Consider the following 57,671-nt stretch of genomic DNA (forward strand, 5'->3'; position numbering starts at 1 on the left):
TTTGTTCGTACCAAGATCTTTTGCTTTTACAGATACGATACCGTTTTTATCAATATCGAATGTTACTTCGATTTGAGGTACACCACGTGGTGCTGGTGGAATATCCGCTAATTGGAAGCGACCTAATGTTTTATTGTCAGCTGCCATTGAACGCTCACCTTGTAGAACATGAATATCTACTGCTGGTTGGTTATCAGCTGCTGTAGAGAAAACTTGAGATTTTGAAGTAGGAATAGTCGTGTTACGGTCGATTAATTTTGTGAACACGCCACCCATTGTTTCAATACCAAGTGAAAGAGGTGTTACGTCAAGTAATACAACATCTTTCACATCACCTGTTAATACGCCACCTTGTACTGCTGCACCCATTGCAACAACTTCGTCAGGGTTTACACCACGGTGAGGCTCTTTCCCCGTTTCTTTACGTACCGCTTCTTGTACCGCTGGAATACGTGTTGAACCACCAACTAAAATAACTTGGTCAATTTCAGAAGTAGAAAGACCTGCATCAGATAATGCTTGACGTACTGGACCTACTGTACGATTTACTAATGGTAAAGTAATTTCGTCAAATTTCGCACGAGTTAAAGAAATTTCTAAGTGCAATGGTCCTGCTTCGCCAGCTGTAATAAATGGTAAAGAGATTTGAGTTGATGTTACACCAGATAAATCTTTTTTCGCTTTTTCAGCTGCATCTTTTAAACGTTGCATTGCCATTTTATCTTTTGATAAGTCAATGCCATTTTCTTTTTTGAATTCAGCTACAAGATATTCGATAACTGCGTCATCGAAATCATCTCCACCTAGTTTGTTATCACCAGCTGTAGCTAGTACTTCAAAGACACCGTCACCTAACTCAAGGATCGACACGTCAAACGTACCGCCTCCAAGGTCAAATACTAATACTTTTTGATCTTGATCTTGTTTATCTAATCCATAAGCAAGAGCTGCAGCAGTTGGTTCGTTGATGATACGCTCTACTTCTAGACCTGCGATTTTACCAGCATCTTTTGTTGCTTGACGCTGTGCATCGTTAAAGTAAGCAGGAACTGTAATAACTGCTTTTGTCACTTTTTCTCCTAGGTAGTCTTCAGCATAGCCTTTTAAGTATTGAAGAATCATCGCAGATACTTCTTGTGGTGTGTAGTCTTTATCTTCTATTGTTACTTTTTCAGCCGTACCCATTTTTGATTTAATAGAAATGATTGTGTTAGGATTTGTTACTGATTGACGTTTCGCCACTTCACCAACTTGACGTTCACCATTTTTAAAGGCAACAACAGATGGTGTTGTACGGTTTCCTTCTGGGTTTGGAATTACTTTTGGTTCTCCACCTTCAAGTACAGAAACGCAAGAGTTTGTTGTTCCTAAGTCAATACCAATAATTTTGCTCATTAAAATTTCCTCCTATTATGTCAACGCAAGGGATGCGTTTTCTAACTAATTTTAATTGACTAAATAGCGCAAAGACTATTCGTTCACAGATACCATTGTTGGGCGTAATACACGATCCTTTAAGATATACCCTTTTTGTAGCTCGCGTAAGACAATACCCGTTTCTTTTTCACTATCTTGTTCTTGCATAACAGCTTGGTGAATCGTTGGATCAAATTGCTCACCTTCAGCTTTAATCACTTGCAGACCTTCTTTTTCTGTTGCTTCAATTAAAGAGCGATACACCATTTCAATTCCTTTAATAATCGATGCAGTCTCTTCAGAAGTTGTCTCTACTTGTAAAGCACGCTCAAAATTATCAAGGACTGGTAATAAATCAGATAGTAAGCTTTGTGCGCGGTACTTTTCAGCTGCCTCACGGTCTAACTGATTACGACGGCGCATATTATCGAAGTCGGCACGTAAACGTAGGTGACGATTTTCTTCGTCAGCTAGCTTTGCCTGTAGTTCAGCCAGCTTAGCCTCATACTGTTCTTCAATTGTTAACTCTACTTCTTCCTGAACCTCTGTTTGCTCTACTTCCTCAGTTGCCGTTTCAGCTTGTACATCTTCTTGAACTAAATCTTTGTTTTCCGTTGTTTCCGTCACTTGAATCCTCCTCATTATCATTCACTACGATTCTTCATAAAGGCTTGTGTTAAATCCAAGCGCATTATGTCTAATAAAGCCACAACACGTTTATAATCCATGCGTGTAGGACCAATAATAGCAATGGCTCCCTGTTGATCATCACCAATGGAATAGGTAGTGGTAATGACACTGCAATTTTCCATTTCTAGCTGTTTATTTTCTGAGCCTATCCGAATATGAATACCTGATTCGTTTGGATGGAAAAGTGACTGCACTTGGCTAGTCGTCTCCATTAAGTCCAAAATCATCCTGACTTTATTTAAGTCATGGAATTCTGGTTGGTTGAACATATTCGTTTTCCCACCATAGAATATTTTACTTTCTGAATTATGCATTGTTGCTGTGACAAGTGCATGAATAAAATCATCCGCTGATCGAACATGTTGCTGTAACACTGCTAGCACTTCAGCTTCAAGGCTTTTATGGAGATCTTCTAATGAAACACCAATAAGACGCTCATTTAAGATATTCACCATTTTCTCTAAATCAGAAGCGGTAAAGTCAGGCGGTAGATTGAACATGCGATTTTCTACATGCCCATTATTCGTCACGATAATCGCTACTGCTGTGTCGCTAGAAAGGGGGACAATTGAAAATCGTTTAACACGATGCCTTTGGACATCAGGTCCTAAAAGTATGGAAGTATACGATGTCAGCTCTGATAAAATGTTGGCTGACTTTCGGATAATATGCTCTACTTCTACTAGTCGATCATTAAAAATTGATTGAATTTGTTGAATGTCCTTGGAATTAATACCCTGAGGACTCAACAAATGATCTACATAAAATCTGTAACCCTTTTCCGAAGGCACTCGACCAGAGGAGGTATGCGTTTTTTCTAAAAAGCCTAATTCCTCTAAATCCGCCATTTCGTTTCGAATAGTGGCTGGACTAAATGTAATCCCTTGTTTTTTGGAGATTTGGCGAGAACCTACCGGCTGAGCAGACACAATAAAGTCGTCTACAATGACTTGCAATATCTGTAACTGCCGATTTGTTAGCATGATTATCACCTCTGTTAGCACTCAACTAAGAGGAGTGCTAATACTATTATTAAGTTATCAAATCCCACATTTTATGTCAACGATATCGCTCAATCTTCTAGCAAAAATTGTTGAAATACTTCATTGCCCACAAAACGTCCTTTTCTTGTCAGGCGTACACCAAGCTCATCCAGTTCTAAAAGCCCCTTTGACACAAGATCTTTTATTACCACATCATAATGGGCAGACATAGATGTTTTAAATTTCTCTTCATATATAGAGTGCATAACGCCCTCTGTTTTTCTTAACCCTAAAAACATTTGTTCTTCTCTTTTTTCCACCTGGGTTACTTCATGTGCGTGGACAATTGGTAGCTCATTTGCCTCAACAGCTTCCATATACTTTTTTAATGGACCATGATTGGAATAGCGTATACCTGCTAAATACCCATGAGCACCTGCGCCAAACCCCGCATACTCATCATTATCCCAATAAATCTTATTATGCTCTGAATGATACCCAGGCTTTGCAAAATTACTAATTTCGTATTGTTGAAGCCCCTGTAAAGCCATTTGTTGCATCAGCACATCATACATATCCGCTTCTAGATCTTCTGTCGGTAAATACAGTTTCCCTTTTGCGTACTGATTATAAAAAATCGTTTTCGGTTCCACAATAAGAGAATAAGCAGAGAAATGTGGCAAATCAAGAGTAAAAGCTTTGGCTAATGAATCCTTCCATTGAGCCATCGTTTGCCCAGGCAAACCATACATTAAATCAATGCTGATATTATAGAAGCCAATTTTTCTAGCCAAGGCGATTGTTTCATAGACATGATCATTACTATGCGTGCGTCCAATCTTCTGTAGCAATCCTTGGTCAAAAGATTGAACCCCCATGCTTAAACGATTAACACCACCGTCAAACAATACCTGCAATTTCGCAGCAGACAATTCATCAGGATTTGCCTCTGATGTAAATTCTGTCACACTCTTCATTGGAATATACGTATGAATATACGTTAGTAGTTTGTCCAATTGCTCAGGTGATAAAGCTGTCGGTGTTCCGCCACCAAGAAAAATCGTCTCGATGTTACGGAATTTTTCAGGATGTTTTTCTGTTGTCAGGGCCATTTCTTTTCCAAGCGCTTCTATATATTCATCCACTGGTTGATTTTTAAAATAAAATTTATTGAAATCACAGTAATTACAGATTTGATGACAGAAAGGAATATGAATGTAAACACCTCGTGCCATAGCAATCCCTTCTTTCGCGTTAAGTCTTTTCCATTTCTACATTATAACGAATCCTTAGATGGAACGCTATGAAACCCATTGGTCCTTTTCATTAATATTGATTCTGTAATTACAAAACAAACTGCACCTCCGATTATTAGTAAGAATCTAACAATCGAAAGTGCAGATTTTTTTCATGTATAAAAAATGACGCCCACAGCAATTCCTAACAGCACCAATAAATAAGGCTGTATTTTCCATCGAATTAAACACCATAAAAAGATAGCCACTATGAAAATATCTAACACGCTGAGGATGGTTTGTGTCACAATTGGATGAATAAAAGCAGCGGCTAGAATACCAATGACCGCCGCATTTGCGCCTGCCATCGCACCTCTCAGACGGGCAATACGACTTAGGCTAATCCAAAATGGTAGCGCCCCAACTACTAGCAAAAATGCTGGTAGAAAGATTGCGAAAGTAGCAATAATAGCCCCTGGAACGCCAGCAATGACCATACCGATATATGCAGCAAATGTAAATAAAGGACCCGGAACTGCCTGTGTCATACCATAGCCAGCTAGAAAATCTGAGGTACTTATTTGACCACTTTGAACAAATTGTGTTTCCAGTAAAGGTAAGACAACGTGACCACCACCGAATACTAAGGCACCTGCAAGATAAAATTTCTCCATCAATGAAAACCACTCATGATGCCATAAAGCGCTTAATATAGGTAAACCTAGGAGTAGCATGAAAAAGAGCGCTAGTAAAACAATGCCAGTAGTTTTTGAAATCGGTATATATACTAATTTTGAGGTATTGCCCTCGTCGGTTTTTTTTAGTAGTTGAAAGCCAAAGCAAGCAGCTATTAATATTGCTGCAATTTGTGCAAGTGGATGTATCCACATCAATACTGTTATCAATGCCAAGAAAGCAATCAACCAATGCCATTTTGTTGACAGTAATTTTTTGCTCATGTCCCAAATAGCATGGGCGATAATCGCTATTGCTACTAACTTCAAACCATGAATCCAATCCATCTTCAGCTCTGTAAACATGGAGAAATAGGCAAAAAGAATAAGTATCAGCACAGATGGTAATGTAAAACCAAGAAATGATAGAAAGCTTCCTAAAACTCCACCTCTAAGTAAACCAATCCCCATCCCTACCTGACTGGATGCAGGTCCAGGCAAAAATTGACTTAACATAACAAGTTGACCATAATCATGTGCAGAAAGCCATTTACGCTTCTGTACATATTCCTGTTGAAAATAACCTAGATGAGCTGTTGGGCCTCCGAACGAGGTACAGCCCAATTTTAAAGCAACAAAAAAAATCTCCCAAAGCCTTTTCAAACTCTCAACTACTTTCCATATCTTTTATTTCATCTTACACGGAAAGCTATTTTTTTTAGATTAAGAGTTTGTAAAATTTCCTTCACTATTAATCTTTCTTTATTTTAATTGCAGAATCTACTTTACTGCCCTCACTATTGATTGGAATTAATGTATAATTTCTTTCTGTTAGGTATAGTGCATCTACACGGCTCCCCCACCTTGTACCCTCTTTATTTAATGGATAGGGTGTTGCAAAGCTCCATGATTGTCCTGATTTTGATTGGATTTTGAAGTGCAACGCATCATTGACCACACTTTGTTCAGCATGAAAATAAATCGTTGTCGAAATAGGGGTGGAGACAATTTTGTCAATGGTTATTTCTTGCTGATCAACATGCTTCACTTTTTTATTAACGGAAAAGGTTTCACGGTCTTGTTGTAATTGCTCTTGTGAAGCATCTACCTGAAATTCCCATGGCTTATCAATTGGTGTTTCCACATTCCAATCTTTATAACGAATATCTAATTCTAATTGTTCATCTGACGGAAAATCATCCATTTTAATGCTATTGTATATCGTATAAACGTTGGCAGACTTCGCTATGGACTGTCCTCCATTACGAACCATATAATCTTGACCATTAACGAGAATTTGCGGAAAGAAAAATACTTGATGGCCTGGCTTAAACTCTTTTCCAGGCTCGAAAGTTGCATTCAATAAAATTTGATTGTCATCTATAATCACTTCATTTAATGTTAACCGCCCTAAGCTATTGCTAGCTGTTTTTCCTACATCCGTTTTATAGGCTTCAAAATTCACATCCTGATCCCACCACAAATACAGCATCGATCCACTAGCAATCATTAATAAAAGGATTACAACAATAAACCATTTCTTACTTCTCCGATTTTCCTTATCCAAATCCACAACTCGAATCATATCATTGGACAACCGTACACCTCATTTTTATAAAAATCATTATGATTTATTGTAGTGCTCAATCATGCATTATATAACCTTCTATGTTGAAGATTCATTATGTATAAAAGGATATTACATCCCTTTATGTAGATGACGAACTTTATTGACTTCACGCATTAAATAGTCCACAAAGAGATCATCTCTGACTAGCCACACTTGATTGTTTCGCTTTAAAAACCATTCCGCTTCATTAAAGCTTGCAAAAGTTTGTGTTAGTGGCGTGTTATTTTTTTCAATTATCCAGTCAACTTTATCGTTTGAATAGAGCATAAACATTTCATCTTGCTGGTTTTTATAGAAAGTCCCAAACGTAGACCCCTTTACGTTATAACGATTTCTTTTTGCATCTTCTGGAATAGGCTCTATATGGAAGGTGTCCACTACAAACTGCTTGTATGCATCCAGCGTTAATGAGCAGCCAGCAGCCTTTTGATGACCACCTCCACCATATTTGGCGGCAATAGCTGACACATCAATATGATCATGGATTGTTCGAAAGGATATTTTTTTACTGCCCATATTGATCATCGCAATATAATCAAGATGCGTATTTTCCTTTCCCAATTCATTGCCAAGCTCAGAAAGATAGGATTCTGCATAGACAACCCCAGCATAGAAATCGCCCAAATTTGTTTGAATAAGCTCACGTTTCTTACGCCGAATGTAACGCTCTGTTTTTTCTTCTTCCATGCTTAAAATTTTCTTTTCGAATTCATCGAAGTCAAAATGATCGCTTGTTTTTAAACGCTCAAGCATTTTCTCTTCAAACTCTTCAATAGACACTAGAAAAAAGAGTGCATTTAATCTTTGTGCTTGTAAATTGCCGTTCTTTTCCCATTCCCATGTATCGTATTGTCTTACTAACTCTACAAATTCAGAAACGGCTTCTGTTTTTTCTAATAGTCCATGGATAACCAGGTATTGATAATATAAAGATGTAGCTGACGTTAAAAAGCCTTGCTCATCCTCAATTAATACCTTTCCCCATTCATATTGATTGAAATGGAGTGCTGTCTTATGATGGTCCAACAATTGCACATTACCAGTCGCCTGATAATAATCATGAATCCTTTTTTCATTCTCTTCATTTGGAGAAAGATCTGTAATAAACAAAAATGTTTTCTGTTGATCATTCTCCAAAAAGAATTCGATTTCGCGATCAAGTGCTGTAATGGAATTGTAGCGTATCTTCACCTTATCGTTAAAAGCAAGCTTGGCTAAAATCCCACACCCTACTCCGTCTAAATCGTTATGTGATAATAATTTATACATGTTCTCACCTCGATTGTAGTATGGGTATTTTTTTGGTATTCAAACAGCTAATGACGTTCAATACGTAACAACATTGATATTGTTTTTCAGATAACATACATTAAAATCATAAATCTTTAGGGGAAAGAGAGGACACAGTGAATGAAAAGGAAACTAGTTTATAGTGGAATCGGATTTATCTGATCTTTGCATTAGCATTTTCAGCTTATTTAATAAGTCTAATGTAATGTGAGTTAAGGATTAATTCATCTACCTGTTCCGTTGTTACAACGAATTTTTCTCCCAATGTACCTCCACTCCCCCTTTTAAAATTCTCCTTCATCTGATTCACCCATTATGATTACATCCAATTGGAATTGGTCATATTGGCTTCTTGTCATAAGGAACTCATATATATAATTTTTATTCTTTTTTATTTCTTTAAACTTATCTTCCGCTTCTTTTTTAGAATTAAAAGATAATAGAGGCTCTCTATCTGTGTCCAAATCAATATAGGTAATTACATATTCTTCATCATTAGAAGGTGTTTTCACATAAAGCCCTCCCTTTACCCTTAATGGTTTTTAACTACTTATGATTTGAAGCGGTAAGCCGTATCATGATGTTTAGAAAAATAATCAAGCATTTGACTATGACTAATATTTTCGAACACTTCTTCTTTTCCATCTTTTTCTTCTTGGATAACCACTTGATAAGACCTCACAACCTCACCAAACACTTCATTTTATTCAATAATATTACATCTACTATTAAAAAAATTTAGTTGCTTGGAACACATTTAAAAGTTATACATAAGCTTTACTAACTTATCGAAATCCTTATCATCAAATGTTACAAATTCTTTTTCTAATATCGAAAGTGCTTGTTGTACCGCTTCATCTTCGTTAATATCTAATGTTACACCTATTTAGTAGAACAGAATATACTTCGTAGTATAAAAGAAAATAAAATAATTGGTATATTTATGGTAATTAAATATTTTTTATGTTAGAATTTTCCACGAATGGTTTTTGTATATCAACCGTTCCCGAAATATCAGAAAAGAATGGGGGTCTTAAATGAAAAAATCAGTCCTACTTAGAGTATTGGCATTTATAGCCGTATTGCTTATCCTTTTTTCAGATGGGATACAAACCTATGATTTTCTTATCCTATTGTTTGCTGTTTTCTTTATAGGTACCCCGTGGTACAAATTTTTCAAAAAAAGTAAATTTAAATTTACGAGGAATAGTAAATGAAGAAAAAATTGATCTTTTTTGTAATGGTTATGTTTTTAGCATTTCAACCCCTATCTGTAAATTTAGGTGCTTTAGCTAAAGAAAAAAATGAAACTACTGACACTACTGATTGTAATAGTTGCTCACAACAAGCACCTTTGCAAATTGAAAAGAATGGTTTCCTTAATGACTCAGTAGTTGTAAATGAAGTGAAACAGGATTTAGATATTGCAGAGAATTTCACACATAGTGAATACAGTAGAGAAGACTTTGATTGGCAAAATACTGAGTATATGGATTACGGTAAGAATAAAGATGGTTTGATGATTCCTTATAAAAAGAACAATGAAAGTTTTGATATTCGATTATTGACTACTTATGATAAAACCACTGGTGAAGTTGGCGAATTTATCATTATGAAATCAACTTTAGATATAGAGAATAATGAAATCAATGTTACTTATGCAACATTAAACAATGAAGACATGCTTGGTATGACTCTTGAAGTAGGTACAAATAAAGTAATTGATAAACAAGTTTATTTCGATGAAAATTCAGAAGTTTCCCTTTTATCAACTAATAGTGCTAAAGCAGGTTATTGGAGTGATTCATGGGAATGCTTAAAAAACTATTGGTATGATGCCCCTGAACTAACAAAACAAATTTGTAGTGCCGCATGTGCGTCAGTAATATTTGGTGGCAATGTTGTAGGTGCTGTTGCGTGTGCTAGTTGTTTAGGTTCTCATGTTATGGTATGTCTAATCCATTAATAGTTAATTAAAAATCCCCTTCTATGGACGTTTAAAAGGTAAACCGATAATAAAATTGTTTAATATTATTATAAAAATATAAGAGCCTTGCTACACTCTAGCGTGTAGTAAGGCTCTTTAAAGTTGTTTAATTCTTATTGAACTAAAGCACCCTGTTAGTTGAAGAACTAATTTTACGAAATAATTCCTTTATAATTGTTGTATAGTACTATATTATTCCGCATGTTCTTTCATTATTTTATCAAGTGCTTTAAGATAAGCATCTTTATTTTCCTTACTTAACTCATAAAGTGCATTATCCCAATTTTCCCCATCTACACCCGATAAATGTGGAGTACTTTTTAGTACAGCTTCTTGCATATTCGGTTTATCCTCTTTACTAGCGTCTTTAATAAGCTTTGTTGCTTTTCTTGCATCTGTAACCCCTACTTGTATGTCTTTGTGAATGTCTTTGTATTTAACAGGAACATTTATATATTCCATATTGTCTAAAATCTTATCCATCTTGATTGCTGTTTTTAAAATATCTTTTTCTTTTTCTTTGTCTTCCATAGCTTTCATCGAGTTTACTATGAATATCTTAAAAATATCACTCAAGCATTTGCCAACTACTCTAAGCAATCATGGAATATTGGCAAAATGGCTCAGATGAATAATCGTTTTTTAATTAGCCTGAGAAATAAGTTATTAACATTAACACCCCAAGTAATGATTCAAAAACAAGCACAGCATGTCTATAATTTTGAAACCACAAAATAAACAAACTATAACGAAATTCTTAAAATCTGCACTTTCTTTGAGCAGATTTTTTCTTTTAACTAGTCAAATAGATAAAAAGTAATAGCTCTTAAAGTTTTTCTTATAATAATATCATCATCCTTTTTCATTTTAAGATATTTCTTTAAAAATCAAGCTACAGTAACATAGTTAGAATTTGTCAATAAAACTTAGATTTTTCAGAAATGTCTATAAATATTTTTTCAGTAAAATATAATCACCATCTCTGCTAAAATATGCTATTATACCTTTAGTATAATGTCCTATTTTTATCAAAGTAAAAATAGAGGAAATATGAACTACAAAAGGATGATGAATATGCAAAATATCCAACAATTATTCCAGAGCGAAGATGGAAATATCCAACAAAGAGAGAATTTTTTGTCCCTATTAGAGAAAATTGTTTCCTCATTAGATGAATTAAAGAACCCAAATAAGACAACTCTTGGTCCAATGAAAGAGCGATCTGCTAATTTTTATCAAGAGCTTATGCAAGAGCATCAAGTGCCAACAACTGGGATCGGACTCGATCAAGTTGTAAAAGAATTGACACATTTAATGCAAGGACACCCTTATCATACACGTAACTTTGTAACAAATGTTTTACCGATGGCAAGTATTCCTGGAGTGTTAGGACAGTTTACAAATGCGCTATTGAATGGCAATAATTTATGGGATGTTTATGGTCCTGCTGCTGCTGAGTGTGAGGTTAAAGTAGTAGCAATGATGTCTAAATTAGTAGGCTATGATTATACGAAAAGTTTTGGCTATACTACATGGGGTGGACAAGGTGCTGTTTTTAGTGGACTTCGTCTTGCCATTGCAAAACAATTCCCTCAAGCAAAAGAAGATGGTGTTCCTACTAATTTATATTGCTTTGCTTCAGAGAATGCCCATTACAGTCTTTTAAAATCAGTAGAAGCCGTGGGTATCGGCAGTAAACATTTAGTGCGTGTAAAAGCAGGTAAAGATCATTCGATGGATGTAGAAGACTTACGTGCACGTATGACAGACGTCATCGAAAATGGCGGTATTCCTGTTTATGTAGTAGCGACAACAGGTGCTACTGATCAATTTGGTATTGATGATGTCCAAGCCATCAAAGAAGTCACAACAACCCTTGAGAAGAAATACAACTTACAACCAGTACATATTCATGCTGATTCGGCTTTAGGTGGTTTTTATGCCTTCTTTAATGATTATGATTTTAATAAAAACCCACTCCAATTCGAGTCAGAGGTTTTACAGGGATTAGCACAAATCCGTGAACGTATGCAACATCTAGCCATTGCGGATAGCCTATGCTTTGATTTCCAAAAGCTTGGCCAAACACCTTATTTAACTAGTCTATTTTTAATTAAGGAAGGTAAAAGTTTACAGCTACTAGATATTGAGGACTTTGATACGCCATATGTAGGCAATCGTGGTTATGGCTCTTATCATACTGGCTATACATTAGAATGCTCTCGAATGGGTAGCTCCATTGCTATTTTTGCTGCATTGCAGGCATTTGGTAAGGAAGGCTATCAACAACTATTAGCTAATTATGTACGTGTGAATTTAGCATTCCGTGCTCAATTAGCTGCGAAAACGCCAATGCTACAGGTGGTTAATGAATCCAATATTGGGCCAGTCACAGCGTTTCGTTTATATCCAGACGGCATGAATTGGCAAGCTGAACAAGCTGGTCACTATACACAAGACCAAATAGAACACATAAACGGTATCAATGCTTCATTCTTTGAAATTATTGGAGAAGGTCGAGACGAAGTATTCTTTGGTGACACAACGCGTGTTTGCACGGTTAGTACTAGTGATACAACACAACAAGTACCAGTTGCAGCGGCAAAATTTTTCTCTATCTCACCTTATACGGAGACAGAACACATCTCTAATATGATTCATTTCTTACAGCAAAAGCTTAAAGTACTGGAGGCGTCCCACATTGCGTATCGTCACTAAATTTAAGAGTTCTTTACTCTACAAATATATTGCCAGTTTCACCATTCCAATAGCGATTATTTCCTTGCTCTTTAGTATTGTGTTATTTGCCGTTTCTTACCGCATTATTGACAACTTTGTTATTAAACAATTTGAATCTACTTTAGAGATTACATCGACAACAATTTTTGAAGATATTGAGAAAAATGATGTAAAGGCAGCGGATAATGGTAGCCCTGACAAATACAAAAAGCTTTTAGATCAATTGAATGCAACGGTTAAAAAATATGATGTTGAAAACGCCTATATCCTTTCTAAAGCAAATGGTAAGGAACATATCGTCGCACTAAGTAATACCGACAATCATCAGCAAGATTATGTATTTAGTGAAGAAATGCATGAAGCCGTAGCTAGTGGTAACACACAAACAAGTGATATTTATAAGGATGAATATGGTATCCATAAATCCATTTTTATCCCATTTAAAGATACAGATATTATTTTCGGTTTAGATATGGATGCTTCCTTCATTTCTAAGCTTCAAACGGAAACACTTTGGATTTGTATTATTTTAACGATAGTATTTGTAATTTTTGGTATAATCGTTGCTTACTTTATTAGTGTAGGCATTACAAAGCCAATTAAAAAAATGACACGTTATGTTGGTCAAGTTGCACAGGGAGATTTGGCTGTTGAACCTCTTCACATAAAAGGTTCCAATGAAATTGCCCAGCTTTCATCAGGCATTGAAAACATGACGGAAGATTTGCGTTCGTTAATTAAACAAATCGCTCAAAATGCTGAACAAGTGGCCGCAATGTCGGAGGAATTAACAGCAAGCTCTGAACAGACAAGTGCATCCATCCAGCAAATAACCTCTTCTATGCAAGAGGTGGCAGCGGGTTCAGAAAAGCAAACCTCTTCGATTGAAGAAGTGGATAGTCATATTACAACCATCTCTAGCAAAATGTCAGAGGTAGTGACAAGTGTAACCGATGTTACAGATAAGGCATTCCAAGCATCTGCTATATCAGAAAAGGGCAACACAACGATCCAAGATGCTACTGAAAAAATGGCCGTAACATCTCAGGCTATTCAAGAGTCAGCAGCTGTAGTAGAACGTTTAAGCACATACACAAATGAAATTGGGGATATTGTGACACTGATTACCCAAATTACAGATCAAACGAATTTACTTGCATTAAATGCTTCGATTGAGGCAGCGCGTGCAGGCGAACACGGTAAAGGCTTTGCAGTTGTAGCGGAGGAAGTCCGTAAATTAGCCGATCAATCTTTAGAGGCAACTAACAGTATTCGTACACGCATTGAAACGATTAAAGAAGAATCTGCACAAGCCGTCAAATCAATGGCTATCAGTAGCAGTAATCTTGCCGAAAGCTCAACAACATTCAATGCATCCGGAGAGGCATTTGCAGAAATTTATACCCAAGTCACTGCACTGACGAGAGAAATGGACCATGTCAATAACGTGATGTCCAATATCAATGAAGGTGTTAGCAGTATTGCTAGTTCTGTTGAACAAGTGGGGGTCGTAGCTGTTCAAGCTTCAGGCAATATTCAAAACGTAGCTGCTGCCTCTGAGGAGCAATCTGCAAGTATCGAAGAAATAACAGCTTCCTCAAATAACTTAGCTGAAATGGCTCAACAGCTCCGCAATATCATTCAAAAATTCCAGTTATAAAAATAACAAATCCGCTATGCACATTTTCGGCATAGCGGATTCTTCTTTCCATAAAAACTCTCCTACCAAAATGGTAAAAGTTTAGGCAATAATATTTTTCACAACTTTTGAAATAACGGCACCTTCAGCCTGACCTGTCAGCAATGGTTTTGCAATTTTCATGGCTTCTCCCATGTTCATTCCTTTTCCAACACCCGCTGCCACTAATTTCTCTGCAATTTCTTCTTCTGATAATTGCTTTGGTAAAAAGGATCTCAAAAGTGTCAATTTGGCTTCCTCTTTTTCAATCAGGTCTGCTCGCCCAGCCGTTTGTGCACCTTCTAAAGCCTGATTTGTTTGTTTGACCTCTCGATTAATAATAGCTATTTCTTCGTCAGCTGTTAAAGCCTCTCCCTTTTCTTTTTCAGCTGAATCTAATGCTGACTTTAAAAGAGATAATACACCCTTCGCTAACGTATCTTTTTCTCTCATTGCCGTTTTTAATTGTTCAAATACTTCTGTTTTTAACAATGATCTCACTCCTTCTAACCGTCTATATCAAAAAAATTATATCATAAAAATCATGAAGGATTATAGTTCGTTGCATCTGCTAACTTTACTTTATAGTGTAATATTCCCTTTAACTCACCTTCATAAGAAAAAATGCCTTGCTGAATTAATTGACGCAGACGATAGTCAATCCATTCAGCCTCTCTCAATTCCTCCATATGCCCCAGTACCTCTCCAATTAACCTAGCTGCAACTTCGTAATGAATTTCCTCTTGTTCTTCCTGTAAACGTTTAGCACAGGTAATGATCAAGTCATCCTCTCTATCCTCATTATTATTTCCCCAAAGTTCATGATATTTCCATGTATGTATGCAATCGTAATCATCCATTAACAGATTTAGCCCTTCTTTGCATAGGGAGTGCCTCAATGCTTCTTTTAATGGCCATCTTTGGAAATGTTCATAAAAGTAAAGTAAATCCTCTGTGTTGACCTCTCCAGTCGATCTTGGATAATGATCCTCTGCTAACTGTGGTAAAGTATATAACTCATGAAATAACTGAAAAGTATCTAATACATAGATATCATTTGTTTTCTGTTCGAGCATCGCCAAAACGAGTCGAAGCCCTATTTGCTCATGAGCATTTTGACAAGTCCAAATCAGTATATCCTTATGAGGGGGGATATTTTTAATTTTCTCTATGGCTTCCTTCATCTCCCGCTCACATATGATCAATCCATCATCTTCTATTAGATAGCGCTGTTCCAACCATTGAAAACGAGCTTCAATTCCGTCCCTTGTATGTACATCTTTCAAAGGACCAACAGAAAAATTACCTGGCACAACAATAATCTCCTCGGACTTAGCATAGTCAGGATTACGAAAGGCTGCTTTCAAGCTCCCCCCAGGTGAATGACCGAATACAATATGCACCGTTTGTACCGTTGAAGAATCCCGCTCCTCAGCTTGCTGTAATAAAAACTCTAACATGCTATCTCTTGACTGTTCATTTATTAAAGTTAAAAGAAGCATCGACTTCGCATCAGCTTCACTCAATCGTTGTATTGACTGTTTTAGTTGGTTGATCTTCTCCATCATCTGTACTCCTTTATTTAAAAACACCTAACCTTATCATACCTCTTTATTACCTCAAATTACTAATTTAGTTAGTTTTAAAGATATGTTACTACTATTGCTAGTGAATTCTTTAATCTGGGCGGAGGCTCACTTCTTTTGAGCGACTTGCTCACTTTTTGGGGCAGGACAATGTATGAACTATTTTCTCCAGAGCTAAAAACACTCATGTCCCTATAAAAAAACAGGTTCTAAGTCAAATGTTGGGGTGGTGTAATCTTTTAACACATTAACCCAGATGAACTCCGATTTCTTTATACTTTAAATTTAATAAGATTTTTGCTCGAAAGTGATCGAAACGCTGAAAGCCATATGCATTCCGTTTCATCACTTTTGTTTTATTATTAATGCCTTCCAAGAAGCCATTGGAATAACCAAAACTAAAGCTATTTAAGATTTCTACTTGCCAGTTCTTCAATGTTTGAATGGCTTTTAAGAAAGCTGGTAATTTTGTCTCTTCTACCTTACGGTAAAAAGCTAGTAATCGCTTCTTCACTTCTACAACATCATTTTTTGTCTTTGCCCAATCAAACCATTCACAATAGGCTTCCTTTAATTCATGAGCTACTTTTAATGTTTCAGACATTTCTGTATAACGCTGTAAGTACCACTGTTGTTTCGGTGATAATTTAGATGCACGTTTATACAATACATGACGCATACGTTTACACTTTGTACGATTGTATTTGTCCCATTCTTTTTGTACTTGTCGGCGCACTTCATCCATTGCCCAATAGATATAACGGCTAAAATGAAACCGGTCTGCCACAATAACAGGTCGACCTAGCGCTTGACGAACAGCTGCTTTAAAACTTGGATTCATATCCATGACCACTATCTCAACATCTGCTCCATACTGACTTAGGTAATTTTTTATGGTTTCTTTTTTACGATTCGGTAAAATATCAATCGGTTCGCGCGTCTCCGCATTCGCAATGATTAACTGATACGTACCTGCATCTGTATCGCCTTTATACTCATCAATCGCAATTGCTTTTGGTAAACGTACACCCTCTACTAATTGTTTTTTCGCTACCTTTTTAAAACGGCGAATAACCGTCGTGGTTGATGTACCTAGCACTTCTGCAGCTTCTTTAAATGTTTTAGCTTTAATAGCACGTATACTCACTACTTGATTCCATTCCTTTGAGTAACGTTGATATTTATCTACGAAGGGGGATTTTTCAGAGAAACGCTTTCCACAATCACAAACATAACGACGACGTTTATAGAAAAGAATAGTTAAACGTTCAAACCATTTTAAATGATTGATCTTTTGTATACGGTAATCGTGAACCTTCGATGTTTTTTTTTCACAAACTGGACATGGATGCGTGCACTTAGGCAATTGCACATACAATGCGATTCGATCGCCTACTTCTTCTACTTTCGTAATCTCTACATCTTTTAATCCTGGGATATTCATGTTAAAATTCATTTGCACAGTTCACCTTTCTATTACTTGTTTCTCGACAATTCAAGTATATATAAATCAGTGAATCTGTGCTTTTTTTATGCGTGTAATTGTGTAAATACCCCAAAAAATATTATAGAACCAAAAAACATACTACACGTAGTAGCTCAACTACGACGGTAGTATGTTATTTAATCAACATTCGTTAAAAATACTTTTCCTTTTTTAGTTCCCTCAACAGCATCGATTGCCTTATGGATATCCAATAATGGAAAACGAGCATGTACATTCATCATTTTTAAGGAGCCATCCTGTACAAGGTGTATAAGTTGTTGCATCGTTTGTTGCCATTTTTCAATTGACGTCTGACGTTGCCAATGACGTAAATGAAAGATCCTCGCTTGCACCTTTGCTTCCTTCACAATGTTTGTCCAATTTACCTGAATACCCGATAAAAGACCAATAGCTAAAAAAATACCCTCGGGCTTTACGCAGAAGGCAAGCTGATTGCCGGCCTCTCCGCCAATCGAATCAATTGCTGCATCTGCTCCCTTACCATTTGTTAATGCCATAACGGTTTCGTAAAGTGGCATTTGAGAGGTATCAATGACAAAAGCTGCCCCAAGTTGCAGTAATTCTTCAGTATGCTGATTACTTCGTGTCACTGCAATAAGCTGATAGCCTAGCAATTTCGCAAGTTGAGCATAGAGATGTCCAATGGCAGAACCACAGGCATTTACTAATAAGACATCGTTTGATTGTAAATTAAGTACCTCTGAGCATGTTACGAAAGCTGTGATTGGATTAATATACATTTGTGCGGCTGTAAAATCATCCATTGTGTCAGGAATAGTCACTGCAAAATCTGCTTGCGTTTTCACTATTTCCTGCCAAGTTCCCTCTCCCCGTAAAGGTAATACGCGCTGGCCAATAAGCCTTGGTGAAACAAGCGGTCCAACCTCTTCAATAATTCCTACACCCTCATAGCCAGGTATAGTTGGTAAAGTGATTCTATGAGCATATTTCCCCCATATTGGTATTAAATCTGAAGGATTGATCGGTCTGGCTAGCATGCGAACAAGAATTTCTTGACCTTGAGGAGGCGCGATGGTTTTATTCTCTAGCCTTACAACCTCTTGCGGATTTCCAAATTCATAAATTTTCAGGCATTTTGCTTTCAACGATTCTAGCTCCTTTATTCATTACGTATAAAACAACATCATACCAGGAGCATCTATTTCACGTTCCTTAAATCCAAGCTTCTGATAGAAAGTTTGTTTACCTTTAGCACAAAATAATTGAACCCATTTTATATTTTCCTTCTGACATTGCTCTAAAAGAGCATCCATCACCATTGTGCCAACTCCTTTTCGTTGATAATCAGGGTGCACCATCACATCACAGATAAATGTTTGATAGATACCATCAGAGATAATACGTCCATAGCCAATTAGATTGCCTTCATCATATATAGATGTACTGAACCAGCTATTACAAATAGCCTTGTATAATTGTTCATACGTATACTGCCCTTTTGCATTCCAGCCAGTTGTTTGGTGCAATGCTTTATACGAGTCTATCGTCGGATTTGTTTCTTTGATTATATACATCTAACAGACTCCTTATATTGAATAAATATACAAAACAATAAATATTTAATCAATAATAAGTTTATGATGCTAGAGTTGGATAAGGGTTAGTTGACCTTTTTCATCCATATTTAATTGTAACGCTTCGTCTATTTCAATACAAATCGGGCTGATTACCGCTTTTTTATCAGAAAAATACCAAAGACGTTCACTCGGCCCTAATAGTATATTGGCCCCGTCTTCATAGTTTCCTAGAAAATTAAGACCATCTAGTTGGATTTCCTTGTTTGCCATAGGTTTTATAGTAAATTTCGTTAACTTTTCAGCAATTGTTTGAATGTTATCTGACGTTAAATTGATTTCCCCAATATGTAACACTTGCTCTACAGAAAAATTAACGTCAGCATGTTTTGGATTTATTTCTTGTCTGGCAATAAACTCCACTATATTGCCTTCAGGATCGTAGAAATAACATGAGTAAGCTTTTAAAAATTCAAAATAGACGTCATCCTGCCCCTCTGAATCCAGCAAGCCTACATGCTCCTTTGCCCAAATCTTTGCCTGTTGAAATAGGTTACTAGGAATATTTAATGCAAAATGATATTGCTTTGGGATCTTAGAAGAAAGCTTCTCAAATGTCATCCTGCTTTCCCCCATGGCTATTGTAAAATGGTCAGCAGTTCTTTCTAACAAAGCAAAGCCTAACAGAACAACATAAAATTGCTGCATTTTTTGCACATCGTGAACATATAATTTGACCTTCGTAATCTTCATCTTTAAGCACCCCTTTACACTCCCTACTATACAAGTAGCTGATAAGAATGGCTTCATGCGAAAGAATGAAGTTTACTTTAGTGCAGTTAAAGTAGCTCTCGGTCTCCCTTGCTATTTGGCTGTGATATCACGAGGAATTCTACATCTTCTTGTGAATCGTTTCGCATTTGATGTGGTAAATTTGGAGGAATTTCTATTCCCTCATGTTGCTTTAACTCAATTCTTTGATCATTCAGTTCTATTGTAGCTGTGCCTGAAAGAATAAAGAAAAACTGCTGTGCATGATGGTGGTAATGATTTACCTCAGCTGTTTGAGCAGGCATACGTTCATGTATAACACTAAGGTCCGTATTTTGTACAAGATGCCAGCCATCACACTGTGCTCCCCATTGATAGTGTGGTGCTAATGCTTTGTTAATTTTCATCCATACTCTTCCTTTCTTGTGAAATATATTTGAGAGGAGGAATGTCCATGATTCTTGTTAATTTCCCTCATCCAATAAATTCAGCTAAGCTAATTTTCCTTTTTTGGTAATCTGCACGGATATGCTGTAACTCGGCCTCTAACTTTAAGGCACCCGCTTCAACTCCCCTATAAATCACTAGTGGGGGTTGCTCTAAAGCCTCTCTTGCTTGCGAATAATCATAAGATAGAATTTTTTTTAGCAACAATAATGTCTTTAGTTTCTCTTTTCCTTCCCCAGTAATCGTTAGTTCATAGTACGCTACAGGAATGTCTACAGGCAACATATCCTCACAACTAGATGGAATTAGTACACTTTCCAGGAACATAATTAGATTGTCGTAAGCCATTGTAAAATGCCAACTGCCTGTCCCATGAGGAGCAGTAAAAATAGCTGTATCTCCTCTTGATAAATCCAGACAATAGGGATCACCTTCATCTGTTGCGATAACTAAATAATTCTGTGGCCAATCCTCAATCATCTCATCTGTCACTGGATTATAATTATAGCCCTCCTGTCCACGTATTAAATCCCTTGCTCCATAGATCTTTAGATTAATATAATCACCTGTATCCCATGTAACCCTTTCAACGACATAATGTCTCAAAAAATAGACATACTCCGCTGGCAATAACCACCCACTATCCACAAAATGGCTAATATCCTCTTCAGGTTGATGATAAAAAAACATTGGATAGGCCGACCCCTGCTCGTGAATCCCTTCGATATAATCACGCATTTGCTCTAATACTGCATCGAGTTTCTCCTCTAAATCTTTCAATGGAATTCTCTCCTTTTCGTTATCAAGTGTTTTTCTTAGTATTTTATCATATCCCATCATTAACCAATTTAGGGGAACATGATATAATCATTAAAATAGACCTGTAGTAGGCATAATTGAACAAAAATAACGGATGGGAGCGATTTGTCATGTCACAACATTTGAATGAACAGACAATACAGCAAGCCAACACGGAATTTTTGAAAGCACTTCGGTATTTAGATTATGGCAAGGTATCACAGGCGGAAGAATGTCTCAAACAAGCCATCCATTTAGCAAAGCTGGTGAATGACCATATCACATTTATTCGTGCTGCGATTTGTTATGGAGAGATGCTATGGCATGCTGAAAAATATGATGCCTCCGATCATTGGTTACAGCTGGCACTTGATCGATCGACCGCACTACAGCTAGAAATGGGTGATTTACTAAATGTTGAAGTGGGACGAGCTCAATCTTTATTAAAAAATAGAAGACGTTCATCATAAGGAGCAAGCAATCATGAAATTACTTATTAGACGTCCAGAACAATCGGACATCCAGGCGTTACACCAATTCTTTTATCTTGTCATTCAGGATACTTATGCAAAGGAAGGGATTGCCGAGCTAGTGGACGATCAACAGCATGAATGGGAAACGAAAAAACAGTACGTAGCAATGGACTTAGAGAGCCAGGGCGAAAAAAGATTTTTCTGGTTAGCTTTGAACGAAGAAACAAATGAAATAATAGGCACTATCGAATATGGTGAAGCCAACGAAATCATTCAACAGACGATTAAAGAAAATCTATTCGATTGTCCAGAAATCGGTACCGTATTTGTTCATCCAGATTACCAAAATCGCGGTATTGGCACCATGCTACTACAGAAAATGCTAATGACGTTAGAAAATCGAAGGGTTCCTGCTTTTTGTTTAGATAGTGGGTATAAACAAGCACAAGTCATCTGGCAGAAAAAATTTGGCCAGCCAGATTTTGTACTTGAAAACTATTGGGGAGCAAATAATCATCATATGATATGGAAACGCGCATTACCCTTTGGATTTTAGAAGTAAATGCTCTATCAGAATACACATGTAAAAACAAATCTTTAGACAATAACATGCTTTTTGCATACAATATAAAACACTTTCCCAAAAGATTTACAGGGTCGTTATTAGGAATTACACACAAGCTTCGTGGTTAGGGTATGACAAATTACAATGAATACTCAGTGTGACTTCATTAAAGTTGACACACTTAGCTTTCAAGCGTTACCATCTGATGAAAATCATTCTAATAAAAATTTACGTGACTCTCGATTAAGTGGATTAAGACTCTAAAAAAGACGTTGAATCAATGATGATTGATAAGCAATAAAGAGATTAAAAATGCTAATACTTATTATGTTTGGAGGGAAATGAAATGTTAAAATTCATTGATGATTTAGCCGGTGCGGTTTTCGATGTTTTTATGTTGTTTTGTTATTTCTTTGCAGGCGTAATAATTGTAGGAGTCCCCATTTTTTTATTAGCAAAGTTTTTCCTATTGTTTCAATAAGGTTCAAACAGAATGGTCAACTATAAAAGGAATTAGTATAAACAGTGATTCCTTTTATAGTTGACGGCTATACTCAATATTAATCTAAATATTTTAATCCTCAGGTACTCATGCTTACAGTTCTATTATTTAATAAATTTATCATAGAAACGTTTAAGCATTGATAACTCTACTTAACTGTGACCATACCTAATTGCGATAAGCTGCAAGCTAAGGTAGAAACAGTTATCCAAATAGTACACATCCCTTCGTTCCAGCCTAATAAAGAAATAGATATAAAATATATTATAGTTGATGCCAAACTAACGTTTGAAGTAGTGGGTGCCTATATACCATAAAGCTCCATGTAATGTAAGAGAGAGTGAGAGAAACTCAGGACATACTGTTGCTTCGTTAGTTTCTACACCATTACTTTTATATAATTGAAAATGAAGAACCTCGAATTACCAAAAACCAGCTACTCAGTTTTAAATGAGCACTTGGTCTTTACTATTCAATTTCAAAAATGACCCAAACTTTATATCTACCTTCAATACTACTTTCTGTATAAATCCTACACTCTTTCATAGAAGCTAATCTAAAAGCAAGCGAATATGCTATTTTGTAATCTGGAGTATCATATCCGTTATAAATTCTTCCGTATATTTCATTTGCTATTGAATCTGCCCAAGTATCGGCTTCATATAGAGTATCGAAAAGTATTTCTTCTCTGTGCCATTTAATAGTCATGTCATAAACTCCTACATAGTAATAGAAATAATCTGGATGAATAATTGCATTTGCAAATAATTCATTTTTTTAAAAATTAGGGAGATTGCAATTAAAAAGGGATATTAATATAAAATTATATGAAAGACTATAAAATTATTTCTAGTATTAAGAAAAGGTGGAAGTAATATGAATTCAATATGCAAATCATTAATTTTAGCAGTGGTAGTAGGGTTATACGTATACATAGCCAGTAAAAATGAAAATAGTGTGCTTCTAAATTTTGTTATACTTTATATTATAATTTCAACAGTTTATTTATTATTCAGAAAGATTGAAAAAGAAAAAGAGTAAGGAAAGATAGCTTAATTAAAAGCAGGCGATTCGAGACCTTTGAAAAGATTCACTGTAAATTATCTGAAAAGAAAGCAGTTGATGGTAGCCAAAACAAAAAATGCCCTGGTACTTAATAAAAACGAGTAACTGGGCATTATTATTACTAATTACTACGTTGTGTACCATTCTTTACGACATACATGATAATGGAAACAATAAAAACTATTCAAAAAAGATTAGGACACAGCAGATCAGCTATTACTGAAAACTGCTATGTCCGTTTATCACAGAAGATAGATACTTCCGATATTTTTGATTCCATCGCTAAAGATTTATAAATTGCTGGCACAATTTCAATGCAGTCGCAAATCGGTGGCAATCTCCACTCAACTGCTACAAAACTATTTGCTTAAACCCCTATAAACCCTGTTATATCGATATTACTTCGAATCATCCATCTTCAGCACAGCCATGAATGCCTCTTGAGGGACTTCAACTGAGCCTACTTGTTTCATACGTTTTTTACCTTCTTTTTGTTTATCAAGAAGTTTTCGTTTACGAGAAATATCTCCACCGTAACATTTCGCTAATACGTTTTTACGGATGGCTTTAATTGTTGAACGCGCCACGATTTTTTGTCCAACTGCTGCTTGAATTGGTACTTCAAATTGTTGGCGTGGGATTAATTCTTTTAATTTTTCTACGATGATTTTGCCTCGATCGTAGGCAAAGTCACGGTGTACGATAAAGCTTAGTGCATCGACTTGCTCACCATTTAGTAAAATATCCATTTTCACTAACTTAGATGGCTGGTAACCAATAAGCTCATAGTCGAATGATGCATAGCCCTTTGTATTTGATTTTAAATAGTCAAAGAAATCATAGACAATTTCTGATAATGGCATTTCATATATAATACTTACACGCGATGTATCAATATAATCCATCGTCATGAAATTACCACGCTTCATTTGACAAAGTTCCATAACCGCTCCCACATAATCATTTGGTACCATGATTGTTGCTTTCACATATGGTTCCTCGACACGATCAATTTTTTGCGGATCTGGCATAAAGGATGGATTATCGACTTTAAGCTCAGTACCATCTGTCATATGAACATTGTAAATTACGGAAGGTGCTGTTGTAATTAAGTCGATATTAAATTCACGCTCAATACGCTCCTGAATAATTTCCATATGTAGTAATCCTAAGAATCCACAGCGGAAACCGAAACCAAGTGCTTGCGATGTCTCTGGCTCATATTGTAGAGCAGAATCATTTAACTCTAGCTTTTCTAACGCTTCACGTAAATCATTGTATTTGGCTGTATCGATTGGATACAAACCGCAGTATACCATTGGGTTTAAGCGACGATAACCAGCTAATGGCTCAGCTGCAGGACGATTTGCATAGGTTACAGTATCCCCTACCCGTGTGTCACCTACATTTTTGATAGATGCGGTTAAGTAACCTACATCACCCACTGTTAATTCAGCCTGTGGCACAACTTTTGGTGTATGTACCCCAACTTCAATAACCTCGAATTCCGCACCTGTTGCCATCATGCGAATTTTATCGCCAGGCTTAACAGTACCATTGATGACACGAATCGAAATGATAACACCTTTATAGGCATCGTAAACAGAGTCAAAAATTAAAGCTTGTAGTGGTGCATCTGGATCACCAGTTGGCGCTGGTACCTTCTCTACGATTTGCTCTAGAATATCCTCGATACCAATACCTGCTTTCGCAGAAGCTAATACTGCTTCAGAGGCATCTAATCCAATAACATCTTCTACTTCTTGACGTACACGTTCAGGGTCAGCTGCAGGTAAATCAATTTTATTGATTACAGGTAAAATTTCTAAATCATTGTCTAGTGCTAAGTAAACATTTGCTAGTGTTTGTGCTTCAATACCTTGTGCTGCGTCCACAACTAAAATGGCACCCTCACAAGCAGCTAAACTACGTGATACTTCATATGTGAAATCGACGTGTCCTGGTGTGTCGATTAAATGAAATGTATACACTTCGCCGTCTTTTGCTTCGTACTTTAATTGAACTGCATTTAACTTAATTGTAATGCCTCGCTCACGCTCTAAATCCATTGAGTCGAGGAGCTGTGCCTTCATTTCACGGGAAGTTAAAGATTTTGTTTGCTCTAAAATACGGTCAGCAAGCGTTGATTTCCCATGGTCAATATGTGCAATAATAGAGAAATTTCGTATATTCTCTTGTCGTTTTAAACGTGCTTCTCGGTTCATCTTTTCCACTCCTAATTAAACTATAATGAATTATACTATGAACATAACGCAAAGTACAACAGCAACTAGACTTGAAAGCCTATAATATCAATACTTTCAGTGTTTCATGTCGTTTTTAAATTTTACAGTATTAAGTATATAAATGCAGACAAATCAGCTATAGAATAAATATAGCTAGTGCAAATAGTTCCCCTTCCAAAGATATAGAAAAAGTCAGCTACGCAGAAAACACTGTGTATACTGACTTTTTTCATTTTATTTGTTTAAGGATTGTTGAATTAGCTTTGTTAAAACTTCTACCCCTTTTTTCTCTAAATGTACACCGTCAGGGGCAAAATATTCAGGGTGATTGATTGCTGCTGCATGCCAATCAATGAGTGTAATTCGCTCATGTTCCTGTGCTTTTTGCAGTAAAGCTTCATTCACTTTTGCTTCCCATGAACGCGGCACACGTGTATTCACTAAATATATATCAGCATTTGAAAAAGCGCCAAGGAGTGCATCCATTTGGTCAGTGGTAAAAAAACCATTTGTCCCCAATTGTAGAATGACTGCATAATTAGGTTGATTAAAACTTGCATAATTTGGTGCAAGTTTGACAGCTTGTGAAACTTGACGACCTATTTTTCCATCGATTGTAATGGTCGGATACATATTATGTAAGCTCGGTGCAATATCAATCATTAGGGAATCGCCAATGGCTAGTATGCCACGATAAAAATCATCCTTTTCAGGCTCTATAATGGTGTTATTTTCTTCTTGTTTAGGCGTTTCTATGTCCTGAACATCTTCTACTCCCTCTTCCTTGCTTGGAGAGGGCTTGTCGGTTGAGGCTTCAGCTTGTTTGTCATGCTCGTTCAACTCGGCTGTGGGCTCATCGCCATTAATTTTTATCGTTGTTGGAAACGTTTTAGATGGGTTTTGCTGGCTTTCACCCACTACACCTGTCATTCCTGTGAAAAATACAAGCAGAAAAAGTGGAGCCATAACCGTTGATATTTTTCGTGGGAAAGTTAGGCTTCCCCATTTATTTTTATTACAAATCAGATATTTTTGACAATAGACTCGGAATCCTTCTTTCCGGATGGGCATCTCAATGAAGCGATAGGATAGCTCTGCAATCATCAGGATTAGTAAAAGCTGCAGGAAGATTCGCCAATAGGAGGCATTACCAATTTCATGAATGGGTGTCCCTAAAACCATGACAGGATAATGCCATAGATAAATGCCGTAGGAACGAGAGCCTATCCAACATAATGGCTTCCATGCTAATATTTTTCCTAGTATGCTGACTGGATGACAAATACATGCAATCAACACGGCAGCATTTAAGCAAAATAAAAACATACCGCCTCTATAAAGAAAGGATTGATATTCATCAACATACACTATGCTTACTAAAAAAATAGTAAGTGCAATGAAACTCATCGTATTTAGTTTCTTCACATGGTTTGCTGCTAATTTTTGAGAAGATAGTCTTTTCATTGGCCAAACAAGGGCTAGCCAGCAGCCTATTAATAATTCAAAACAACGTGTGTCCGTTCCATAATAGACACGACTAGGATCAGCACCTGGCTGATAAAGTACCGCCATTACGAATGCTGAACAAAGGGCACCACAAAAGACAATATTTGCTAGTTTACTTTGTTTTTTAACAATAAAAAGTCCAATCATTAAGAGTAATGGCCAAATCAAGTAAAATTGTTCTTCAATAGCTAATGACCATAGGTTTTTTAAAGGTGATGGAGAACCGAAACTATCAAAATAAGAGAGTTTATGAAAAATGAACCACCAATTACTTGAATAAAAAATAGAGGACAGTGCATCCCCTCGCAAAGTATGGAGAAGCTCTTTATGAAAGAGCATTGCCCAAACAAATGATGTAACAATCATAACGTAGGCTGCTGGTAGTAGCCTTCTAAATCGTCCCACCCAAAATTTCTTTAGGCTGACTGTTAATTGATTGCCCTTTAAAGGTAAGATGGTAGAGGTAATTAAATAGCCTGATAATACAAAGAAGATATCTACTCCTAAAAAGCCACCTCTAGCCCAACTGAAGTTAAAATGATAAGCAATAACTGCTAAAACGGCTAATGCTCGAATCCCGTCTAGTCCAGGAATATAACGATGATTTAATGACTTGCCTGACATACTATTCCTTCCTTCAATAATCTCTCAATTTCGTTTCGGTAAAATGTGGTTTTTCTAGCTGTTCAGTGAGAAATTAATCTAAAAGCCGTCACGATCTCTGACAACCGCCCAAGACTTTGGAGAGAAGATGTTAGTTACATCTAATGCCACAAGAAGTAACGCTTTTTGAAGGTATTCCCTTCTGCATCAAGATAAAACCTGTTGTCACGTAGAACTTTTTAATTGATAACCATCCCCTCTCTATTACTTTTTGCTTGTTCACTTATATGTTTGACGTTTGAAATACGATAAAAGTTTGAGAGAAAAATGAAACGTTATCACTTTTTGTCTTTTAAAAATTCATATGTATGTTTGCTATAGACTTAAAAAGGCATTCCCAAAAATGGTATATACTTCAAAAGTATGTTTGCTTTATTTGCATATGCCTTCATTTAACGTTTTATCATGAAATTCGAGAGCCAACTTGAAAATTATAAGACAAGAATGGAGCAATGGAAAGACAATTAATGAGAATTATTTCTGGAAATTTTATTATCATACAATATTAAAAAAGTGAGCCCACAAGAGTCCCACTTTTTAATATGATTGGTCTATTTTTTTGAATCATTTACAAACGCTTTTGAGATAGCCTTACCAATTACAGCAATCGTACGATTAACCTCTTCCTCTGTATTACCAATTCCACCTATTTCAATAATCATCATTTGCTTTGCTAAATCCTGATTGTATCGACCATCAACACCATCACCACTTTTAGAAATAACCCCTTTAGATATTTTTGGAACGATGGCATTTAGTGTGGATGATAAACTTTCTGCATAGGCTGTATTCCAGCGGTAATTAGCATGCTCTGCACCAACGACAATAGCGATTTTCGCATAGTTTTCCCCATTATATGAGATCGTTGTAAGATCATGTTTTAATGAGTCACGATGTAAATCAAGTATTAAATCATAATTATTTGTTTCTAAATGCTTACTTAAATATGGCCTCATCACATTATAAGACTCATGATAGCCTTTACCCTCTTCTTGTAATTTCTTCATAATATCTACATCAAGAACATCCGTCTTTAAACCATTTACATTAAAATGATTCACAATCTTATCCTTCAGGCTCATAATATTGACCGTTTCATGAGAAGTCGCTACCTTACCACTCACTGCTTTTACCATCGGTTCGTATGCTTCATGCGTATGAGTAAATAACACTAACACTTTAAATGGATCCGGGTCTAGGGCTTGATCTGGTTCAGGTTCTTTCGTTTGTTCCAGTACACTTTGTTCAGCTAAATTGGTAGCAGCAAACACGACTTGCTTATCTTCTGATTGTTTGATCGGAGTCGATGCTTGCTTGTTGAACGGAAGTTGCCCAGCAATGACAGGTAATACGAAAAAGAACAATAATATACCAAATGACCATTGTAGTTTTTTTAGCAAAGTCACACCCTCCTCCCCATATCGTATGGAGGGGGGATGTTAATTAGAACGAAAATAATTTTCTTGTTTTACGCATAAATAGGCGTGTTTTAGGAGGACTACTCCTTCTTAATTTTTTATAAATCACTTGCCCAATCCATTAGCATAGAAGCCACTAATTTTGCATAGCGATCAATCCAATAGTCTGCTTCTTTTGGTGTAACCATCAATTGTGTGTGGGAGCCAGCGAAGGTTTCCTCAAACAGCTGCTGTCGCTCCTCCTTCGTCCATGTCGCCCATTCTCCAAAAATAGGTTGTACTAATGTCATATCTAGTTCCTTGTTGATATCTGGTTGCCAGGAGGATAATGAAAGCTTCGATGACGGTTTACTGCGTTCAGCTACACGAGCAGCTATCGAACGGAGCATTGTTTCTACCGCATCCGCAATTAATACAGGTGCATCTACTACAGTAGGGATACCAATTGCTGTTACGGGAATGCCAAGCATCTCATAGGAAATTTCTTGCCGTTGATTGCCTACTCCTGAACCTGGATGGATGCCTGTATCAGTTAATTGAATGGTTTTACAGAGTCGATTACTTGCTCTTGTAGCAAGTGCATCTACTACAATGATTAATTTCGGTTGCAGACGCTCAGCAATAGCAGCCACAAACTCACCTGTTTCGTAGCCTGTTTGTCCTGTTACCCCTGGAGCATACATGACAAATTTTTCATCAATGACATCTAAACCATGCAAATGGTCAATTAAATAGGGACCTATTGCATCGGGTGTAATGGTGCGATTACCTAAACCAACTATTAAAATTTTATCGTCCTCTTGCCAAGAAAGTGCCTCATGCATTTTTTTGAAATTTACTAGCAATTCTTGCTCAAGTTGTGCAAAGCCTTCTTGATCTTCTAATGTTAGCGTTGGGACAGACAGGGTAATATACTGCCCTTCCTTTTTGCCAATTTGCTTTTCTCCTTCAGCGTCTACTCGAACATCTGTAATTTTTACCCTACCAGCATTCCGATCTTCAATTTGAATGCCACTTGATTGTTCAAGCTTTTCTTTTTGCTCTTTGGTCTGATGGACAACTACCTCTTCTGATTCATCGATTAAATCTGTTCGTTGCCAATTAAAATTTTGCATACAGTTCACCTCAAGCTGTAGTTTGTTCAAACTGTCAAGTAAATATTCTTTGCATTTATCTATTGCAATTTAGCCAAGCGTTTGTTAAAATGATTTTTGTTGTATTGACACAAGAAATCAATGAGAAGATATCATCTCGTACCTAATTTAGGAGGTGAAATATATGCCAAACATTAAATCTGCGATTAAACGCGTAAAAGTTAACGAAAAAGCTAACATTGCTAATTCTCAAGCTAAATCTGCAATGCGTACTACAGTGAAAAAAGCTGAAAACGCTGTTGCTGCTAACGCTGAAAACAAACAAGAACTTTTACAAGCAGCTTTCAAATCTTTAGATAAAGCAGCTTCAAAAGGACTTATCCACAAAAACGCGGCGGCTCGTAAAAAGTCTCGCCTTGCTAAAAAAGCGTAATTGTTTAAAGGATCAGATACTCTATTAGGAGTAGCTGATCTTTTTAATTTTATAGAGAACAGAACATAAAAAGCTGCCCTTATCGGACAGCTTTTGTTGCCTATAATTGGCGCAATAAAAATAGCTCTAGATAGCGCTCTCGATTCCCACCAGTCGATTTTAGCTGTAAATCAACCTCTGCTAATTGATATAATGCCCGTAGCAAATTTTCTTCTGAAGGCCGATGTCGTTGCTCAATCATAAGTTTGACGCGATATGGATGAATTTTTAGATTTTTAGCGATTTGTTGTGGGTGATAACCTTTTTTCAATAAATAAAAAACATTTGACATGGTACGAACATTGGATGCTAGCAAGCCCACTAACATAATAGGCTCTTGTTTTTGTCGTAATAAATCATGATAGATGGCCAAGGCTCTGACAGAGTCATTAGCCAAATAGGCATTGAGCATTTTAAAGGCATCTTGCTCTAATGTTTTTGCCACCAAATCCTCCACTAAAGAAGTTGTAATTTCGCCACCATCACCTAAATAAAGGGTTAGCTTGTCAATTTCCATCTGTAATTGTAGCATGTTGGCTCCGACCATCGTAACAAGCAATTCAATAGCATCTTGTGTAATGCTATTACCTTGAGCTTTGACAATGCCTTGAATCCATACACCTAAATCCTGCTCTTTTGGTGTTTCTGCTTGTATAAATAGTGCATGCTCTTTCATCATTTTAGTCACTTTTTTGCGTTCATCCAATTTTTCATAAGGGGCAATAAAAACCGTTACGGAAAAATCAGAAGGATTCGACAACCATGTTTCCAATCGTTTCACATCATGATCAATTTTTTCCTTCCCTTTCTCGGTTGCCTTTAAAAACGATGCATTTTTAGCAATAATAAGCTTACGTTCTGAGAAAAAAGGAATGGTATCTGCTTCATCCATGACCGCATCTACAGGTACTTCTTCTAAATCAAATGTAGTCATCTCCAGATCTTCTTCTGGACCCATTGCCTCTTTTAAACGTTTAATGGTTTCATCTATAAAATAGCTTTCTTCACCAACAAGCAAATATACTGGTGCAAGCTCACCTTTTTTTATTGTATTCCAAACCGTTGAAATCATAATTTCCCCTCCATCTAGCAATACTATTAGTATACATGATTTCATAGTCCTTTGTGTCTTTGACCGAATTGTGTCGATTCCTTGCCAGACAGGGAAATCACCTTTTCGATATAGCTTTTATGACCATGTTGTCTTATAATAAATAACAGAATTGGAGGGATAACAATGAATCCATTTGAAGGAAAAAACATACAATGTCGACGTAACGATGCCATCGATTCTGGTGTTGGCTTCGGTGTATCATTTGGCGTTTTCACGCTAATGTTTATTATTGCAACTATAGTAGAATTTGTATCACAGTAATTGGACTTATGCAGGAAAAGGGCCTTGGTCATTGGACAAGGCTCTTTTCATTTATGTTAACAGACCAGCGATTATCACGAATACGTACTTCGATTGATCCATTCACCCCTGTTGTCCATGTCACTAAATGTCTACTGACAAAACGTTGTACTACTTCTTCATGTGGATGACCATAACGATTATGAAGACCTGCACTAAAAACGGTTAATTGGGGTTGCAGCAGCTCGACAAAGGCTTCTGAGCTCGATGTCTTACTCCCATGATGCCCCGCCTTCAGCAATGTGAGATTGGCCAATAAAGGTCCATAACGCTTGATCAGCTGTTGTTCGCCATATTGCTCCAGATCCCCTGTAAATAACGCTGTAAACCCCTTTTGCTGCATGTAGAGGACAAGAGAATCATCATTTCCCTCATAAAAGGTGTCATCAGGCCATAAGTAATAAAAATCTGTTTCCCCTACACGCCACGAGGTCCCCTTCATTTTTTCTTTAATAGGAATATGGCGCTTATTTGCTTCTTGCCATAAATCATGCATTAAAGGCTCATTCAATGAGCCAGGTGTAACGTGGATTTCCTTTATGTTTATCTCTTGTAATACTTCCTCTGCTCCCTCAATATGATCTGCGTCCGCATGCGAAGCAATAAAAATATCGATAGTTCGTATACCCTTGCCTTTTAAAAATGGCACGACAACTTGCTTCCCTACCTCATAAGGACTATCTGCTTTCTTCCACGATTCCTGCTCAAAGCGCAATACTCCACCTGCGTCTATAACATAAACTGCCCGTCTAAATGGCAATTCAATGACGAAACTATCTCCTTGTCCTACATTTAAGAAGGTAATCTTCGTTTCGTTATACAACATGGGTGCCAAATGAATCAAAATAGCAGGAATGACAAGGACCATCATAGCTTTCCTGAACCGTTTTATTTCCAAATAGTAGAAGCTTACTAAAACACTTAACATTGCAATGCAGCTCAGCCAAATAGATGGTTTACCTGGTGACCATAATTGCCAAGGGAGCTCTTGCATATTAAAGATTATTTCGGTCAGCCAATTACGCAGTGGTTCATAGCCTGCAAATAGGATGTTGGCAAGTGGTAAGGAAAGATAGGATAACACAAAGGCTACAATATTAAATGGTAATATAACAAAGGAAAACAGTGGAACAAAAACAATATTGACAAAAAACGAGGATAAAGATAATTCATAAAAATGATGGAGTAATAGTGGGTAAACGATCAGTTGGCACACGTACGTGATAAAAAAAGAACGACCTAGCCAAGTTCTTGTCTGCTTAAAAATAATACCAGAATAAATAAGACTAACGGTTGCTAAATAGGATAGTTGAAAACCAATTTGGAAAATAACACCTGGTTCAAGCAAAACAAAGCCGATAAAGCTAATAGCTAACGCATCATCCATCGAAAGAACCCACTTAAAAAAGCGCAGTAGCAGCATCAACTCTACTACAGAAACAGCACGCCATACGGAAGGTGCTCCACCTGCAATGACTCCATAAATAGGTAAGAGGATCAATAGCACGACAGTAGCCATTTCCTTGCGAATTCTTATTCTAAGTAATCCTTCAAAAAAGAGCCAAGACATCAGCGCGACATGGAGCCCAGAAATCGCAAATAAATGGGTAATACCGAGCTTTTGATAGGCACGCTGCAGTTCATCCTCCATCTGATCTTGCACCCCTATTAGAAGTGCTTGAGCCTCTGCTACAAGCGATTTGGGAAAAGTCCTCTCTATATGTTTTTTCATATTATGTCTTACCTCGGCAAGAATCGTGAAGATGGAGGTTCGTTTTCCTACATAATGCCAATTCGTGATTTCTACAACGCCTGTTGCTCCTTTGCTTGTTAAATAGGTTGACATGGAAAAGGCATAAGCATGTGCAGATGGTGAGGGGGTCACAAGTTCATCTTGTGCCAAATATGTCATTCCTGTTAATGAGGTATTTTCATAAAAATTTTTCTCTTGTTCTGAAGAAAAGGTATAAACCACGTAAAGTTTTTCGCCATTTGTTGTTGTCGCAAACCCACGGAGTTTTTGCCCGTTTATTTTATAGTCATTTGACCAAGTTATAGGGAAGGTTGACGGTAATGGGGAAGGTTCCGTCAGATGATTGATAGAAAGGAAAAAATAAGTTAGTAGACCACTAGTTAGTACAAAAATTGCAAGGAAACGTGACTCACCTTTTATGATGAGCCACAGGGCTAGTAGCAGTAAAAAAATGAGTAGCCATACTGATTTGTACACCGCAATAGTAGCTATCAGTACAGCAAGAGCTATCATAATCCATCTATGCTTTAAAGCTTGATGCCAAATAATGCACTCACCTTCTGTTCATATGGGAGCAATTTTTCAGCAGATACCCCACTCTCGCGAAGCTCGTGCAGCATTTCTGTATACAAAGCTAGCTTGTCATCTCGTAAAAAATCGATTTTACGTTCATCAAAGGGTACATGAACAACTTCCACTCCAGCTTTTGCAAATAACTCCTGTGCATATGGATTATTTTTATAATCCGTTGCGTAATACACACGTTCTATGCCAGCTTGAATGATAGATTTTGTACATGGTAAACATGGGAAATGTGTTACATACAAATCAGCACCTTTTGTCGGTGTTCCATATTTAGCACATTGCAGTAAGGCATTCATTTCAGCATGCACGGTACGCACGCAATGATTATCAACCACATAGCACCCTTTTTCGATACAATGCTCGTCCCCAGTGATGGAACCGTTATAACCACCTGCAATAATACGTTTATCCCGCACAACAGTTGCTCCTACAGCTAGTCTTGTACATGTACTGCGTAATGCGAGTAAATGGCTTTGTGCCATAAAAAATTGATCCCAAGTAATTCGCTCCATATGACTACCTCCAAAAATTATCTAACAAATTAACTTTCTCTTGCTTTTCTACTATAGTGTAGCCCTTTTAGAAAAGGGGCGTCAATATACCATCGTGTTAAGGTATTACTTTACGGTAATCGCATCCTTTAGCTTCTCAAATGTTTTATCACCAATACCACTAACATTTTTTAAGTCTTCTATGGTTTGAAACTGCCCATTTTCCTCTCGATACGTCAGGATACTTTGAGCTTTGGAAGGACCGATTCCTGGCAATGTTGCTAACATTGCTTCATCAGCTTTATTGATATTAATCTTTTGCTCTTTATTATTACTTTCAGTAGGTAGCGTTAACAGAGAAGGGGCTCCTTCCTCTAGCTGTTCGCCTTTGATAGGAATATAGATCACCATTTCATCCTGTACCTTTTGGGCATGATTGATAAATTGTGTGTCAGCATTCTCTGTATAGCCACCAGCGAGCTGTACAACATCTTTTATACGTTGGTCTTGCTGAAGCTCATAAACGCCTGGATACATTACAGCACCCTTTATTTCCACAAATACCTGCTGCATAACCGCTTCCTCAGCAGATTCACTCAAATTTTTTTCTTCAATAGGTTGGATTGTTTCGATGAGCTCTTCTTGGGGAGGTGAAGAGTCAGAACTCGAAAAATAGAAGTAACAAAGTCCACTGACGACTAGTATGCTGGGGAATAACATACTTTTTTTGTACTTTTGCCATAAAGATTGTAGCACAGTACCATCCTTTCCTTATGAAAGATCATCATATGGAGTTACATATATCTTACACTATGGATGGGTTGTTGAAAATGATAAAAAAACATCAGAGTTTCAATTACCTGTTGAAGAGAGCTATCCACTTACTTTAGCGTTTCTATCCGCTACTTTAGCGTTTCTATCCATCAAAAAAGCCACACTGCCTCTTACACAGTGTAGCTCTCTTTTCTTTATTTCACCGCACGAATAAAAATGCGTTCACTTTCATCATCAGGTGCCTCATCCGAAAAGTCTGCTGTGATTTCCACATAACTAAAACCGATGGCACGTAACCAAGTCATATACTGCTCGATAGTGAAAGTACGTTGCACGTGCTCCTCATCAAAGCGTTCATATAATTCACTTGCGTCATCTCGTACGTAAAAGGTCATTTGATGAATAACCGAATGCTCGAAGTCGGCAGGCTCCGTATGCCATACATAACTAATATCACCATCATCATATGTGAACGGACCATCTAAAAAAATCTCATTCATTTTAAATAAAGAGTGAACATCAAAAAACAGCTGTCCTCCATCACGCAACGCCGAATAGATACGTTCTAATGTCGTATAAACAGAATGCTCCTCTATCACATAATTCAAGGAATCAATTGTGATTGTGACAACATCGATTTCCTCAAAGCCATCTAGTTCGACCATAGACATACAGTATAATGGGGCATGATAGCCTGCACCAGCAAAGCGTTCTGCTGCAATGGACAGCATCTCTTCTGATAAATCAATTCCACTGACTTGATAGCCAGACTTTGCAAATAACAAGCTAAGTACACCAGTGCCACAACCAATATCTAAAAGTTTTGGGTATTGGCTGCTCGGTGCATGCTGTACAACCCAATCTATATAAAGATTGTAAGGAATATCCGTTTGCAGCTCATCATAGACATGAGCAAAGCGTTCGTAACTCACTTAGGCCTCTGGCATGTCTAGTTGCGGTGCATCGCCCCAAAGACGCTCTAAATTATAATAAGCACGCTCATCCTTATGGAATACATGTGCCACAACATCGCCTAGGTCAACTAGTACCCAACGTGCTCCATCGAATCCTTCGACACGGCGAATTTCATAGCCTTGTTGCTCAGCTACATCCTGTAATTCACGTGCAATGGCTTGCACTTGGCGATCTGAGTTACCATGAGCAATGATAAAATAATCTGCTAAAAGGGAAATTCCTTGCATATTTAAAACGACAATATCCTCACCATGTTTGTCGTCAATTGCTTTGTACGCTGCTTGTAATAAAGTTGAAGTCATCCTTCACTATCCTCTCTGTTCATCATATCGTTATAACATTCTATTGATAAAGGATAAATTGGCTGCTTGGTGTCAATTAAAAATGCCAAAGTATGGCGTACACATGCACTCATCGCCTTATCCAAATTTTTTTGTGCTTTTTTGCGCAGACGCTCCACACCATCAAATCGACGGTTCGGTTCAATCATATCTGCGACAAAAATAATTTTTTCTAAACGGCTCATACTAGCACGCCCAGTAGTATGGAAACGAATAGCATTCAACAGCTCTTCGTCTGTGATGCCAAACTCACTTTGTGCTATATATGCACCTACTGGACCATGTAGTAATTCACTACCCCATCCAATGAGTCTTTCATCTAAATTTTCATCACGAACGATATTCTCCATCCACTCAATATCAGCATATTTAGCAATATCATGGAGGATAGCTGCTGTTTCAGCTTTTTTTACGTCCTCGCCATACTTTTGAGCTAGGTTGATGGCCGTTTCCATCACTCCGACTGTATGAATAAAACGTTTTTCAGGCATTCTTGGCTTAATCGCCGCTAAATACTGTTCGCGTTCCATAAAGACCTTCCTCTCGTATGAACGTCTCTACCGCTTCTGGTAGTAGAAATGTCACCGTTCCTCCTGTAGCCAGGCGTTCACGAATCAGTGTGGACGATAAATCGATTTGGGGTATTTCCACCATACTTATAGGGTACTCTGTTGCCGCGGCTGTCCCTGGACGCTTTACTCCGACAAACTGAACAAGCTTCACTAAATCATCTATACAATGCCATGTATGTAGCGAATCAATCATATCGCCACCGATGATAAAGTAAAATTTCACATTCGGCTCTCTTCTACACAATGCAGAAAGTGTCTCATAGGAATAGGATACGCCACCCTTCTCCAGCTCATACGACTCTACTGAAAAATAAGGAAATGGGCGAATCGCACGTTTTACCATTTCAAGCCGTTCAACACTACTAGCATCAAAACGTGCATGCTTATGTGGTGGGATGGCATTAGGCATAAAGCGGATTTCATCAAGTTCTAGCGCATGAAATACTTCATTTGCTATCAAAAGATGACCCATATGTGGTGGGTTAAATGTACCTCCTAGTAAACCGACCCTTTTCATCGTCTCACCTTATTTCGCTACTTTTGGTAATACAATCTTTTTATGATTGCGGGACTCTTTATATAAAACAACTGTCAGACCGATTAATTGGACAAGCTCCGCATGAGCGCCTGTTGCTAATGCTTCAGCGACTTCATGTTTATCTTCTTCACAGTTATCTAAAATACGTACTTTTATCAATTCACGTACTTCTAATGCCTCACGAATTTGCTTTGTCATTTCATCATTAACGCCACCTTTTCCTACTTGGAAAATAGGTGTTAAATGGTGTGCTTCTGCACGTAAAAAACGTTTCTGTTTACCTGTTAACATAAAAATTAGTTTCCTCCTAATTGCGCCTTCAGTTGCGCAATCATTGAATTTGTATTTGGATAGTTTCCTAACCAGTGTTCAAAAGCGATGGCTCCTTGATGGACAAACATTCCTAAGCCAGTAACAATCGTTGCTCCTTTTTCTTCAGCCGCTTGTAAAAAAGGCGTCATTAATGGATTATACACAATATCCGCAACAATTGCTCCTTTCATCAGCCGATCTAATGAAAATGGCATTGAAAAATTGCCCGTGGAAAGGCCAGCTGATGTCATTTGCACAATAATGCTGAAATCAGCTAGCGTCTCTTCCGCTTGTTGTAAAGAAATGGCATGTCCCATACCCATTTCATCAATAATCTTTTGTGCATTCATCACCGTACGATTGGCAATGGTTACATGACAATAGCCTTGTTGCTGCATAGCAAAGGCAATGCCACGAGCTGCTCCACCAGCACCAACAAGTAATACAGGCTTGTCTTTATGAGATACCCCAACGGCTTCTTCGAGTGATCGAACAAATCCAATACCATCTGTATTATAGCCTTTCAGCTTTCCTTCTGTTGTTCGTACGACGGTATTCACTGCGCCCATTTTTTGTGCCAGCTCATCTAGCTCGTCTAGATATGGAATGATTGCTGTTTTATGAGGAATTGTCACGTTCCAGCCACTTGCCCCTAACGTCTTCAAGCCAGCAACAGCTGACTCTAATTGATTAGGCTTTACATGTAAAGGAATATATGTCGCATCAATTGACATGTCCTCGAACCAAGCATTGTGCATGGCAGGTGATTTTGAATGTTCAATTGGATCACCCATAACTGCAAACCACTTCTTCATGTTCTAGTCCCTCTCTCTACTATGTCCTCCATTTAGATTAGCGAAGGACGAATTGAAACTTGTACACCTTTTGGTGCGTAAGCTGCTACTACTACATTCGCATGCTGAACGGTAATCCAGCCTAGCCCAGAAAATACAACATCTGTTTTCGCTTCTTTGATGGAAAATTCATGACGAACCAATGGTGGCAACTGGTCGATAAAGTCCGCAGTTGGTGGCGCCAATAATTCCCCCTTATGCTCTTCATATAACGCATCTGCCTTCTCAAGCTTTGTACGATGAATTGGTAAATCATTTGCCACATGGATTGTAAAGGCAGAACGGTCTCCCTGAATAAAATCAAATCTTGCCAATGCACCAATAAATAAGGTTTGCCCAGCATTTTGTTGGTAGACTTTCGGCTTAATTTCTTTTTTCGGCATAATATATTTTAATTCACTGGAATCAATGTGATGTGCCATTTGATGATGATTAATAATACCTGGCGTATCATATAATGCACTACCATCATCCAATGGAATATCAATCATGTCTAAAGTCGTACCTGGGAAGTGCGAGGTTGTAATCACTTCACCCTCACCTGTTGCCTGCTTAATAATCCTGTTAATGAACGTGGATTTCCCAACATTTGTACAGCCAACAACATATACATTTTGTCCTTTACGATACTCATCGATGGCTTCCATTGCTTCTGCCATCCCTTTGCCTTTATGGGCACTGACTAGTAGGACATCGACAGGCTGTAGCCCAAGAGCCTTTGCTTCTCGTTTCAGCCAGTTAATAACTTTTTTCGGTTTCACTGACTTTGGTAATAAATCTGCTTTGTTCGCAATCAATAGGACAGGATTTTTTCCTACAAAACGGTGAAGCCCTGGTAGCCAACTGCCATTAAAATCAAATATATCAACAATTTTTACGATTAAGCCTTGCTGTGTGCCAAGACCATTTAAAATACGTAAAAAATCGTCATCTGTTAATGATACTGGTTGAATTTCATTGTAATTTTTCAAACGGAAGCAACGCTGGCAAATGACTACATCCTTTTCTAATGATGATGGGGGTGCATACCCAACTGCTGTTTTATCTTCTGTTTGAATTGTTGTACCACAGCCAATACAATTTGGCATTTCAATCATTCTTGTTCCTCCCAAGTTATAATTCCTTTTCGTTTCAAATCATTAAATACGCGACGTTCAATGAAACGATTCAATTTTGTTACAAGCCCGTCTGATTGTGCAACAGGCTTCACGAGCACCGTGTGTAAGCCTAAGCGGTTTGCTCCCATTACATCCGTAAGGAGTTGATCTCCTACCATCACTACTTCATTTGGACGCAGGCCTAGTTGAATCAGCGCATTATAAAAAGCATTACGAAGTGGCTTTTTCGCCTTGTGAATATAAGGGATACCTAATGGTTCAGCAAAATGCTTTACACGAGCTTCCTTGTTATTTGACGCAATAATAACACGAATACCAGATTCTTTCATAATGCGCAACCAAATGATTAGCTCTTCTGTTGCATCTGGACGATCCCATTCAACAAGCGTATTATCTAAATCCGTAATGATTCCTCTAATCCCTAATTCCTGTAACTTTTCCGGCGTAATTTCAAAAATATTCGTCACAAATTCGTTCGGTAATAAAAAATTATACAAAATAGCGACCCCTAATCTTAACGTATTATTCGACCATTATAGCATATTTGCAAAGGCTTCACCCATTCGAATTGGGCTTCCTTTTACAACATTATCCGTAAATTTAATGGTATCTTTTTCAAATAGCATTACAACAGTGGAACCAAATGAGAAATAACCAACTTCCTGCCCCTTACGCCATTTTGTTGTTGTATTTGTGAGTACAATTGAATTCACAAAGGTCGCACCCACTTTAATAAAGGCAACATGCTGATTATTAGCTGCTTTCAGCTCAGTCACTAAACGATAATTATGAGAAATTGGTTTTTTACCGTATGTAAGACCTAGCTGATTCACAGGATAAGATTTCTGACCAAGTGTATATTGGCGTAAAACTTCTCCATCTATCGGGCTATGGATACGATGATAATCAGCCGGACTTAAATAAAAAACGATAAAATGTCCGTCTGCATATTGTGCAGCTCGTTCTGTATTGCCGAGTAAATCTTGTAATGCATAAGGCTTACCCTTCACAAGAAATGTCATATCCCATTCAATACGACCAAAGGATTCTACTTTAGCATCCACAGGGCTTGCATATACAGTTGGATTTTTTTCAATAGGTCGAGCCTCTTCAATAAGTTCTCTTGTAAAAAAATCATGTAAACACGAAAATTGTTGTTGTTTTTTTGAAACTTCTTCAAGGTTAATATCGTATAACTTCATGTAGCTTGGAATTATACGTTTACTCCACTTCGCTTTTGCAATTGCTTGCAAAAGATTGGAAGATTGCTTTCCATTCGTTAGTTCTATCAAGCGTTGATATAGTTTTTCTTTCATACAGTAAAACCCCTATCCATTAATTTAGACTGTCAATTTTTTCGCATTCGAAGTATAATGGTACAATATCTTAAGTGCAAAGGAGTGATCCCCCTTGTTTTTTTATCACAAGTTGGTGGATACCACGGTTAAGAAAATGAAATCGCACGCAGCTAACTTCATAACAATTAGTAATATGTCCTTTGGAGGCGCGGCTATTATGGCCACTCTACATGAATACTATAGCTATAGTGTCTTGTTTATCTTTATAGCAGCTCTTCTTGATCGCTACGATGGTAAGGTAGCGAGAGCGCTCGGACAAGTGTCAGAATTAGGTAAACAATTAGATTCTATGAGTGATATTATATCATTTGGTGTGGCGCCTGCATTATTAATGTATGAAGTTGTTCTAGTTGATTTTGGTTTTGTCGGCATGATGATGGCCGTATTATTTATCGTCTGTGGCGCGATGCGTTTAGCTCGCTTCAATATTAGCGAAGCGAACGGTTATTTCACAGGTTTACCAATTACAGCCGCAGGTACGTTCTTAACTTTAACGTATTTCGCAGCTTATACGTTCCATCCGGCATTTTATCTTTTCCTTTTCCCCATTTTAGCTTTACTCATGATTAGTACATTTACGTTAAAAAAAGTGTAACAGCACATTTGCTGTTGCACTTTTTTCATTTCCCACGGCTTTTAAACATATACTGTCGAAAAATGGGGAAAGGATGAAATCATTCAATGAGCGGAATTTTTACATCGATGTTGCAGTTATGGCTTGAAATCCCTGCGTTGCTTGGCTATTTAAAGGGGCAAACATTCCATAAACCCTTTTCAAAAGAAGAGGAAGCTGCTTGTATTGAACGATTTTTAGGTGGCGATGAGCAAGCGCGTCTTGATCTAATAGAACGTAATATGAGGCTTGTCGCACATGTCGTTAAAAAATTCCATCCAAAACATGAGCAACTCGATGATTATATTTCTATTGGAACAATTGGACTAATGAAAGCCGTTGAGAGCTATACCCCTGATAAAAAAACTAGACTTGCCACATATGCAGCTCGTTGCATTGAAAATGAGATTTTAATGCATCTACGCACCCAAAAGAAAGTGCAAAAAGACGTTTCGCTATTTGAGCCGATTGGAACTGATAAAGATGGGAACGCACTGCAAATTCGCGATTTACTTCAGTGTGATGAAGAAAGTGCCACAGAGAAGCTAGAGCATAAAGAGCATGTAGCACAACTATACCACTATTTGCATATGCTCGATGAACGTGAGCTCGAAATTGTGACACTCCGTTATGGCTTAAATCAACAGGATGCACTTACGCAAAAGGAAATTGCAGCACGCTTAAATATTTCACGTAGCTATGTATCTCGCATTGAAAAACGGGCACTTATTAAACTCTATCAACTATATAAACGAGACCAAAAAACTATTGAATAATATATTGTAAAATGGTTATGAAAAAAATTCAATCCTTCAATGGCGGAAGATGCCTATTTCATGGCATATAAAAAACTCCTGTGCGACATGACTATGTCGCAAAGGAGCTTTCCCGTCATACTAGTGTGCTGATTCAGAGAGTTCTGCTGAAATCAACGTACCTATTAAAGTTGTAATAATGACTACACCTGCTGTTAAAAATAACATCATGAATGCCTCCCATTCTATTATGAAGAGATTTATTAATGTCAGTGTAGCATTTGTTTTTTGTATCAACTGTGATTTTTCTCACAGAATAAACCACACATTTTGACCATTCTGTGTAGTTTATAGTGAGGAAATTGCTTTTAATACGACTTGTGTCGAATGTTTTGCAGCAACTGGTAAAAATTCATCAAAGCTAATATTCGATTCTTTACCTGCAATATCTGATAATGCACGAATGACTACAAAAGGTGTAGCAAATTGATAACAAACTTGTGCAACTGCAGCCGCTTCCATCTCTACAGCTTTCATTTGAGGGAAATGGCGACGAACAGCCTCTACACGTTCAGGATCATTCATAAAAGCATCCCCAGAGCAAATTAAACCAACGCCATACTGGTGCTCTCCAACTGCCTTTACAGCCTCCTCAGCTACCTTCATCAATTTCTCATCTGATTTATATGCTGCTGGCATACCAGCCATTTGTCCAATTTCATAGCCAAAGATTGTGACATCCACATCGTGGTGACGAACTTCATCAGAAATAACGACAGCGCCTACCTCAAGAGTTTCATCATATCCACCTGCAGAGCCTGTATTAATGACAACATCTGGTTTAAACTCATGTAAAAGAATTGTCGTAGACATAGCAGCATTTACTTTACCAATACCGCTTTTTAATAATACGACTTCCTTGCCTTCAAAAGTTCCTGTTGTATACTCACTACCTGCAATCGTTGTGCTGTGTGCATCGTCTAATGCTGCTCTTAGAAGCTCCACTTCCTCTTCCATTGCGCCAATTACTGCAATTTTCATGTACTGTTACTTCCCTTCTTTTATCAACTCTATTAAAAATAATCAAAAGAGTGATTTTCGTCAATAGGCGCCTTCTAATGTATTTAGTTGCTCTAGCTTCACAGGCTTCCACCCTTCATTATCAACCCATTCCATGCTTACACGATACATTTGAGATTTATCATTGGTCGAAACAGTTGCAATGGATGAATTAGGACCACCATTATTTTGCATACGCCAGATGATCATATTGCTTTGGTCAATACCTGTCACAGTAGATACTGTTGCTACTTTCTCAGCCCAGTCTACAGACGTGTCGTCATATGAAGACACATGCTGACCTGTTTGAGTTGTAGGTGTTGGTTGCCAATTTTTATTCGTGATGACCTTCTCAACAATAGGATTATCTGATGCTGATTCTTCTGCTGTGCCTTGTTCTTCCTGGGATGTCTCAGGTTCTGATTCTTCTTCTGAAGGTTTATCTTCTTCTACAGCAAGATCTTCTTTTTCTTCATCCGTCGGTTCTTTTTCTACTTCTTTTTCATCATCACCGCTCTGTTCTTCTTGAACGGGTTCCTCTTTCACTGCTTGATCTGCATCATCTTGCCATTTAAACACATAGGTTGCTGTGATAATAATGAGTACAACCACAACACCAATTAGAACATTCAATAGTTTATCTAGCTTTTTATTACGAGATGGCTGCAAATGACGACCACTTCGAGTTTGTCGTTCACTCATAATGTCTCCCCCTCTCTAGGCAATATTCTATCAAGTTCGACAGCACTTGCAAAATAATTCTACTCACTATTTTACTACATAGTTATCACGCTAAAAATGGTACAAGCAGTCAGCCAAAGGCTAACTGCTTGTACATATACATATTATTTAATTGAGACAATTTTCACTTTCATTTCGCCGCCAGGTGTTTGAACGACAACCTCTTCACCTTCAGCACGACCAAGTAGACCTTTTGCAATCGGTGATTCATTCGAAATACGGAATTCCATAGGATCTGCCTCAGCAGAACCAACAATTGTATAAGATTCTTCATCTGTTGATGGCTTACCATTGATGATTTCTACGAATGTAACCGTTTTCCCTAGTGATACTACACTGTTATCTGTCTCGTCTTCAGAAATAATCACTGCATTGCGAATCATTGATTTTAATGTTGAAATACGACCTTCTAAAAAGGCTTGTTCTTCTTTAGCAGAATCGTACTCAGCGTTTTCAGAAAGATCTCCAAAATCACGTGCTATTTTAATGCGTTCAACGATTTCTTTTCGTGTTTCAGTTTCTAATTTTACTAATTCTTCTTCTAATTTACGTTTTCCCTCAGCTGTCATAGGGTATTGTTTTTCATTTGCCAAAGTCCTTCACTCCTTGTTTCTTCAATATAAAAACATAAAACTCGACTAAATGCACGGAAGATGCATTTAATCGAATTTTATTATTTTTAAACGTTTTCAAATTACGCTTTGACCTAATAGTATGCATGCTTTTTCAAAATATGCATGTAAATATTGTCAATACCACTCTATCTTATTACAATACGTTGTCGGTTTCAAGAATAGTTTTAATTTTCGTTACCATTAAATCAATTGCTACCTCATTATCCCCACCTTCAGGAATAATGATATCAGCATAACGTTTCGTTGGTTCAATAAATAAATTATGCATTGGTCGAACTGCCGATAAATACTGCTCAATCACCGAATCCGTTGTACGACCTCGCTCTTTAATATCACGCATGATGCGACGAATAATGCGTAAATCAGAATCTGTATCCACGAATAATTTAATATCCATTAAATCACGTAAATCAGCATCCTCTAGCACAAGAATACCTTCTAGTATAATAACATCTACTGGTTCAACGTGAATAACTTCTTCTGCCCTTGTATGTTGGACGTAATCATACACAGGTTTTTCAATTGGTTGACGCACTAACAACTTTTTTATGTGCTCAATTAATAAATCATTATCGAAAGCTAACGGATGATCGTAGTTAGTTCCTAAGCGTTCTTCAAATGTTAAATGACTTTGATCCTTATAATAAAAATCTTGTTCAATTACCACAACAGAATGCTCACGGAAAACATCATAAATGGCGCGCGTCACGCTCGTTTTTCCCGAGCATGAGCCACCCGCGATTCCGATGACAACAGGGCGCTTCACTGCCATTAGTTATTCTCCTTTCGCATCATGTTATGCGGCTTCAATGGTGTATCACATTTAAATTTAACAATTTGTAAAGGATGACGGGCTGCATCTAGGCTATTGCCATCCTCGTCCCAAATTTCGCCCATTGTTATACGGAAATTTTCAATTTCAGGACCAAAGAATTCTACTTCGTCTCCAGGTTTAAAATAATTACGCTGTTGCATTGTCACTATTTTTGTCTCTGGATCATGATCTAAAATAAGACCAGCAAATTCATAGGTTGTTTTACGACCATGCACACCAAACATTTGCTCCTCAAAGCCAGGTGCATCATGGAAGAATGCTTCAGCCGTATCACGGTTGGCACATTTGTCTAATTCCTCTAGCCACTCACGTTTAATTTTAAAGTTATCAGGATCTGCGCAATAAGCATCAATCACTTTACGGTACACAGTAACGACTGTCGCTACATAGTGAATGGATTTCATACGACCTTCAATTTTTAACGAGTCGATACCTAGCTCAATCATATGAGGAATTGCTTCAATTAATTTTAAATCTTTTGGACTCATCGCAAATGGCGCATGGCTATCATCGAAAAGTGCTTTTTCTTCACCATCTTCTAATTCATATAGATCATAGTCCCAGCGGCATGATTGGCAGCATCCCCCACGGTTTGAGTCACGAGCTGTCATATGATTAGAAAGAACGCAACGCCCAGAGTAGGCAATACACATTGCGCCATGAACGAAGGCCTCAATTTCAATGTCGACCTTTTCCTTCATCAGCTTCATTTCTTCTCCGCCTACTTCACGTGCTAAAACGACACGATGTAAGCCTTCTTCTTTCCAGTACTGCACGGCCTTCCAGTTGGACAGTGACTGCTGTGTGGAAAGGTGAATTTCAAGCTTAGGTGCTACTGTGCGACATGTTTCAATAATGAGTGGGTCTGCTACAATAATACCAGTTACCCCGACTGATTCAATGTCCTTTAAGTAACGCTCTAAACCATCCATATTTTCATTGTGGGCAAAAATATTTGTCGTTACATATATTTTCGCACCATATCGATTGGCAAATTCTACACCTTCACGCATTTCTTCAATTGAAAAGTTATCCGCATTCGAACGTAGACCAAACTCTCGCCCACCGATAAATACAGCATCTGCTCCGTAATGGACAGCTACTTTTAATTTCTCTAAACTACCTGCTGGGGCAAGTAGCTCTGGTTTTTTAGTAATGACACGTTTACCGTCGACAATCTCACGGATTTTGTCATTTTGCTCTAACGCTAATGCCATGTTATTGCCCCCTCCTAGTAAACTGTTTCCTTGAAGATAAAGCCTGTATCTAATGGTCTAATGGCTGGTTGAATATCTTCAATTTTTGCTAATAAATCATCTTTTATCTCTTCATATGCTTCTTCTGACTCGTCAAAATACGTATCGATTGCTTTTCGGTAAGCTTCAGTTACCTCTACTACATAGTCGGGCGTTTGAAGTACACCTTCAATTTTCAGCGCATCGATGCCACCCTCAAATAATTCGCCAAGCTCATCAATAATACACATATCATTTGGACTAAAAATATGTGTACCATTTACATCTTCGTATATTGGATATTTATTATTCCGTTCATCATCATGTAGGAACATATTACGATTTTCTTGACGATTTTCAATAGCCATTACTTTGTCTTGATATAAGAAATAATGGCCGAGTAATGGACGTTTTGATTGGAACATACATGTCATCCCATGTACCTGTACTTCAATCTCCATCTCAGTATTTTCTTTAATTTCTAATACTTCATCAAGAGAAAGTTCACGTGCTAACACGGCACGCGTTGCACCACGTTTCCCCCAGTAATTGGCCGTAAACCAGTTTGTGGCTGTCGTTTCTGGATTCCAATGTAACGGAATTGTGACACCTTGCTCTCGGCGAATAATAAGTACCGCTGGATCACCATAAATTAAACGGTCCACTCCGATACGTTGCATTTCTTTTAAATAATCAGCAAGTGCCTCTAGTTTCTCATTATGGAAAAGTGCATTGACTGCAACATACACCTTTTTACCCGCTTCGTGAATAAGCTTCGTCGCTTCTTCAACTTCCTCAACTGAGAACTCTCCTGCTAGACGTAGACCAAATTGTTGTTCACCAATAACAAAAGCATCTGCTCCAGCTGCTAAAAGTGCTTTTATATGTTCTAATGATTGTGGTGTCACAAGCAATTCTGGTTTTTTCATAGTAGTCACCTCTTCAAACATAGTAATAAACCGTCACCGACTGGTAAAAAAGCACTCGTATAATCTGGGTGCTGCATAATCCAATCCGTGAAGTTTTTTAAATTGCGAATCATTGTACGCTTACGACGTGGAACATCCTTCAACTCTAAATCAGACAAACCATGCATGTACATATTATCGATATATAATACCCCACCTGATTTTACTAAAGGCGCGTATTTTTCAAAAAAGCGTTGGTATTGTCCCTTCGCAGCATCAATAAAGACAGCATCGAATGTTGTGTTAATAGCCTCGTCATCCACTTCTAAAGCGTCACCCGCAATGACCGTAATTCGATCTGATACAGTCGAACGTTTAATATAGGCTTTTGCCCTTGCTACACGATCTTGATCACGTTCAATTGTAACAATTTGGACATTAGGCAATGCCTCAGCCATACGAATAGCAGAGTAACCGATTGCCGTACCTATCTCTAAAATTTTTGACGGATTTTGAATACGCAACAGCTGATTTAATGCATCTATACCTGCTAGTTGCATGATCGGTACATGATTCTCCTCCGCATATGCTTCCATTTCTAAAAGCAATTCATTACGTGGCTGTATAAATGATTGTATATATGCATCTGATAATTCCATTGTTTCCACCCTCATTTAAAAGGCAACGAGCGTTTGTCGTTGTCTGTACTTCATCATTTATCAACAAAAAGAAAAAGACCAAACGTGATGTCTTGGTACTTCGCCATACAAAAATGAGCAATTGCTTCGATATGCTCAAACAATTGCCACCACGCATATTTGTCCCGCATAAATGAACGGATTGATCAAAAATCACACTTTATAATAGCATGAAAATAGAAGGAAAGCTATTTTTCTTTCCTTCTATCCATCTGTTTGCTATATGATTTTTGTTCTTCCTATACGTTTATTCTTCTTTTCGTAAATATTTTTCTACCTTCTGCAAATGCTCATCATAGGTTTTTGAGAAGTGGTTGACACCCTCTTTATCTGCTAGGAAGTAGAAATAATCTGTTTGACTTGGATTTAATGATGCCTCAATCGAAGTTTTACCTGCACCTGCTATTGGACCAGGTGGTAGACCTTTATTTTTGTAAGTGTTATAGGCATTATCCACTTCTAAATCTTCATATAGAACACGATCCTTGTGATCACCCAGTGCATAGAGCACGGTTGGGTCTGTTTGGAGTGGCATCCCTTCATTGATTCGATTATAGAAGACACTTGCAATAGTCTCTCGATCCGTTTGAGCAGTCGCTTCTTCTTCCAATAATGACGCAAATGTTAACAGCTGATGTACGGACATTTGTTTTTCAGCTAATACATCACTATAGTTCTTCACTACATTGTTCATGGCTGCTATCATCTCTTCTACAATCGCTTGTAAAGATGGTTTTTCTTCATAATAAGAATACGTAGCTGGATATAAATAGCCCTCTAAGTCATAGCGAATATTGTCAGCTAAAACAGCCTCTGTAACTAGCTCAGGATAATTAGCCATCATTTGCTGAACAAATGTGTCACTCGTCACAAGATCCATAAATTCTTTTTGTGTGTACGGTGTTTTCTTTTCAATCACTTTCCCAATTTGTTCAAGTGTTAAGCCTTCTGGGACTGTCATCGTAAAGACAGGCTTACGATATACCTTCCCTGTTTTCAAGCTTTCAATGAGTTCATCAAATGTCATTGCCTGTGTTAAATCATAATTTCCCGCTTGAAATTGTGATTCATTTTTAAATTTTGCATAGTATTTAAAAACACGTGCATCTTTTATGACACCTTTTTTCTCTAGTAGTGTTGAAATGGAGGACAAACTAGAGCCAATTGGTACTTCTACTGCAATTGTTTTCGTTGCATTAGGGTCTAATGGTTTTAAAGCACCTTTTACATAATTGTACCCAAATAAACCAACAACTCCAATTATTAGTACGAAAACAATGGCAATAATTGCGACGATTTTTCTCACCATTTTTACCTCAGATTTTCTTTCTTGCATTTTTGAAAACATTTCTTGTTTTTTAGAACCGTTATCCACGGGTTTCCCCCCTATCACTATTCAATATCATACTAGAAATCAACTTTCACGACAAACAGAAATCGACAATTCAGGAGAAATTGCATATGTAAAAAAATCTGCCAGCTATTTTTGCTGGCAGATTCCCTCTCTATAAACCTTTTACGGTTCAGAATCTTCATTGTGTATACTATAATTGAAAAGTTTCGTGCTTCTTATCGACAAGTAATCCCATTGCAAGTTGAGATATAACCACATCATCTGCTGGCGGATTAAAGCGGCTACATTGAACATCTCTAAATAGACGCTGGATTTTGTTTTCTTTAGATAAACTTCGTCCCCCTACAACCTGCATAGCTTTTGTTACAATATCAATGGCGTAATTACAAATAACATACTTTGCAATACTAACAGACTCCGATAGTTGCTCCTTAAGAACTGGATTTTGTTCAACCTGTGTTGCAATACTATACAATGTTCTTCGTGCAGTTTGATAAAGTACTTCTATTTCACCAATTTTTTGCTGAACATGACCAGCATGAGCGATTGTATTTTCTAAGCTATGTGAATACGTATTTTTAGCAAAATCAATGGCATAATCTCTTGCTGCTCCTGCCACTCCTAAATAAACGGCTGGAATCTCTAACGAGTACACGCGACCATCAGCTAAAAAACGATTAACTTCATTTGGACGATGTCTGTAAAGTAACGCTGTTTCTGGTACAAACGTGTCATGAAAAATAATATCATGACTGCCCGTTGCCCTCATCCCCATCGCATCCCATGTTTCAACAATTTCCACTTGTTCATTTTTAGTAATGAGAAACTCAGCTGTTAGATTTTCTTCTTCCAGATAAGCAATAATGGTGAATTGTTTTAAAATCGGCGCTAATGAAGCAAATGCCTTTTCACCAGTAATGCAATATCCTCCCGTTACCTTTTTAGCGATTGTACCAGGTAAACTCCCTCGAGAAATATTCCCCTTTCCACGTTCACTGTTAATAATATTCAAAAGTGAGCCTTCCTCTACTGCTTTTCGGCATAATTCTGCAAAGATAGGCTCTGGCCATGTTTTCGCCTCACGAACATTCAAAAACGTCAATAAGTGCCAGCCAACAGATAATGCAGTAGACGCATCACCTCTAGCTAATTGTTCTTGGACTAATAACATTTCGTATAGAGAAATTTCTTCTCCACCGTATTTTAAAGGCACTGTTAATCGAAAATAACCTGCATCTTCTAAAATCTTAAAATGCTCAAATGGAAATTCTCCACTCTCATCATATCGATTAGCTGTATTCTCAATTTGTTTGGCTAAATTCTGAGCATATTGAACAAGCCCTTGCTCTCGTTCATTTCGAATAAAAATATCAATCATTCCTGAGTCACCTTACTTTTAGCAAAACGATTCAGCGGCTTTTTCAAGCCTAAATGCTCTCTTAACGTTGTGCCTGTATAATCTTTACGATAAATACCTCGCTCCTGCAAAATCGGTACAACCTTGTCAACAAAATCCTCTAAATCACGTGGTAATAACGGAAACTGTAGCATAAAGCCATCTGCTGCTTGCTCTACTATCCAACGCTCCATCTCATCTGCTATTTGTGTTGGTGTTCCGACAAAAGCATCGCGCTTTGCAGGTCCAAAAAGGCGTGCATACAAATCACCAACTTTTAAATTTTCCTTTTTAATAATCTCTAAGTGTTCATAAAAGTGACTTTGAATACTATTAACTTCTGGGAATTCCACTTCGATAGCAGGTGTATCGAGGGAGTACTTTGAAAAGTCAACATTTCCCATGTACCCAGAAACAAATTTTAAGCTTTCGTATGGATCAATCAATGCCTGTAACTCATTAAATTTATGAACTGCCTCCTCCTCTGTATCACCCACTATTGGGGAAATTCCTTGTAAAACAAGAAGCTCCTCCTCCTTACGTCCAAATGGAATAAGCTGTGCCTTTAGTTGACGGTAGTGTTCTTTCGATTTTTCAATATCATCCCAATGGACAAATACAACTTCCGCTGTACGTGCAGCTAATTGTTGGCCTGGTTTAGATGCACCAGCCTCTACAATTACAGGCTGCCCCTGTACAGAACGAGCAATATTTAATGGACCTTTAACAGATAAATAGTTTCCCTTAAATGATGTTTCATGCACTTTTTGACGATCATAAAATCGATTATTATCTCGGTCATAAAGAAAAGCGTCGTCTTCCCATGAATCCCATAATGATTGAACAACATCGATAAATTCCTCTGCACGTTCATAGCGATGGTCATGCTCCCAATGCTTATCGCGACTAAAATTTAAAGCCGTTTCCCCTGTGGCATCTGCTGTGGTTACTAAATTCCAAGCAACCCTCCCATTGCTTATATGATCGATAGACATTAACTGTCTTGCTAGCACATATGGCTCACTGTATGTCGTTGAAGCAGTTGCACCCAGTCCAATTTTAGTTGTTGCCGCCGCTAAAGCCGTAATTTGAATTAATGGATCAAAGCGATTTAAAATATGTGGGTGTGACTCATGATTAATGGCTAAACTGTCAGCAACAAAAGCTATATCAAATTTTCCTTTTTCCGCAATCTGCGCTACTTTTTGTAATGCTTGAATATCGATGCTTGCATTTGCTTGGGCAGATGGGTGCCTCCATGCAGCCACATGCATACCTGCTCCAATTAAATATAAGGCCAGTTTTATTTCTTTTTTCTTAGTCATTATGATTCTCCTCCCTAATATGAATAGAAATCCTTCCATGTTGCTAATTCATCCAGCGGCATCTCCACTGGAATATAATTGCCATTCGATACTTCTTTAATAAATTTCCCCGTTTCATCGCGCTGGTAAATTTCCACTATTTTCTTCAATGTGTCATTATTTTTATCTTCTGCCTTTGCCACGATAACATTAATAAATGGTTTAGCTGTTTTACTTTCATGAATGATGGCATCTTTCAATAAAAGACCAGCTTCTACAGCAACACCATTATTAATAATGGCAAAATCAGCATCCTCCATCACACGTGGTGTTGTTGCACCATCAACAGGCAAAATTGTTAAGTTTTTGGGATTACCTTTAATTCGATCTTCTCCACCGTTACCATCAAAATTGTCCGTTACGGTTAGTAGTCCATGCTCCTGAAGCAGCAGCAAAGCTCTACCCCAGTTGGAAGGATCATTTGGCACAGCGATTTTTGCGCCTTCTTTTATATCATCTAGCGATTTATATTTGTTTGAATATAAGCCAATTGGTGCCATTATCGTTGTGCCAATTGCCTGTAAATCCGAGTTATTGTTCGTATTAAATAAATTTAAATACGCAACATGTTGAAAAGCATTAATATCGACTTCTCCCTCCGCCAATGCCTGATTTGGGTCATATTGCGCAGAGAATGTTACTAATTCCAGGTTAATGCCCTCCTTACTAGCCTGTTCCTTTACATACTCCCATGTTTTCAATTCTGAGCTACGGATACCGACCTTCACAGTATCTTTTTTATCTGCTTCTGCACATGCTGCTAGTAAAAATAATAATGTAAAAAGTCCTATTACATATTTCAGCTTTTTCATGTTCTCATTCTCCCTTAAGACACCCTACGTATTTTTCGTTCAAGACTATTACCAATGCTTTGAATAATCTGTACAAGTACAACTAAAATGACCACTGTAACTAATATCGTCGTATTATCAAAACGTTGATATCCGTAAGTAATAGCAACATCACCTAAACCACCGCCTCCAACAGCTCCTGCCATAGCCGTCGCACCAATAAGTCCAATCGTTGCAGTCGTGACGCTTAAAATTAAGGATGGAAAGGCTTCAGGCAACAAAAACTTTCGAATAATTTGAAATGGAGAAGCTCCCATTGCTTTGGCTGCTTCAATAATGCCCTCATCCACCTCTAATAATGAATTTTCTATTAATCTTGAAATATATGGTCCAATATGCAAGACTAACGGCACAATGGCAGCAGTTGTACCAATGGCGGTGCCAACGAGTAATCTTGTGAATGGAATGATTGCAACAAGTAAAATAATGAATGGAATGGAACGCAATGTATTGACGATCGGATTGACAATCGAGAAGATTAATTTATTTTCAAGAATATGTCCTTTTCTCGTCACAACTAAGATGATCCCTAAAATAAAGCCTAAAATGGCACCAAAAAATAAAGAAAGGCTAACCATGTACAGCGTATCTAGAACCGCGTTGATAATAATTTGTGTGCTCACTTTCACGTGCAACAACCTCCTCTATTTGAATATTTTTAGCCTGAATAAATAGAAATGCTTTTTGTATATCTTTTTCAGAACCAACGAGCTCCACGATTAAATGGCCGAATGGGATTCCTTGTAACTCAGTGATATTGCCAAATAAAACATTGACATCTACTGCAAATTTCTTAGCTACCTGTGAGACAATCGGCTGTCCGACGTCTACTCCTATGAATTTTAAATTGTAAATTTTTTTAGAGGCATCTATACTTTTTAACTGTTCATAAACAGAAGATGGGATTTCATCCCGAACAACTGATTGGACAAAATTTTTAGTTGTCTCTTCTCTTGGTGTAGAAAAAATTTCAAGTACATTACCTGTTTCAATGATTCTTCCATTTTCCATGACAGCTACACGATTACAAATATCCCGGATAACTTCCATTTCATGCGTAATCATCAAAATCGTAATACCATACTCTATATTGACCTTCTTTAGTAAAGCTAAAATCGATTTGGTCGTTTGTGGGTCGAGAGCCGAAGTTGCTTCATCACATAAAAGGATAGTTGGTTTTGTCACTAGTGCTCTAGCAATGCCGACTCTTTGTCTCTGCCCGCCTGATAGCTCGTCAATATAACGATCAGTTTTATCCGCTAAGCCAACAAATGCTAAAGCCTCTTTTACTTGACCTTCCAAATTCGATTTTTTTACGCCACTTATGATTAAAGGCATTGCCACATTTTCAAATACAGTTTTAGAATGAAGGAGATTAAAGTGTTGAAAAATCATACCGATTTTTTTCTTCTCCTCTCGAAGCTGCTTTTTAGTGAGCGTAGTTAATTCTTTGCCATTCACAAGTACTCGTCCAGAAGTTGGCTCTTCCAGTAAATTTACTGTGCGAATCAGTGTACTCTTACCAGCACCACTAAAGCCGATAACACCAAAAATATCCCCCTTCTGAATCGTTAAATTGATATGATTTAGGGCCGTTACAGTCGAAGTACCGACCTGGAATTCTTTTGTCGTTTCAATAAACTCAATCATGCACGTCTACCTCCTTAGCATTTATGTTGATTGCAAAGCTTTAAAATGCTGGGACAACAGCACCCTTATACTGATCTTCAAAGAAAGAACGCGCCTTTTCACTTGTTAACCACTTAACAACTGTCTGTATAGCTGGATCATCCTTTTTTTCATTTGTCGATGCTATTATATTGACATAGGGTGATTCAGAATCTTCTATAATGAGGGCATCCTTCACAGGATTATAGCCCCCTTCTAAGGCATAATTTGTATTAATAGCAGATGCTTCTACATCATCTAATGAACGAACAAGTAATGGAGAATCAACACCTATAAATTGAATACTCTTCTCATTTTTCGTAATATCTTCGACTGTATAATCACCTTTCTTGGTTTTATCTAATTCAATCAAGCCATTATTTTGAAAAAGTAATAACGCTCGTGAAAAATTGACAACATCATTAGGTACAGCAACCTTTGCATTTTGTGGCAAATCATTAATTTTTTTTATTTTCTTCGAATACACACCAAATGGTTCAATATGAATTCCTTTTACACTGACTAAATCTAAATGACTTTCTTTATTCGTCTGTTCTAAAAACGGAACATGTTGAAAATAGTTAAAATCCAGCTCGCCATCTGCCGTTTGTTGGTTCGTTTGTACAGCATCTTTTATTATGGTAATGTCTAGTTTCACTCCATCCGTTTCAAGATCTTTTGCTAAATACTCCAATACTTCCGCATGAGGAACACTGGCAGCTCCTACTTTTAATGTTACAATGTCCTCTTTACTAGCCTCTCCTTTGTTTGTGCAACCAGCCAACAAGCCTATTACCAATGCACCGATAAGCAATTTCCAACCTAATCTCATCACATTTCCTCCTTAGTAAATAAATTTACTTGGTTTAATTTAAAACAAATCTTATCTATTTACTCAGAATTGGTCAATGCCTCTTTTATTCTATTTATTAAAAAATTCAGAAAGCGAAGAGGAGAAATACATGTTTTTTCTCGAAAATCCCTTAAATTCATTTAAAAATACAAAAATTTCATTTACAGATAGAATATTTTTAGACCATTGATAGAAAATTTCTATTAATAAACAAAAAACTCTGAGTGGTTGTTAGCCACTCAGAGTTTTTACAATTCGTTTAATACATCTTCAACAAATACCCATTCTTCATCAGTTTCAATTGGTAATAATTCTTCTATAGAACCGTCATTTCCAGACAGATATTGAGCCGCAAAAATATCTCGTTCCCCCATAGGTTCATCCGTCGCTGGTACATACAAAACATACGATTTACCGAATTGCTCAGATGAAAACGTATGAATGACTTCACAAACTTGATCTTTCCCTTCTTCGTCCGTCACCGTAATTAGCTGTGGCTCTTCCTCAAATTCATCAAGTAGTGTTAACACCACTTCATTAATCATTTCCCATTCTGTATCTGTTTCAACAGGCTGTAAATTGGTCATCTCACCTGTATTATCATCGTAATCAAAAGTCATCGCTGAAAGGTCCCCTGGGATTTCTTGACCT

At 37.4% G+C, this 57,671-nt stretch carries 60 protein-coding genes and 1 pseudogene (2 of these 61 cut by a window edge); 10 read left to right on the plus strand and 51 right to left on the minus strand.

Translation table 11 applies throughout. The features are described from left to right. The 8 genes from dnaK to MKZ14_RS14765 all read right to left on the minus strand — a co-directional run. Positions 1-1,395: the 5' portion of a molecular chaperone DnaK gene (gene dnaK / locus MKZ14_RS14730; protein ID WP_036076287.1), read on the minus strand. It extends 447 nt beyond the left edge of the window; 1,395 of the gene's 1,842 nt are visible here — the first part of the coding sequence; the start codon lies at positions 1,393-1,395; the stop codon falls past the left edge of the window. 75 nt (positions 1,396-1,470) lie between these two features. Next, positions 1,471-2,043: a nucleotide exchange factor GrpE gene (gene grpE, locus MKZ14_RS14735; protein WP_016992465.1), complete on the minus strand. Its 573-nt coding sequence runs from the start codon at positions 2,041-2,043 to the stop codon at positions 1,471-1,473. Between the two features lie 17 nt (positions 2,044-2,060). Further along, complete coding sequence (gene hrcA / locus MKZ14_RS14740; protein WP_016992466.1) at positions 2,061-3,089, minus strand: heat-inducible transcriptional repressor HrcA; 1,029 nt, start codon at positions 3,087-3,089, stop codon at positions 2,061-2,063. 89 nt (positions 3,090-3,178) lie between these two features. Continuing rightward, positions 3,179-4,324 carry a radical SAM family heme chaperone HemW gene (gene hemW / locus MKZ14_RS14745; RefSeq protein ID WP_016992467.1) on the minus strand — a complete coding sequence of 382 codons (1,146 nt, stop codon included), beginning with the start codon at positions 4,322-4,324 and terminating at the stop codon, positions 3,179-3,181. A gap of 173 nt (positions 4,325-4,497) precedes the next feature. Beyond that, a complete protein-coding gene (gene chrA / locus MKZ14_RS14750; protein WP_339280169.1) occupies positions 4,498-5,661 on the minus strand; it encodes a chromate efflux transporter in 1,164 nt (387 codons plus the stop codon). An 88-nt stretch (positions 5,662-5,749) separates the two neighbouring features. After that, positions 5,750-6,595, minus strand: a complete 846-nt coding sequence (locus MKZ14_RS14755; RefSeq protein ID WP_339280170.1) for a DUF4179 domain-containing protein — start codon at positions 6,593-6,595, stop codon at positions 5,750-5,752. 102 nt (positions 6,596-6,697) lie between these two features. After that, positions 6,698-7,897 carry an oligoribonuclease gene (locus tag MKZ14_RS14760; protein WP_339280171.1) on the minus strand — a complete coding sequence of 400 codons (1,200 nt, stop codon included), beginning with the start codon at positions 7,895-7,897 and terminating at the stop codon, positions 6,698-6,700. 305 nt (positions 7,898-8,202) lie between these two features. Beyond that, on the minus strand, positions 8,203-8,430 hold the full coding sequence (locus MKZ14_RS14765) for a hypothetical protein (protein ID WP_004227013.1): 228 nt from the start codon (positions 8,428-8,430) through the stop codon (positions 8,203-8,205). Between the two features lie 701 nt (positions 8,431-9,131). Here MKZ14_RS14765 and MKZ14_RS14770 point away from each other — a divergent pair. Next, entirely contained in the window at positions 9,132-9,884 is a 753-nt protein-coding gene (locus tag MKZ14_RS14770; RefSeq protein WP_227744900.1) for a hypothetical protein, read from the plus strand. A 213-nt stretch (positions 9,885-10,097) separates the two neighbouring features. Here MKZ14_RS14770 and MKZ14_RS14775 read toward each other — a convergent pair. Next, a pseudogene (locus tag MKZ14_RS14775) lies at positions 10,098-10,457 on the minus strand (hypothetical protein); the annotation flags it as partial. A gap of 522 nt (positions 10,458-10,979) precedes the next feature. Between MKZ14_RS14775 and MKZ14_RS14780 the strand changes: the two are divergent. Then, positions 10,980-12,623 (plus strand): pyridoxal-dependent decarboxylase, encoded by a 1,644-nt coding sequence (locus tag MKZ14_RS14780; RefSeq protein WP_054550089.1) that lies wholly within the window; start codon positions 10,980-10,982, stop codon positions 12,621-12,623. Then, the gene (locus MKZ14_RS14785) at positions 12,607-14,304 is read left to right on the plus strand and encodes a methyl-accepting chemotaxis protein (protein WP_339280172.1); all 1,698 of its coding nucleotides are present in this window, start codon (positions 12,607-12,609) and stop codon (positions 14,302-14,304) included. Before MKZ14_RS14780 ends, MKZ14_RS14785 begins: the two co-directional genes overlap by 17 nt. An 81-nt stretch (positions 14,305-14,385) precedes the next feature. Here MKZ14_RS14785 and MKZ14_RS14790 read toward each other — a convergent pair whose 3' ends face one another. The 8 genes from MKZ14_RS14790 to MKZ14_RS14825 all read right to left on the minus strand — a co-directional run bounded on the left by MKZ14_RS14790 (position 14,386) and on the right by MKZ14_RS14825 (position 20,948). After that, complete coding sequence (locus MKZ14_RS14790) at positions 14,386-14,814, minus strand: GatB/YqeY domain-containing protein (RefSeq protein ID WP_048392170.1); 429 nt, start codon at positions 14,812-14,814, stop codon at positions 14,386-14,388. A gap of 50 nt (positions 14,815-14,864) precedes the next feature. After that, entirely contained in the window at positions 14,865-15,887 is a 1,023-nt protein-coding gene (locus tag MKZ14_RS14795) for a DUF1835 domain-containing protein (RefSeq protein ID WP_339280173.1), read from the minus strand. 268 nt (positions 15,888-16,155) lie between these two features. Beyond that, the gene (locus tag MKZ14_RS14800) at positions 16,156-17,370 is read right to left on the minus strand and encodes an ISL3 family transposase (RefSeq protein WP_333007013.1); all 1,215 of its coding nucleotides are present in this window, start codon (positions 17,368-17,370) and stop codon (positions 16,156-16,158) included. 161 nt (positions 17,371-17,531) lie between these two features. Next, the gene (locus MKZ14_RS14805) at positions 17,532-18,521 is read right to left on the minus strand and encodes a zinc-dependent alcohol dehydrogenase family protein (protein ID WP_339280174.1); all 990 of its coding nucleotides are present in this window, start codon (positions 18,519-18,521) and stop codon (positions 17,532-17,534) included. A gap of 21 nt (positions 18,522-18,542) precedes the next feature. Further along, positions 18,543-18,950: a GNAT family N-acetyltransferase gene (locus MKZ14_RS14810; protein ID WP_339280175.1), complete on the minus strand. Its 408-nt coding sequence runs from the start codon at positions 18,948-18,950 to the stop codon at positions 18,543-18,545. Between the two features lie 69 nt (positions 18,951-19,019). Beyond that, complete coding sequence (locus tag MKZ14_RS14815; RefSeq protein ID WP_339280176.1) at positions 19,020-19,703, minus strand: VOC family protein; 684 nt, start codon at positions 19,701-19,703, stop codon at positions 19,020-19,022. Between the two features lie 86 nt (positions 19,704-19,789). Continuing rightward, a complete protein-coding gene (locus MKZ14_RS14820) occupies positions 19,790-20,128 on the minus strand; it encodes a cupin domain-containing protein (protein ID WP_016992478.1) in 339 nt (112 codons plus the stop codon). A gap of 67 nt (positions 20,129-20,195) precedes the next feature. Further along, positions 20,196-20,948, minus strand: a complete 753-nt coding sequence (locus MKZ14_RS14825; RefSeq protein ID WP_339280177.1) for an SMI1/KNR4 family protein — start codon at positions 20,946-20,948, stop codon at positions 20,196-20,198. A 149-nt stretch (positions 20,949-21,097) separates the two neighbouring features. Here MKZ14_RS14825 and MKZ14_RS14830 point away from each other — a divergent pair, with 149 nt between their 5' ends. The 3 genes from MKZ14_RS14830 to MKZ14_RS14840 all read left to right on the plus strand — a co-directional run bounded on the left by MKZ14_RS14830 (position 21,098) and on the right by MKZ14_RS14840 (position 22,485). Next, on the plus strand, positions 21,098-21,436 hold the full coding sequence (locus tag MKZ14_RS14830) for a hypothetical protein (protein ID WP_016992481.1): 339 nt from the start codon (positions 21,098-21,100) through the stop codon (positions 21,434-21,436). A gap of 10 nt (positions 21,437-21,446) precedes the next feature. Next, a complete protein-coding gene (locus tag MKZ14_RS14835) occupies positions 21,447-21,995 on the plus strand; it encodes a GNAT family N-acetyltransferase (protein WP_339281019.1) in 549 nt (182 codons plus the stop codon). 355 nt (positions 21,996-22,350) lie between these two features. Further along, a complete protein-coding gene (locus tag MKZ14_RS14840) occupies positions 22,351-22,485 on the plus strand; it encodes a hypothetical protein (protein ID WP_016992482.1) in 135 nt (44 codons plus the stop codon). 489 nt (positions 22,486-22,974) lie between these two features. On the opposite strand, the gene MKZ14_RS14845 is transcribed toward MKZ14_RS14840, so the two are convergent. From MKZ14_RS14845 to gpr, 5 genes are all read right to left on the minus strand, one after another. Beyond that, positions 22,975-23,214, minus strand: coding sequence for a hypothetical protein (locus tag MKZ14_RS14845; RefSeq protein WP_016992483.1), 240 nt, complete (start codon positions 23,212-23,214; stop codon positions 22,975-22,977). 755 nt (positions 23,215-23,969) lie between these two features. Then, positions 23,970-25,796, minus strand: a complete 1,827-nt coding sequence (lepA, locus tag MKZ14_RS14850) for a translation elongation factor 4 (RefSeq protein WP_004226914.1) — start codon at positions 25,794-25,796, stop codon at positions 23,970-23,972. Between the two features lie 255 nt (positions 25,797-26,051). Beyond that, positions 26,052-27,947 (minus strand): acyltransferase family protein, encoded by a 1,896-nt coding sequence (locus MKZ14_RS14855; RefSeq protein WP_312126002.1) that lies wholly within the window; start codon positions 27,945-27,947, stop codon positions 26,052-26,054. A 590-nt stretch (positions 27,948-28,537) separates the two neighbouring features. Then, the gene (gene spoIIP / locus MKZ14_RS14860) at positions 28,538-29,392 is read right to left on the minus strand and encodes a stage II sporulation protein P (RefSeq protein WP_312126003.1); all 855 of its coding nucleotides are present in this window, start codon (positions 29,390-29,392) and stop codon (positions 28,538-28,540) included. 110 nt (positions 29,393-29,502) lie between these two features. Beyond that, positions 29,503-30,519, minus strand: coding sequence for a GPR endopeptidase (gpr, locus tag MKZ14_RS14865; RefSeq protein ID WP_258859822.1), 1,017 nt, complete (start codon positions 30,517-30,519; stop codon positions 29,503-29,505). Positions 30,520-30,682: 163 nt separating this feature from the next. On the opposite strand from gpr, the gene rpsT reads away from it, so the two are divergent. Next, positions 30,683-30,931, plus strand: coding sequence for a 30S ribosomal protein S20 (gene rpsT, locus MKZ14_RS14870; RefSeq protein ID WP_004226906.1), 249 nt, complete (start codon positions 30,683-30,685; stop codon positions 30,929-30,931). Between the two features lie 100 nt (positions 30,932-31,031). On the opposite strand, the gene holA is transcribed toward rpsT, so the two are convergent. Then, complete coding sequence (gene holA / locus MKZ14_RS14875) at positions 31,032-32,042, minus strand: DNA polymerase III subunit delta (protein WP_339280178.1); 1,011 nt, start codon at positions 32,040-32,042, stop codon at positions 31,032-31,034. A 165-nt stretch (positions 32,043-32,207) separates the two neighbouring features. Here holA and MKZ14_RS14880 point away from each other — a divergent pair, with 165 nt between their 5' ends. Beyond that, the gene (locus tag MKZ14_RS14880) at positions 32,208-32,345 is read left to right on the plus strand and encodes a YqzM family protein (RefSeq protein WP_004226902.1); all 138 of its coding nucleotides are present in this window, start codon (positions 32,208-32,210) and stop codon (positions 32,343-32,345) included. A gap of 28 nt (positions 32,346-32,373) precedes the next feature. Here the strand turns inward: MKZ14_RS14880 and MKZ14_RS14885 are convergent, their stop codons facing one another. The 12 genes from MKZ14_RS14885 to MKZ14_RS14940 all read right to left on the minus strand — a co-directional run bounded on the left by MKZ14_RS14885 (position 32,374) and on the right by MKZ14_RS14940 (position 42,013). After that, positions 32,374-34,296 carry a DNA internalization-related competence protein ComEC/Rec2 gene (locus MKZ14_RS14885; RefSeq protein WP_339281020.1) on the minus strand — a complete coding sequence of 641 codons (1,923 nt, stop codon included), beginning with the start codon at positions 34,294-34,296 and terminating at the stop codon, positions 32,374-32,376. Positions 34,297-34,664: 368 nt separating this feature from the next. Then, positions 34,665-35,234, minus strand: a complete 570-nt coding sequence (locus MKZ14_RS14890; protein ID WP_004226897.1) for a ComE operon protein 2 — start codon at positions 35,232-35,234, stop codon at positions 34,665-34,667. Positions 35,235-35,339: 105 nt separating this feature from the next. After that, positions 35,340-35,969, minus strand: a complete 630-nt coding sequence (locus MKZ14_RS14895; RefSeq protein WP_312126011.1) for a helix-hairpin-helix domain-containing protein — start codon at positions 35,967-35,969, stop codon at positions 35,340-35,342. Positions 35,970-36,181: 212 nt separating this feature from the next. Beyond that, the gene (locus tag MKZ14_RS14900; RefSeq protein WP_312126014.1) at positions 36,182-36,919 is read right to left on the minus strand and encodes a class I SAM-dependent methyltransferase; all 738 of its coding nucleotides are present in this window, start codon (positions 36,917-36,919) and stop codon (positions 36,182-36,184) included. Then, positions 36,920-37,264, minus strand: a complete 345-nt coding sequence (rsfS, locus tag MKZ14_RS14905; protein WP_004226890.1) for a ribosome silencing factor — start codon at positions 37,262-37,264, stop codon at positions 36,920-36,922. Beyond that, the gene (yqeK, locus tag MKZ14_RS14910; protein WP_312126016.1) at positions 37,261-37,833 is read right to left on the minus strand and encodes a bis(5'-nucleosyl)-tetraphosphatase (symmetrical) YqeK; all 573 of its coding nucleotides are present in this window, start codon (positions 37,831-37,833) and stop codon (positions 37,261-37,263) included. Before yqeK ends, rsfS begins: the two co-directional genes overlap by 4 nt. Further along, positions 37,802-38,392, minus strand: coding sequence for a nicotinate-nucleotide adenylyltransferase (locus tag MKZ14_RS14915; protein WP_026023467.1), 591 nt, complete (start codon positions 38,390-38,392; stop codon positions 37,802-37,804). Before MKZ14_RS14915 ends, yqeK begins: the two co-directional genes overlap by 32 nt. A gap of 9 nt (positions 38,393-38,401) precedes the next feature. After that, positions 38,402-38,704 carry a ribosome assembly RNA-binding protein YhbY gene (gene yhbY, locus MKZ14_RS14920; RefSeq protein WP_016994151.1) on the minus strand — a complete coding sequence of 101 codons (303 nt, stop codon included), beginning with the start codon at positions 38,702-38,704 and terminating at the stop codon, positions 38,402-38,404. A 5-nt stretch (positions 38,705-38,709) separates the two neighbouring features. Further along, positions 38,710-39,540 (minus strand): shikimate dehydrogenase, encoded by an 831-nt coding sequence (gene aroE, locus MKZ14_RS14925; protein WP_312126019.1) that lies wholly within the window; start codon positions 39,538-39,540, stop codon positions 38,710-38,712. A 32-nt stretch (positions 39,541-39,572) separates the two neighbouring features. Next, positions 39,573-40,676, minus strand: a complete 1,104-nt coding sequence (gene yqeH, locus MKZ14_RS14930; RefSeq protein WP_004226877.1) for a ribosome biogenesis GTPase YqeH — start codon at positions 40,674-40,676, stop codon at positions 39,573-39,575. Next, the gene (locus MKZ14_RS14935; protein WP_016994153.1) at positions 40,673-41,194 is read right to left on the minus strand and encodes a YqeG family HAD IIIA-type phosphatase; all 522 of its coding nucleotides are present in this window, start codon (positions 41,192-41,194) and stop codon (positions 40,673-40,675) included. Before MKZ14_RS14935 ends, yqeH begins: the two co-directional genes overlap by 4 nt. A gap of 36 nt (positions 41,195-41,230) precedes the next feature. Further along, a complete protein-coding gene (locus MKZ14_RS14940) occupies positions 41,231-42,013 on the minus strand; it encodes a phosphatidylserine decarboxylase (RefSeq protein WP_016994154.1) in 783 nt (260 codons plus the stop codon). A gap of 136 nt (positions 42,014-42,149) precedes the next feature. Between MKZ14_RS14940 and pssA the strand changes: the two genes are divergently transcribed. Both pssA and sigK read left to right on the plus strand, forming a co-directional pair. Beyond that, positions 42,150-42,650: a CDP-diacylglycerol--serine O-phosphatidyltransferase gene (gene pssA, locus MKZ14_RS14945; protein WP_048392670.1), complete on the plus strand. Its 501-nt coding sequence runs from the start codon at positions 42,150-42,152 to the stop codon at positions 42,648-42,650. 86 nt (positions 42,651-42,736) lie between these two features. Further along, positions 42,737-43,444 (plus strand): RNA polymerase sporulation sigma factor SigK, encoded by a 708-nt coding sequence (gene sigK / locus MKZ14_RS14950; RefSeq protein ID WP_004226867.1) that lies wholly within the window; start codon positions 42,737-42,739, stop codon positions 43,442-43,444. Between the two features lie 120 nt (positions 43,445-43,564). On the opposite strand, the gene MKZ14_RS14955 is transcribed toward sigK, so the two are convergent. The 16 genes from MKZ14_RS14955 to MKZ14_RS15030 all read right to left on the minus strand — a co-directional run. Continuing rightward, entirely contained in the window at positions 43,565-43,720 is a 156-nt protein-coding gene (locus MKZ14_RS14955) for a hypothetical protein (protein WP_026023469.1), read from the minus strand. 51 nt (positions 43,721-43,771) lie between these two features. Continuing rightward, positions 43,772-44,464 (minus strand): 5'-methylthioadenosine/S-adenosylhomocysteine nucleosidase, encoded by a 693-nt coding sequence (gene mtnN / locus MKZ14_RS14960; protein ID WP_259948179.1) that lies wholly within the window; start codon positions 44,462-44,464, stop codon positions 43,772-43,774. A gap of 60 nt (positions 44,465-44,524) precedes the next feature. After that, complete coding sequence (locus tag MKZ14_RS14965; RefSeq protein ID WP_048392147.1) at positions 44,525-45,184, minus strand: YrrS family protein; 660 nt, start codon at positions 45,182-45,184, stop codon at positions 44,525-44,527. A gap of 143 nt (positions 45,185-45,327) precedes the next feature. Next, positions 45,328-45,816 carry a transcription elongation factor GreA gene (gene greA / locus MKZ14_RS14970; protein WP_016994160.1) on the minus strand — a complete coding sequence of 163 codons (489 nt, stop codon included), beginning with the start codon at positions 45,814-45,816 and terminating at the stop codon, positions 45,328-45,330. Between the two features lie 175 nt (positions 45,817-45,991). Further along, on the minus strand, positions 45,992-46,630 hold the full coding sequence (udk, locus tag MKZ14_RS14975) for a uridine kinase (protein WP_004226858.1): 639 nt from the start codon (positions 46,628-46,630) through the stop codon (positions 45,992-45,994). After that, positions 46,630-47,910 (minus strand): U32 family peptidase, encoded by a 1,281-nt coding sequence (locus MKZ14_RS14980; protein WP_036076254.1) that lies wholly within the window; start codon positions 47,908-47,910, stop codon positions 46,630-46,632. The genes udk and MKZ14_RS14980 overlap by 1 nt, the downstream gene beginning before the upstream one ends. Before the next feature lie 14 nt (positions 47,911-47,924). Continuing rightward, entirely contained in the window at positions 47,925-48,857 is a 933-nt protein-coding gene (locus MKZ14_RS14985; RefSeq protein WP_333004747.1) for a peptidase U32 family protein, read from the minus strand. A gap of 5 nt (positions 48,858-48,862) precedes the next feature. Continuing rightward, positions 48,863-49,495, minus strand: a complete 633-nt coding sequence (locus tag MKZ14_RS14990) for an O-methyltransferase (protein WP_258859814.1) — start codon at positions 49,493-49,495, stop codon at positions 48,863-48,865. 286 nt (positions 49,496-49,781) lie between these two features. Further along, complete coding sequence (gene mltG / locus MKZ14_RS14995; protein WP_048392143.1) at positions 49,782-50,909, minus strand: endolytic transglycosylase MltG; 1,128 nt, start codon at positions 50,907-50,909, stop codon at positions 49,782-49,784. A 169-nt stretch (positions 50,910-51,078) separates the two neighbouring features. Then, complete coding sequence (locus MKZ14_RS15000) at positions 51,079-52,266, minus strand: acyl-CoA dehydrogenase family protein (RefSeq protein ID WP_339280179.1); 1,188 nt, start codon at positions 52,264-52,266, stop codon at positions 51,079-51,081. Then, the gene (locus tag MKZ14_RS15005; RefSeq protein WP_339280180.1) at positions 52,263-53,609 is read right to left on the minus strand and encodes an LLM class flavin-dependent oxidoreductase; all 1,347 of its coding nucleotides are present in this window, start codon (positions 53,607-53,609) and stop codon (positions 52,263-52,265) included. The genes MKZ14_RS15000 and MKZ14_RS15005 overlap by 4 nt, the downstream gene beginning before the upstream one ends. Before the next feature lie 14 nt (positions 53,610-53,623). Next, positions 53,624-54,460: a MetQ/NlpA family ABC transporter substrate-binding protein gene (locus tag MKZ14_RS15010; RefSeq protein WP_339280181.1), complete on the minus strand. Its 837-nt coding sequence runs from the start codon at positions 54,458-54,460 to the stop codon at positions 53,624-53,626. A gap of 14 nt (positions 54,461-54,474) precedes the next feature. Continuing rightward, complete coding sequence (locus MKZ14_RS15015; protein WP_243456395.1) at positions 54,475-55,077, minus strand: methionine ABC transporter permease; 603 nt, start codon at positions 55,075-55,077, stop codon at positions 54,475-54,477. Further along, on the minus strand, positions 55,070-56,149 hold the full coding sequence (locus MKZ14_RS15020; RefSeq protein ID WP_339280182.1) for an ATP-binding cassette domain-containing protein: 1,080 nt from the start codon (positions 56,147-56,149) through the stop codon (positions 55,070-55,072). Before MKZ14_RS15020 ends, MKZ14_RS15015 begins: the two co-directional genes overlap by 8 nt. 40 nt (positions 56,150-56,189) lie before the next feature. Continuing rightward, positions 56,190-56,999: a MetQ/NlpA family ABC transporter substrate-binding protein gene (locus tag MKZ14_RS15025; protein WP_339280183.1), complete on the minus strand. Its 810-nt coding sequence runs from the start codon at positions 56,997-56,999 to the stop codon at positions 56,190-56,192. A gap of 269 nt (positions 57,000-57,268) precedes the next feature. After that, positions 57,269-57,671 carry the 3' portion of a DUF1292 domain-containing protein gene (locus MKZ14_RS15030; protein ID WP_339280184.1) on the minus strand. The gene runs 125 nt beyond the window's last position, so 403 of the gene's 528 nt are visible here — the last part of the coding sequence; the start codon falls outside the window, past its right edge; the stop codon is at positions 57,269-57,271.

The organism is Lysinibacillus sp. FSL P2-0066, assembly GCF_037969495.1.
In the GTDB taxonomy this organism is placed as follows: Bacteria; Bacillota; Bacilli; order Bacillales_A; family Planococcaceae; genus Lysinibacillus; species Lysinibacillus boronitolerans.

What these genes read in the sequence shown, in the direction of transcription:
- MKZ14_RS14980 (WP_036076254.1), bottom strand. Translation starts at nt 47,910, where the DNA reads ATGGCATTAGCGTTAGAGCAAAATGACAAAATCCGTGAGATTGTCGAC.
- MKZ14_RS14845 (WP_016992483.1), bottom strand. Translation starts at nt 23,214, where the DNA reads ATGACTATTAAATGGCACAGAGAAGAAATACTTTTCGATACTCTATAT.
- MKZ14_RS14840 (WP_016992482.1), top strand. Translation starts at nt 22,351, where the DNA reads ATGTTAAAATTCATTGATGATTTAGCCGGTGCGGTTTTCGATGTTTTT.
- MKZ14_RS15005 (WP_339280180.1), bottom strand. Translation starts at nt 53,609, where the DNA reads ATGACTAAGAAAAAAGAAATAAAACTGGCCTTATATTTAATTGGAGCA.
- udk (WP_004226858.1), bottom strand. Translation starts at nt 46,630, where the DNA reads ATGGCAGTGAAGCGCCCTGTTGTCATCGGAATCGCGGGTGGCTCATGC.
- MKZ14_RS14890 (WP_004226897.1), bottom strand. Translation starts at nt 35,234, where the DNA reads ATGGAGCGAATTACTTGGGATCAATTTTTTATGGCACAAAGCCATTTA.
- yqeK (WP_312126016.1), bottom strand. Translation starts at nt 37,833, where the DNA reads ATGGAACGCGAACAGTATTTAGCGGCGATTAAGCCAAGAATGCCTGAA.
- aroE (WP_312126019.1), bottom strand. Translation starts at nt 39,540, where the DNA reads ATGAAGAAGTGGTTTGCAGTTATGGGTGATCCAATTGAACATTCAAAA.
- sigK (WP_004226867.1), top strand. Translation starts at nt 42,737, where the DNA reads ATGAGCGGAATTTTTACATCGATGTTGCAGTTATGGCTTGAAATCCCT.
- rpsT (WP_004226906.1), top strand. Translation starts at nt 30,683, where the DNA reads ATGCCAAACATTAAATCTGCGATTAAACGCGTAAAAGTTAACGAAAAA.
- yqeH (WP_004226877.1), bottom strand. Translation starts at nt 40,676, where the DNA reads ATGATTGAAATGCCAAATTGTATTGGCTGTGGTACAACAATTCAAACA.
- yhbY (WP_016994151.1), bottom strand. Translation starts at nt 38,704, where the DNA reads ATGTTAACAGGTAAACAGAAACGTTTTTTACGTGCAGAAGCACACCAT.
- MKZ14_RS14815 (WP_339280176.1), bottom strand. Translation starts at nt 19,703, where the DNA reads ATGAAGATTACGAAGGTCAAATTATATGTTCACGATGTGCAAAAAATG.
- MKZ14_RS14810 (WP_339280175.1), bottom strand. Translation starts at nt 18,950, where the DNA reads ATGTATATAATCAAAGAAACAAATCCGACGATAGACTCGTATAAAGCA.
- MKZ14_RS15015 (WP_243456395.1), bottom strand. Translation starts at nt 55,077, where the DNA reads ATGGTTAGCCTTTCTTTATTTTTTGGTGCCATTTTAGGCTTTATTTTA.
- MKZ14_RS14915 (WP_026023467.1), bottom strand. Translation starts at nt 38,392, where the DNA reads ATGAAAAGGGTCGGTTTACTAGGAGGTACATTTAACCCACCACATATG.
- MKZ14_RS14760 (WP_339280171.1), bottom strand. Translation starts at nt 7,897, where the DNA reads ATGTATAAATTATTATCACATAACGATTTAGACGGAGTAGGGTGTGGG.
- lepA (WP_004226914.1), bottom strand. Translation starts at nt 25,796, where the DNA reads ATGAACCGAGAAGCACGTTTAAAACGACAAGAGAATATACGAAATTTC.
- MKZ14_RS14795 (WP_339280173.1), bottom strand. Translation starts at nt 15,887, where the DNA reads ATGGAGAAGATCAACCAACTAAAACAGTCAATACAACGATTGAGTGAA.
- MKZ14_RS14780 (WP_054550089.1), top strand. Translation starts at nt 10,980, where the DNA reads ATGCAAAATATCCAACAATTATTCCAGAGCGAAGATGGAAATATCCAA.
- MKZ14_RS14820 (WP_016992478.1), bottom strand. Translation starts at nt 20,128, where the DNA reads ATGAAAATTAACAAAGCATTAGCACCACACTATCAATGGGGAGCACAG.
- rsfS (WP_004226890.1), bottom strand. Translation starts at nt 37,264, where the DNA reads ATGACTTCAACTTTATTACAAGCAGCGTACAAAGCAATTGACGACAAA.
- MKZ14_RS14770 (WP_227744900.1), top strand. Translation starts at nt 9,132, where the DNA reads ATGAAGAAAAAATTGATCTTTTTTGTAATGGTTATGTTTTTAGCATTT.
- holA (WP_339280178.1), bottom strand. Translation starts at nt 32,042, where the DNA reads ATGATTTCAACGGTTTGGAATACAATAAAAAAAGGTGAGCTTGCACCA.
- gpr (WP_258859822.1), bottom strand. Translation starts at nt 30,519, where the DNA reads ATGCAAAATTTTAATTGGCAACGAACAGATTTAATCGATGAATCAGAA.
- MKZ14_RS14830 (WP_016992481.1), top strand. Translation starts at nt 21,098, where the DNA reads ATGTCACAACATTTGAATGAACAGACAATACAGCAAGCCAACACGGAA.
- MKZ14_RS14990 (WP_258859814.1), bottom strand. Translation starts at nt 49,495, where the DNA reads ATGGAATTATCAGATGCATATATACAATCATTTATACAGCCACGTAAT.
- MKZ14_RS15025 (WP_339280183.1), bottom strand. Translation starts at nt 56,999, where the DNA reads ATGAGATTAGGTTGGAAATTGCTTATCGGTGCATTGGTAATAGGCTTG.
- MKZ14_RS14985 (WP_333004747.1), bottom strand. Translation starts at nt 48,857, where the DNA reads ATGAAAAAACCAGAATTGCTTGTGACACCACAATCATTAGAACATATA.
- pssA (WP_048392670.1), top strand. Translation starts at nt 42,150, where the DNA reads ATGAAATCGCACGCAGCTAACTTCATAACAATTAGTAATATGTCCTTT.
- hemW (WP_016992467.1), bottom strand. Translation starts at nt 4,324, where the DNA reads ATGGCACGAGGTGTTTACATTCATATTCCTTTCTGTCATCAAATCTGT.
- MKZ14_RS15010 (WP_339280181.1), bottom strand. Translation starts at nt 54,460, where the DNA reads ATGAAAAAGCTGAAATATGTAATAGGACTTTTTACATTATTATTTTTA.
- MKZ14_RS15020 (WP_339280182.1), bottom strand. Translation starts at nt 56,149, where the DNA reads ATGATTGAGTTTATTGAAACGACAAAAGAATTCCAGGTCGGTACTTCG.
- hrcA (WP_016992466.1), bottom strand. Translation starts at nt 3,089, where the DNA reads ATGCTAACAAATCGGCAGTTACAGATATTGCAAGTCATTGTAGACGAC.
- MKZ14_RS14885 (WP_339281020.1), bottom strand. Translation starts at nt 34,296, where the DNA reads ATGACATATTTGGCACAAGATGAACTTGTGACCCCCTCACCATCTGCA.
- MKZ14_RS14855 (WP_312126002.1), bottom strand. Translation starts at nt 27,947, where the DNA reads ATGTCAGGCAAGTCATTAAATCATCGTTATATTCCTGGACTAGACGGG.
- MKZ14_RS15000 (WP_339280179.1), bottom strand. Translation starts at nt 52,266, where the DNA reads ATGATTGATATTTTTATTCGAAATGAACGAGAGCAAGGGCTTGTTCAA.
- MKZ14_RS14965 (WP_048392147.1), bottom strand. Translation starts at nt 45,184, where the DNA reads ATGAGTGAACGACAAACTCGAAGTGGTCGTCATTTGCAGCCATCTCGT.
- mtnN (WP_259948179.1), bottom strand. Translation starts at nt 44,464, where the DNA reads ATGAAAATTGCAGTAATTGGCGCAATGGAAGAGGAAGTGGAGCTTCTA.
- MKZ14_RS14880 (WP_004226902.1), top strand. Translation starts at nt 32,208, where the DNA reads ATGAATCCATTTGAAGGAAAAAACATACAATGTCGACGTAACGATGCC.
- MKZ14_RS14940 (WP_016994154.1), bottom strand. Translation starts at nt 42,013, where the DNA reads ATGAAAGAAAAACTATATCAACGCTTGATAGAACTAACGAATGGAAAG.